Consider the following 56,213-nt stretch of genomic DNA (forward strand, 5'->3'; position numbering starts at 1 on the left):
AGTTTCTGTTCCTTAGACAGTCAGAAACCTAGGCGGAAAGCGGCGTGCGTCAGTTAAGGCGCGCTCAAAGCACCCACGGATGAGTCAGGAGAGCCCAAAAACCCCCTCTTTCTAAATTGGCTTGACTTGATGCGCCCCAGTGCCACGATGGTTATCTGGGGGTATCGCGTGTTGTCCGGTCGCTTGAAGGGGATAGGCATGACGACGGTGGCTCTCGGACAGGATTGGCAATTGAGCCTGCTGGGGGCCTGGCGGTTGCGCCGCGGCAGCAATACCGTCACAGTGGCCAGCCGGGAACAGCGGCTCATCGCGTGTGTGGGACTCCTGGGCTGCAGACACCGGAGTTTCCTGGCCGGCCTGCTGTGGCCGAAGAGCAGCGAAACGCAAGCTGCCGGTAACCTGCGGACCACCGTGTGGTGCATCTCCCACGCGTTCCCGCACCTTCTCCTGACGGACGCGGATACGCTGGAGCTTCACGAATCGGTCAGGGTCGATGTCACGGCGCTGCAGCACCACGTCGCCACACTGCAAGCCCAGCCTGAAGCCCGGATTCCTGACAGTTATCTGGACGACCTGAGCAGGGCTGACCTGCTTCCCGGCTGGTACGACGACTGGGTGATCTTCGAACAGGAGCGGCTGCGGCAGTTGCGCCTCAGCGCGCTGGAGCTCATGGCACGGCAACTTCTGGCGGCCGGCGAACCCGGCGGAGCTGTCATCGCGGCGTTGTCCGCGGCAAGCATCGAACCACTGAGGGAATCGGCCCATCTGCTGCTGGTCCAAGCCCATCTGGCCGCCGGGAACCGGGCCGCCGCGGTCCGCGCCTACACGATGTTTGCCAGCCGGCTGGAAGGCGAACTCGGCGTCCTGCCCTCAAGCCAGCTGAGCGAGCTTGTGTCGGCGTTCCATCCGCACTGAGCGAGGAATCATCATGGATACCCTCATCGAAATCCCCGGAGACCGCATGGCGGCCAAGTTCGCCTACGCGGCCGCCGGCCTGGGCGTCGTAGGCGTGGCAACACTGGGCGCCATGTACGCCATCGAAGTGCCAAAGAACGGACCCTACGTCTTCGGCACCATCAACGATGCCACCGGCGGCGTCTTCCAGCTGGTGATCATCCCGGTGATCGTCCAGGTTCACCGGCGCCTGCGCCGCACACCCGGCTCTGAGGCCGCCAAATGGCTGGTGATCGCGGCCAGCGGCGCAGGATCAGCAAGCTCGTTCCTCCTGGTCGCGAAGAAGCTCGATTTCACGGTGTCCACTGGCATCTCGGTGGGGGCAATGGTGGTCCAGGCTGGCTGGTTCCTGCTGGCCCACCGGGCACTGCTCAAGAGGGGCAGCTATCCCCGGGATCTCGCGAAGCTGGGACAGTTCATCGGCGGCGCCTTGGTGGTGGCGTTGCCCTTGGCGGCGCTGACCGCGGTGGAACAGGCGCCGGCCTGGATCCGCTGGGGCATCGGCGGGGCGGGAATAGCCTTTGGCGCCACAGCGTGGGTAGCCTGGCCGTACTGGTATTTCCTCGCGGCCCGGCACCTCAGCCACGTCCCCAGGGAAGTTCCCGACCGACCCCCACGTCCACACCGTCGGAACATCGGCGCCGCGTACTGAGGCACTCGCTGACCCAACGCCCGGCAAGTCCGTGCCGCCGGCCGGCCCAAGCCGTGCTGCCGCGCAAAAGTGCGGTACTTTGTGGCCATGGACTTTGGCAACGCCGACAGCTGGGGGGCGGCGATCTACTTCTGGATCATCCCCGTGGTCCTCGGCGATGCCATCTTCCCGCCCATCCCCTCAGAGATGGTGGTGATCACCGGCGGCGCCCTCTCGGCCGACGGCCGGGCCAACGTCTTCCTGGTGGGGGCACTGTCCGCGGTGGCCTCCTGGGTCGGCGATATGGTGGTATTCCAGCTCTTCAAGCGCCGGCTCAGCCACGTCCTGGACCGCTGGCGCTGGGGCCGGAAAGTCCACCACGGCATCCATGCGGCCATCGCCAAGGCCGGCCGCTCCTCCACCTACGGAACCATCATCGGCGCCCGCTTCATCCCCGGCGGGCGGCTGGCGACGTCGGCGGCTTCGGGCATCGCCGACGTTTCGGCCCGGGGTTTCAGCCTGTGCGCCGGCCTCGGAGCGGTCCTCTGGGCCAGCTGGCTGGTGGGCCTGGGCTACTTCACGGGATCGGCAACCAAGCTGCCGTTCTGGGCGAGTTCGCTGATCGGCGTGGTGCTGGGCCTGGTGATCGGCGCCGTCGTCGGCATCATTGTCACCCGCCGGCGCGGCACGCGCTCACCGGTGGACGAGCCCGCCCCCGGCGAGTGAGCTAGGGCGACTGAGCTAAGCCGAGTGAGCTAAACGGGCGCCCAGCGGCCGCGGTTGCGGCGGAGCACCGTCAGTGAACCGGTGAGCGCAACGCGTTCGACGGCGTCGCGCATCATCGCTGCCGATTCGCGCGCCTGCTGGTTCTCACCGCTGCATTCGGTCGCCTCCACGAGGAATCGGAGGTTCAGTTGGGGGACGCCGGCGGCAAGTTCGATCTGGTTGGATTCCACATGGTGACGGGTCTCCAACGCCTCGAGCGCGGCGGCCATCACGGCTTCCGGCGGGTTGCCAGGCTTCAGTCCGGTGATCTTCAGGCGGGTCTGGAACGAAGGCATGCCTTCAACCCTATGGCAACCCTCACGTCTGGCCCCAAAATCCCCAACCCTTCTCCCGCACCAAGCTGCGGGCCATGGTTTTTCCGGCGGCGCGGGACTAAAATTTGGCCACGGTCTCATCGTTTGAATCATCGTTTAAATCGGTAATCAGGAAAGAAGAACGAACATGAGACGGACCACAATTCGCGTGTTAGCTGCTGTATCCGCAGGCCTGTTCGCGTCAATGCTAACCATCAGTGGCGCTTCAGCCGCCGGCCAGAGGGACCTGGCGCAGGTGCGACAGGCCACCACCCAGTACCACGACGTCAGCGCCGCCATCGCAGCTGGCTACAAACCCGTGGGTGAATGCGTTCCAGGCATGGGCTACCACTACGTCAATTTCTGGCAGTTTGGCCGAATGAACCCGCTGGTTCCGGACGCTTTGACGTATGCGGCGAATGAAACGGGGCAGCTCAGGCTGGTGGCGGCAGAGTGGTTCAAGGTCGATGCTGACCAGGACCTGACAACCGCCGGTGACCGGCCGAGCATGTTCGGAAAGCAATTTGACGGACCCATGCCCGGCCACGCTCCTGATATGCCCATCCATTACGATCTCCATGCCTACCTGTGGCAAGGAAATCCGGACGGCGTCCTGGCAACCTACAACCCGAATGTTCACTGCCCCGAACCGTAAGAGCGATCCGTTCCGAGAGGTCAGCGGGCCGCTGGCCGTGCAACATGGGCCCTACCCGGTGTTGCGCAGGCCGGCCGCCACCCCGTTGACGGTGATCAGCATGGCCCGCTGGAGCCGTTCGTCGATCTCGGCGCCGCTGATGCTCCCGCCTTCGGCGCCCTGGGCAGCCCGCACGCGGCGGAGCAACTCCACCTGCAGGTAGCTGATGGGGTCCAGGTACTGGTCCCGGATCTCCAGTGAACGCTTGAGCGTGGGCTGGGCGTCCAGGAGCACGTTCTCGCCGGTAAGGTTCTGGATCTCGGTGACCGTGAGTTCGTACTCTTCACGGATGGCCCGGAAAATGTGGTGCAGGTCCTCGGGAACCAGGGTGGCCACGTAGTACCCGGCGATGTCCATGTCCGTCTTAGCCAGCGTCATCTCCACGTTGGAGACAACCGACCGGAAGAAGTGCCAGTTCTCCATCATCTCCACCAGCTGCGCGGAGTTTCCGGCCTCACGGGCAGCCCTCAGGCCAGAGCCCACACCGAACCAGCCCGGCACGATCTGCCGGGACTGGGTCCAGCCGAACACCCAGGGGATGGCACGCAGGCCGCCAAGCCCCGCCCCGGAATCCGGGCGTTTGGACGGGCGGGAGCCGATGTTCAGCGAGCCCAGCTGCTCCACCGGAGTGGAGGCCAGGAAGTACGCGGGCAGGTCAGGATGGTCGATTAGGTTCCGGTACCGGTCGAAGGCGCCGTCGGAGATGATTTCCATAACGTGCCCGTACCGTTCGCGCTGGTCGTCCGACGTGCGCGGATCCCGGTGCAGCGCCGAGCCCTGGAGCACTGCCGCGAGGGACAGCTCCAGGTTTTCCCGGGCCAGCTCCGGCAGCGAGTACTTGTCCGAGATGACCTCGCCCTGTTCAGTGAACTTGATCTCGCCTTCCAGCACGCCGTTGGGCTGGGCCATGATGGCGTCGTAGGTGGGTCCGCCGCCGCGGCCCACGGAACCGCCGCGGCCGTGGAACAACCGGACACGGACGCCATGCTTGGCCGCAACGTCCCGCAGGTTGCGCTGGGTCTTGTGGATCTCCCACTGGCTGGTCATCACGCCGGATTCCTTGTTGGAGTCCGAGTAGCCCAGCATGATTTCCTGGACGTCGCCGCGCAACCGGACCAGGTCGCGGTAGGACGGAACGGACAGCAGCTGGTCCACGATCTCCGCCGAGGCACGCAGCTCTTCCACGGTCTCCAACAGCGGCGCGAAACCGATCTTGGCGTAGGGAGATTCGCCGAACAGGTTGATCAGGCCTGCCTCGCGGGCCAGGACGGCCGCGGCCAGGACGTCGTCCGCGCCGCGGGTCATGGAAATGATGTAGGTCTCGATGACGTCCGGACCGTACGTGCGCAGGGCTCGGCGGATCTCACGGAAGACGTCGTACGTGCCGTCAGCGACGCCGTCGAGCTTGATCGGGTGGCCGGACAGCGGCCGGCGTGAGGCGAGCTCCGAGCCGAGCACCTCGAAGCGTTCCTCACGGCTCAGTTCCGCATAGCGGATGCCGGGGCCGCCCAGCCGGTCCATCAGCTGGCCAACGGCGTCATGGTGGTGGTCGGCGTGCTCGCGGATGTCCAATGTGGCCAAGTGCAGGCCGAAGGACGCGACGGCGCGGCGGACCCGCGCTAGGGCGCCGTCGGCAGCGAGCGACGCCGAGTGGTTGCGGAGCGACAGCTCCAGCAGTTCGAGGTCGTTGAGGAGTTCCTCGGTGGAGCTGTAGTCACGGCCGTGCTCATGGGTGGAGTCCGCTGCAACCCGCTTGCCCGTGTTGATGAGCTTGGCCTTGATGCACGTGAGCTTGAGGCGGTAGGGCTCCTGGGCGTTGAGCTCCAGGACGCGCCGGTCCAGGCCCGGCAGCTTCTTCAGGTCCGCGTCGATGGAGTCCAGCAGGGTCTGGTCCGCGCCGGACAACGCGGTGGAGTTGGACAGGATGGAGATCAGCTCGTCCATCATAGCGATGCTGATGCGGACGGCGTGCTGGTTCTGGATCTGCAGGATTTCCCTGGTGACCGCTGCCGTGACGTTGGGATTGCCGTCCCGGTCGCCGCCGATCCAGGACCCAAACCGGATGGGTGCGTCCTGGGACGAAAGGCTGACGCCGTGCTCACCGAGCAGTTCCGAGAAATCCGAGAGCATCTCGGGCATGGCGTCGGTCAGGATGCCGCCGAGGTAGTAGATCGCGTTGCGTGCCTCGTCCACCGGGGTGGGGCGTACCTGGCGCAGTTCGTCGGTCTGCCACATCTGGTCGATGACCTCCGAAAGCTGGCGGTCCTGGCGGCGGCGCGCGGAGGTGCCTTCCTTCGTGGGCTCGGCCAGGACATCCGAGAGCTTGCGGATCTTGTCCAGCACGGAACGGCGCGAAGCCTCGGTGGGGTGGGCGGTGAAGATGGGGCGGACGTCCAGCCCGTTCACCACTTCCTGCAGGACTTCGGGGCCCGCCTGGGCCGCGATTTCAGTGACGGCCTTGGCCAGCCACCCGTCCTTCTCCTGCCGGGTCCGAAGGCCGCGGACCCGGTGGACCTGCTCGGCCGCATTGGCCAGGTGGAAGTAGAACGCGAACGCGCGCACCAGGTCTGTGGCCTGCTCGATCGGCAGGGAGCCGAGCAGTTCGCGGACCTGCTCGACGACGTCGTGCGCGCTCCATGGTCCGGTGGCATCGGCACCGCCGCGGGCGGCTTCCTTGGACTCCTTGGTGAGGAGGCGGACCTGCTCCACCAGATCCAGGAGTTCGGGGCCGTGCTGGCGGACCAGGGACTCACCCAGCAGCGTGGAGACGCGCCGGACGTCGGCCCTCAGTTCAGAGGCGAGGTCGGTTGAGGAGTTCATTGCAGTGTTAGCCATGGAAACTGTCTTTCGAGGGTTCGGACTTGGCTCGTACACTGCGCTGGATACTGTGAGCCACGTTACTAGCTATCGATGCTACCTGCACGGGATGGCGAAGGCGGAATCCGTCTCAGATATTGCGCCGGTCCCCGCCCCTGCCGCGCCTGACTTCACCGGACGATCTTGAAGTTGAAATCCGGAGTCCCCAACGCCGACCAGAGGCGCAGCCACACCGGGAGCATCATCTCCGCTCCCCGGGCGGTGGTGATGTCTCCGAGGTCAATAATATCGCGGTGGCCCAGCTCCTGGAGGAGCGCCGTCACGGTGTTCTTGGCACCGGCGTCGTCGCCGGAGACAAACACCGAGTGCTCCCCGCCGCCCACGCGTCCGGGGTCAACCATCAGCCCTGCGTTCATGGTGTTCAGCGTTTTGACCACCCGCGCCTCCGGGAACGCGTGCTGGATCCGTTCGGCGTTGCTGTCCGTGTTGACCGGGTTCAGCACCGGCGGCATGCCCTGGGAGAAGTCGAGCGGGTTGGAAACGTCCACCACCACTTTCCCCGACAGGTTGGTCGAACGCGCGGCACTGAGGGCACTGAGTGCGCCTGCTCCGTTCGTTGCATTGACTATCAGTTCCGCCGCGGCTGCGGCCTCCGCGAACGTTTCCAGGGCTATGTGCTGGTTCGCTACGTGCCATTCGCTGAAGGGCGGCGTGCCCATGGCGTCCGGCGCGCTGCGGGCGAGAGTCTCTCCCGGGTCGCGGGTGCCCACCACCACGTCGTGTCCCAGCGCGGACAGCGCGCCCGCGAGGGTCCGGCCTGCGAAACCCGTGCCCAGGACCGCGATTTTCATGGTTCCTCCAAGGTCAGCAGTGGGAGTCCGGAAACGAGGTTCCGTCGCTTTCGACGTTACTCTCCGCCGCCTGCAAGACAAGGGCTGCGGGCAGCAACGCGGCGCGAGGTCCGTGGTGCTCCGCGGCGGTCCGTGGTGGAATGGACGGCGTCCGCACTGGGTTGTAAGCCTTGACATCGTAGCCGGGGAATCACAACCCCTTTTGGAGGAACCATGCACACCACCGCAGCCGCGCAGCTGGAACGCTGGCAGCGTTTCCGCACGAACCGGAACAAGGCCCTCGCCACCCGCCACGGCTGGCTGACCCTCACCTCCTTGCAGTGGCTGGAACCCCGCCCCGCCGCCGTCGACCTCGCCCCCGGCCTCTGGTCAACGGACGGCACGACGGCGACACTAACCGCTGCGGCGCAGGACGGCCTGACGCTGGTGGAAACCGGCGAGCCGGTGGACGGGACCATTACGGCCTCCCTCGCCAACGAGGAATCCCTGATGTGGGTGCAGTTCGGCGGCGCGGACAGGCAGCAGGTTGTAGTGGAACTCGCCATGCGCGCGGACCGGTACGCCATCCGGACCCGCGATTCCGGCTCGCCGGTGCTGACGGAGTTCGATGGCGTGCCCACGTTCGACTACAACCCGGACCTGGTTATTGAGGCCGCCTACGAGGCGTATCCGGAACCGGCGGCCATCCCGATCGGAACGGCGAATCCGCTGGTGGACGGCGTCCATTATTCGGTGGGCGAGGTGGTTTTCCGGCTGCCGGAGATCGACCATGAGTACCGGCTGCACGCCGAGGAGGAAAAACTGGGCGCGCTGACCATCACGTTCCATGACGGGACAAACGGCGAATCAACGGATGAGTGGCGGAAAGTCTCTACCCCAAGGCCGCGGGTTGATGCGGCCGGGAAGGCCACGGTGGTCCTGGACTTCAACCGCGCCATCAACTACCCCAGCGCCTTCACCCCGTTCGGCACCTGCCCCATGCCCGTGAAGAACAACAGCCTCGACGCGAAGATCGAAGCCGGCGAAAAGCAACCTCTCCTCGCTGATTGAGCGCCGTGCCCGGTGATTGAGCCTGCCGAAATCCCGGTCTCGCTGCCTAGACGATCGCTGAGACGCCGGTGACCGCCCGGCCCACAATGAGCGTGTTGATTTCGAACGAGCCTTCGTAGGTGTAAATGGCCTCGGCGTCGGCGAAAATTTTGGCCATCCGGTAGTCGGTCACGATGCCGTTGCCGCCCAGGAGGGACCGGCCCAGCGCGACGGTCTCGCGCATCCGGGCGCTGGTGTAGGACTTGGCGAGGGCAACCTGCGGCATGTCCGCCACGCCGTCGTCCTGCAGCTGGGCAATACGCGCCATCATGGCCATGCTGGCTACGGCGTTGCCCAGCATGGTGACCAGCTGCTGCTGGATGAGCTGGAATTTCGCCAGCGGCCGGCCGAACTGGTGGCGTTCGACGGCGTACTGCCGGGCGACGTCGAACGCCGCCAGCTGCTGCCCCACCGCCTGCCACCCCACCATGATCCGCGAGCCGCGCAGGAGCTGGTTGGTGTCCTCGAAACTGCTGATGCCGGCGAATCGGTCGGCCTCGGCGACCTGGACATCCTTAAGCACAATGTCCGCGTTCTGCACGGTCCGGAGCGCAATCTTGTTCTCGATCCGGCTCCGGCTCACGCCCGGCAAGGAAGCATCAACGATGAACCCTCGGACCGCGCCCTGCCCGTTGGCAGCCACGGCCTCGTCCTTGGCCCACACGAGCATGTAGTCGCAGAACGTCCCGTTCCCGATCCAGCGCTTGGCGCCGTTGAGCACCCACGCGTCGCCGTCGTCGTCGGGCTCTCCCGTTGCGCTGGAGATGCGCCGGGCACTCGTTTCCATCCCGCCGGCAACGTCGGAACCGTGGCCGGGTTCGGTGAGCGCGAAGGCGCCCGTGATGCGCAGGCTTGAGGCGTCCGCAAGCAGCCGCTCTTTCTGGCCGGCCGAACCGAAACCGTAGAGCGACTCCACAAAAAGGTCGTGGTGGACCAGGAAAAATGTGGCGATCGAGGTATCCACGCGCGTCATCTCGGCGATGACCAGTCCGGCGAACAGGTTGCTGTAGCCGCGCTGCGCCGGTGTGCTCAGCTCCAGCGCGGCGAGCTTGGGCAGGATGTGCGCCGGGAACTCCGCCTTGTTCCACCAGTCCGACGCGTAGGGGGCGATCTCCGTGGCCAGAAAATCCCGCAGCTCGGCCAGTTTGGCCCGCTCCTTCGAGCTGAGGAGTGACTCGAACGCGAAAAAATCGGCGGTGGGCAGCTCGTCGATCGCCCGTTCAGTGGTGGAGGGCTCGGTGGTGGGCGGCAGGCTCATTTCGGCCCCATTCGGATGGCACCGTCGAGCCGGATGGTTTCGCCGTTGATCATCGCATTTTCCACGATGTGGGCCACCAGACTGGCGTATTCGGCGGGCCGGCCAAGGCGCGACGGATGCGGGACCTGCTGGCCCAGTGAATCCTGCGCGTCCTGCGGGAGCGTTGCCATCATGGGTGTTTCGAAGATGCCCGGGGCGACGGTCACCACGCGCACTAGGGAGCGGGCCAGCTCGCGGGCCAGCGGCAGCGTCATGGCGGCGACGGCGCCCTTGGAAGCGGCGTAGGCGGGCTGGCCGATCTGCCCGTCGAAAGCTGCCACGGAGGCGGTGTTGATGATGACGCCGCGCTCGGGGCCGCCGAGCTCAGTACTGATCGGTTCGGTGGATACCATAGCCGCGGCGGCCAGGCGCAGCACGTTGAACGTCCCGATGAGGTTGACCTGGATGACGCGGTTGAACGTGTCCAGCGGAAGGACGCCGTCCCGGCCCAGGACCTTGCCCGGCGTGGCGACGCCGGCGCAGTTCACAACAATGCGCAGGGGTCCCAGCGCCACGGCAGTGTCGACGGCGGCCTGCACCTCAGCCTCGTTGGTGACGTCCGCGGGGACAAAGGCCGCTTGTGCCCCCGAACCGCCGGCGGAATTCAGCGCTGAGGCGTTGAGCTCGGCGGCGTAGGCCGCCCCGGCAGAGGACGGCAGATCGATCAGCACCACCGAGGCGCCGGCGTCGAACAGGCGCTTCGCTGTGGCAGCGCCCAGCCCGGAAGCCCCACCCGTAATCAGCGCGACAGTACCCAAGACGTCCATACATCCTCCTTGATGCGGCCCCAGCACCATAAGACCGGCGCGGAACATTAGTTAGTGCATGTTAACTGAAAATCCTGCGGGCCGCACCCACTAGGCTGAACGGATGACCATGCCGGATGCCGAACCTGCCCACTGGCAGGACCGGGCCAACGTGGCGGCCCGCTCCGTCACCGGACTCTTCGGCCGGCGGCTGCTGTTCCTGCCGGGAACCCACCTGGCCGCCGTGCAATGGCCGTCAAAACACCTGAAGAACCTCCTCCACCCCTGGCACTACTGGTGGCAGGCGCACTACGTGGACTGCCTGGTGGATGCCGGGCGCCGCGAACTGGGCAACGGAGCCACCCGCGCGGCAAGGTTCAACGGCGCACACCACCCCAGCGCCGGCAGGCTCGCGTCCAGGCTGGTCACGGGCATCCGGGTGCGCAACGCCTTCACCTTCGTCAATAACTACTACGACGACATGGCCTGGCTGGCGCTGGCGACGCACCGCCTGCAAAGCCTGGCCGAGGAGACGCGCAAACCCGGACGACGCCGCAACGCGAGGGTCCGCAAGACGCTGACCCTGCAGTTCGATTCCGCCTCCACCGATGACCTGGGCGGCGGGACCTTCTGGAGCAAAAAGCGCGACTTCAAGAACACGCCGGCCACCGCCCCCGTGGCGCTCTACTACGCCCGGACAGGCCAGCAAGCCAAGGCGCAGCGGTTGGTGGACTGGCTCAATGCCGTGCTGTTTGACGAGGCCCGGGGCCTCTATGTTGACGGGGCGCGGCTCAGCCCGGCCGGCGAGGTGATTGTGGAGAACACCCTCTACGCCTACAACCAAGGCCCCGTACTGGGAGCCTTGCTGGAGCTCGGCGGCAACGCCAACCTCGCCAGGGCCGCGGCACTGGTGGACGCGGTCGCCAACCAGCTCACCGTACCGGCGCAGCGCATCCTCCGCTGCGATGGAACAGGCGACGGCGGACTCTTCACCGGGATTCTCTGCCGGTACCTGGCACTCGCGGCCGTCGATGCCCGGCTCCCGGAGTCCGCCCGGAACACCGCGAAGGAGCTCGTGACAGCTACCGCCGAAGCCTTCTGGGCGGGCCGGCGGCCGGCCGGCCGCGGAGCGGCATCAGCCACGGCTGGGAACGTCCTGTTCTCCATCCACGCGGCACAACCGGCGGACACAACCTACCCGCCAGGTGCCGCCGTCGAACTTTCCACCCAGCTGCAGGCCTGGATGGCGCTGGAGGCCGCAGCGGCCATCCACAAAAGCCATGAATGAATTAGGGCACGCAACAGTTCCGTAATGCATGTGATCCTGATCACTTAAGGGTGATGCCGCTTGGTGTCTTAGGTATGGCTAACCTACAGTTTCACGAGTGAGCCAACCCTAACTCCGGGCTCGCCAGGACCGACGGTCCGCCAGACTTTTTCCCAGAAAGTAGCCCCGATGAAGATCCGCAACAGCGCCCTGGCCGGCATCGCACTCGCCGCCACCGCAGCCCTCGGACTGACCGCCTGTGGCGGCAGCACGTCCCCGGAAGCCACCGGCTCCTCCGCCGCAGACGGCCAGGCTTCCGGCGAGATCACGGTCTACAACGCCCAGCACGAGAGCCTGACGAAGGAATGGATCGACGCTTTCACGGCTGAGACCGGCGTCAAGGTGACCATGCGCCAGGGCTCGGACACCGAACTGTCCAACCAGATCGTCCAGGAAGGTGCAGCGTCCCCGGCTGACGTTTTCCTCACCGAAAACTCCCCCGCGATGGCTCAGGTTGAAAACGCCGGCCTCTTTGCCGACGTCGACAAGGCCACCGCCGAGCAGGTTCCCGCTGAGTTCCGCCCGAGCACCAACAAGTGGACGGGCATCGCCGCCCGCTCCACCGTCCTGGTGTACGACAAGAACAAGATCAGCGAAGACAAGCTGCCCAAGTCCATGCTGGACCTGGCCAACCCGGAGTGGAAGGGCAAGTGGGCCGCTTCACCGTCCGGCGCTGACTTCCAGGCCATCGTCGCCGCGCTGCTCGAACTCAAGGGCGAAGCCGCAGCCGAGGAATGGCTCAAGGGGATGAAGGAAAACTTCACGGCCTACAAGGGCAACAGCACCGCCATGAAGGCAGTCAACGCCGGCGAAGTCGACGCCGCCCTGATCTACCACTACTACTACTACGGTGACCAGGCCAAGACCGGCGAGAACTCCAAGAACGTCACCCCGTACTACTTCAAGAACCAGGACCCGGGCGCGTTTGTATCCGTCTCCGGCGGCGGCGTGCTGAAGTCGTCTAAGAACGCTGCGGATGCACAGGCGTTCCTGAAGTTCATCACCGGCAAGAAGGGCCAGGAAGTCCTCAAGAACGGCACCTCCTTCGAATACGCCATCGCTTCCGAGGTACCGGCCAACGACAAGCTGGTTCCCATCAAGGAACTTCAGGCGCCCACCGTGGACCCGGCCAAGCTGAACTCCACGAAGGTCACCGAGCTGATGACCAAGGCAGGACTCCTGTAATTCAGTGACCACTGATCTATCGGCTCCCCCTGTAGCGGAGAGCACGACGACGGCGGGCCGGGGCACCAGCCCCCGCCTGCCTTTCGGCGTTTCTGCGGTGTCCATCCTGGCAGTGCTCATCGCGCTGTTTTCGCTCGTTCCGCTGGGATACGTCGTGTACATGACGGCGGCAACCGGGTGGGACACCGCCGCCGAACTGATCTTCCGGCCGCGCGTCGGCGAACTCCTGCTCAACACGGTGCTGCTCATGGTGATCACCGTCCCGCTCAGCATCACCCTCGGCGTCGGAGGTGCCTGGCTGGTGGAACGGACCAAGCTCCGCGGCCATAAAATCTGGGCGGTTTTGCTGGCGGCGCCGCTGGCCATTCCCGCGTTTGTGAACAGCTACGCGTGGGTCTCGGCCGTCCCATCCCTGGCCGGCTTGGGCTCGGGGGTCCTGATCGCCACGCTGTCCTATTTCCCGCTGGTGTACATCCCCGCGGCCGCCACCCTCGGCCGTCTGGACCCGGCCATCGAACAGTCCGCGGCCGCACTGGGCCTCGGCAACTGGCGGGTCTTTTTCCGGGTGATCCTCCCGCAACTGCGCATCGCCATGACCGGCGGCGCCCTCCTCGTGGCCCTGCACCTGCTCGCCGAATACGGCGCGTTCGCCATGATCCGTTTCGACACGTTCACCACCGCGATCATGGTCCAGTACCAGTCCACGTTCAACGGGACCGCCGGCAACATGCTCGCCAGCGTCCTCGTGTTTTTCTGCCTGATCCTGCTGGTGGTCGAGGTCCGCGGCCGGGGCACGGCCCGCTACGCCCGCGTAGGATCCGGCGCCCAGGCCAGGGCCCTGCGCCTGCCGCTGCACGCCTACCAGGTTCCGGCGCAGCTGTCCCTGCTTGCTTTGACGGGACTGGCCTTCGGGCTGCCGGTGTTCTTCGTCCTGCGCTGGATCACCGCGGGCGGTTCCGCGGTCTGGGCTGCCGACGAGTTCGCTCCAGCCCTCCTGACCACACTCGGCTACGGCCTGGCGGGTGCGGTGGTGACCACCGTCGTCGCGTTCCCCATGGCCTTCCTTGCAGTGCGGCACCCCAGCTGGTTCAGCAAGTCGCTGGAGCTCTCCAACTACGTCACCAGTTCCCTGCCCGGGATTGTGGTGGGCCTCGCGTTAGTCACCGTCAGCATCCGGCTGGTCCCCGGCGTCTACCAAACGGCCGGAGTGCTGGTGGCCGCGTACGTCCTGCTGTTCCTGCCCCGGGCGCTGGTCAATCTCCGCGCCGGCCTGTCCCAGGCCCCCAAGGAACTCGACGAAGCCGCCCAAGCCCTGGGCAAACCGCCGCTGCTGGCCTTCATCCGGGTCACGCTGCGGCTCACCGCTCCCGCTGCCGCGGGCGGCGCGGCGTTGGTGTTCCTTGCCATAGCCAACGAGCTCACCGCCACGCTCCTGCTCTCCCCGAACGGGACCCGCACGCTTGCCACCGAGTTCTGGTCCAAGAGCAGCGAGATCGACTACGCCGGCGCCGCGCCCTACGCCCTACTGATGATCCTGCTCTCGGCACCCATGACTTACCTTCTCTTCCAGCAGTCCAAGAAAGTGGCCGGACAGTGACCGAACTATCCCCCTCCAGGCTTCCGGAACCGCGGATCGCGCCGTCCGTGGCTCCCTCCACCAACAGCCACCTGCAGATTGCCGACGTCACCAAGAACTTTGCGTCCCAGGCCGTCCTCAAGGGCGTCAACCTGTCCGTCGCCAAGGGCGGCACCACCGCCATCGTGGGGCCATCGGGCTCGGGCAAGACCACCCTCCTGCGGCTCATCGCAGGCTTTGAACACCCGGCCACCGGCAGCATCTCGCTCAACGGCACCAAGGTGGCGGGCGACGGCGTATGGTTGCCTGCGCATAAGCGCCACGTGGGGTACGTGGCCCAGGACGGGGCGCTTTTCCCGCACCTGACGGTGGGCCAGAACATCGCGTTCGGCCTGGACACGGCCAAGCTCGCGGGTGGCCGCCGCGGGGCCGCGGGCCGCATCAGCGAGCTGCTGGACATGGTCTCCCTGGACGCCTCCATGGCCAAGCGGCGGCCGCACCAGCTCTCCGGCGGGCAACAGCAGCGTGTGGCCCTGGCCCGCGCCCTGGCCCGCGAACCCGAACTGATGTTGCTGGACGAGCCCTTTTCAGCCCTGGACGCCGGCCTGCGCGTGGCAACCCGGCGGGCCGTGGCCAAGGTCCTCAACAAAGCCGGCGTCACCACCATCCTGGTCACCCACGACCAGGCCGAGGCCCTGTCCTTCGCGGACCAGGTGGCCGTGATGCGCGGCGGCAGGCTAGCCCAGATCGGCAACCCGTTTGTGGTTTACACCCGCCCCGCCGACCGCGCCACCGCGGAGTTCCTAGGCGACGCCGTCATCCTGGACGCCTGGATGGAAGGCTCGCTGGCCACGTGCTCACTGGGCGAAATTCCGGTGCGCCGCCCGCCTGCCCAGGGCCGTGTGCAGCTGATGCTGCGTCCTGAGCAGATCCGCATTGCCGAGGATGGCCCCATTCGCGGCGTGGTGGTGGACACCGACTACTTCGGCCCGGAAACCACCGTTCGCCTCAAACTCTCTGTGCCGCCCGAACTGGCCGGCACCGACCACCGCTACCCCGGCGGCGGCGAAATTATCACCATCCGCCACTGGAACGCCTCCATTGCCCGGCCCGGAATGGAGCTCTGCCTGCGGGTGGTTGGCGAAGCCGTCGCCTTCCCGCTCGACGACTAACCCCAACTGAGTAGCCGCAACTGTCGTTATGAGCCCTCAAAACGACACTTACGGCTACTCAGTTGGGTGGGTCGGCGGGTCTGCGGGCTTCTTCTTCTGCGGATACGGTGCCTCGCCCCGGGCCAGCATCTCCACAAAGCCGGCGATTTTCCGTTCCCGCGTGGACGCCTGCTTCACGGAATTCGTCCGGTAAATCAGGGCATACCGGTTCACGGAGGTGAGGACGTCGAACATGGCCTGGGCCGCGGGGATGGCGGCGATCGCGGCGGCCAGATCCGGCGGGACTTCCGCCGTCGCCTGCCCCACATAGGCTGCCTCCCAGCGCCCGTCCGCCTTAGCGGCATCGACGGCAGCACGGCCCGCCGCCGTCATCCTGCCGGCAGCCTCGAGCTGCCCGATGCGGTCCACATTCCGCGCCGACCAGACGCTCTTCGGGCCGCGGCGGGTCATCCGCTGGAAGGAACTGTCGTCGTCGCGCCTTTTGCCCTGGCCGTCGATCCACCCAAAGCACAGCGCCTCCTGCAACGCCGCCTCGTAATCCAACTCGGTAGTGTTGCCGCCCTTCTTATGCAGCACCAGCCACACGCCGGGGCTGGTGGCGTGGTGCTGTTCCAGCCACAGCCGCCACTTCGCCGCGTCCGCTACCAGCAGCTCCTCGAGTTCAATGGCCATGGCCCTATTCTGCCCGCCTTCTGCAGGAAGTGGCATGATGGCGGTAGCCGACCTGTCCGGATTCGAGGAGGAACCCATGCTGCGTGTCAGACCCGTCCATTTCACCTCCCGGCCGGACAGTTGGGAACAGCTCCTGGCTGCCCTGGGCCTGGCCAAGACCGTTGAGCAGGGCGAATGGCGGGAGTTCGACGCCGGTTCCGGCAGGCTGGCCGTGCATGTGGCCGACGCCGGCGCCACGGACGACGGCACCACTGCCCTGGGCGTGGAGGTGGGCGATCTGGCGGAATTCGCCCGGCGCACCACACTGACAGCGGAGGAATCCGGGAACACCGTCGCCGAACTCATCGCCGCCGACCACGGCGAGTCCTGCCGCATCACCGGCCGGGACGGCTTCAGCTTCCTGGCGGACAAAGGCGCCCGGAAGCCCAACTCGGCTGACGCTGATCCGGCCCTGACCGTCGTCGGGGTCTGGTTTACGGAGGATCCCGGCGCCGCCGCCGTGACGCTGCAGGACATTGGCGCCAGGTTCCGCCCTGTCCCGGACGCCGACGAAACCGCCGACTTTACCGCCAAGAACGGCGGGGTGCTGATGGTGCGGCCGGCATCCGGGCCATCGCGGTCCGGCTTGGGATTTGAGTACGACGGCGATCTGGGCGCCTTGCGGGACCGGCTCACCGCCGCCGGGCTGGACGTTAGCGAAACCGAGGAAGCCTTCGGCCGGACCCTGCACGTGGCCAACCCGGACGCCGCAGGCAGCGCAGGTAGCTCCGGTACCGCCGACACAGCCGCAGCCACAACCGCCCCGCATGTCCCGCCCACTCTCTGGATCTCGCAGCGCCTCGCCGCAGAGTGATCCGGCCGTGATCCGGCGTGCACCGACCGGCGGGTGAGATTCCGGCGCTTTGGGCGACGCTTTACGCTGATAGCTCACCCCTCAGCGGTCCTCGGCCGTCCGATGGGGTAGAACTTAACCATGAACGTTCGCACTCCTGACCCCAATCCCGGCTGGCTCTCCGAAGAAGACCTTTTTGAGGCCCGCGGGAGGCTCCCCATGATCTATGTGGAGGCCGTGCCGGTAAGGCTGGATCCGCTGGGTTTTGTGAACGAGGTTGGCACGCTGCTGCAGGCCGACGAGGACGGGAACATGATCCGGTCGCTGGTATCGGGCCGTGTGATCTACCGCGAGACCATCCGCGCCGCACTGCTGCGCCATATGGAAAAGGACTTGGGGCCGCTCGCCTTTCCGCAGCTCCCCATCAGCCCGGTCCCCTTCACGGTGGCCGAATACTTCCCGGCCCCGTCCCAGACCGGCTTCACCGACGACCGCCAACACGCCGTGTCCCTGGCGTACGTCATCCCCGTGACAGGCGAATGCGAACCCCGCCAGGACGCCCTGGAACTGACCTGGATGACTCCGGCGGAAGTGCTCAGCGCCGACGTCCAGCTCGAATTCAGCGGCGGCCGCGGCTCCCTGGTCCGCCAGGCGCTGGCCTTTGCGGGAGTGGGTAACTGACGCCCGCGGGTTCCCCGGCGTCCCCGACTTCCAGGGCCCCGCTTTGTAGACTGTAGGGCGGACCGCAAGAGAACTTAAGGACTCCCATGACCGAAAACCCAGCCGCCAGGCACTACAGCGAACAGCAGGCTGGATCTCTGACCACCGGCGATCAGCTCCTCCTCCCCGACGGTGAACGCACCGCCGAAATCCAGCACGTGGAGTTTGAACCGGATGATTTCGGGACCCCTGCGGTAGTCCTGGCAAACCTCACCGGCGGCGGCACCCTCCGCATCGCAGCCGGCTCCACCGTAAAGATCCTGGACACAACAGTCCGGGTCATCATGGTTCCGGACACCACGGTTCAGGACACCCCCATTCAGGACACAACGCCCGACGCCGTCACGCAGATTCCGGTCGCGGCGCAACCCCCTGCCGAACAACCCCAGCACACCGGAGAAGCGGGGGCGGCCCCGGCGGCTCCCGCCGTCGTCGTACCTCCCCTGCCGGCCATCCCGCCCGCGATGAGCGGCCCGTCCGCGGAAGAACTGGCGCGGATTCCGGCGCCGCAGGGCACACCCGAAGCGGTGGTGGAGGCTGCCGCGGAAGCCCACCCGGACGCCGTTGGGGTGCTGCTGCTGGCGGACAAGCTGGCCAAGGGCATCAACTTCAAGTCCGGCAGCTGCCTCAAGGACCTCAGCGACCTGGCCCACGAACTGTTCATCACGCTCGAGGATCCGGACGGGGCGCTCGCCGTGGCGGACCTGCTCAACGTCCTCCCGTTCGACGGCAACCCGGGCCGGTGGGCGTCCGTGGAGGCGTCGCTGGCGTTGTCCAGCTTCATCTGCCGCCAGGACCGGCAGGAGGAGCGCGCCGAAGTCTATGAAAAGCTGCTGCGTTTGCCGGAAAACCAGGAAACGGACCCGTTCAAGGCGCGGATGAACGCCAAGGTGCGCCAGCGTTCGCTGAACGAACCCAACCTGTACGACAAAGAGATCTTCCGCTCGATCGACAACTCCAACCATGAGGCCGAGCGGGAGTGGCGGCTGCTGCGTCTCGAATCCCTGCTGTTCCTCCGGGCACACGGCGGGTCTGAGACGATCGGGGTCGGCGAACTCCAGCGCCGGATCAGCAACGAACTCGAGGCCGTCCGGGCCTAAGCCGTCGGGGTGGGGGAATTGCCCCCTACCCGGGGCTGCGCCCGCGTTGTAGATTCGGGCTATGACGAACAATCTGAGCGTGGTGATAAATGCTGATGCGCCGCAGGTCTGGACCATGCTGCGTGAACCTGCCAAAGTTGCCCAGTGGCATGGCTGGGAGGCCGATGAACTGGCTGATGAGATAGACGGGATCTACTTCAGCAGAAACGTCGTTGAAGCCCCGGACCACACCAGCCTGACCACCAACGGCGGCGACGTCTTTGACCTGAAACCAGTGTCCGCCGGGACTTTGGTCAGTGTCACGCGGGCAGCCCTGGACCACAACTCGGAATGGGCGGCCTGGGACGAGGACATCACCCAAGGCTGGCTGACGTTCCTGCAGCAACTCCGCTTCGCGCTGGAACACCACCCGCACGGCAAGCGGCACACGATGTTCTTCGAATTTCCCGGCGAGCCGGCTTCCGCCATCGAAAAGCTGGGCTTGTCGGACGTGCCTGCGCCGGGTGAGACGTACGGGCTGACGCTGTCCACAGGGGAGGAGATCACCGGCAAGGTCTGGTTCCGCAGCAACCACCAGGTGGGGCTCACCGTCCACAGCTATGCGGAGCACGGCGACGGCCTGCTGATCGTGGCGGACCAGCCCGTCATTGAAGGTGTGAGGCCCCACGGCGGCGCCATGGTGATCGCCTCGACGTTCGATCTGGGTGCCCACAAAATGGAGTCCATCCATTCGCTCTGGGACAGTTGGCGGGCTGAGAACTACCCCACATCGGAAACGGCCCACTGAGGGATCGGCGGCGTTTGCTGGCACACTGGAACCGTGCCAGCCAACCCCGCCCCCGCGCCATCCGTCTCCGTTTCGGCCGTCTCAGCTGATCCCGTCGCAGCGGCGGCCGGCTCCGCCGCTCCAGCCGACCAGTCGCAGTTCTCCTTCACCGTTGGCACCCGCCTTGCTGACAGCTCTGCGCCGTCGTCTGCTCAGGCAGCTGCCAACGGCGGCGAATTCCTGGGCCGCACGGGGACCATCACCACCCCGCATGGCGAGATCCGCACCCCAGCGTTCATCGCCGTCGGGACCAAAGCCACAGTCAAATCCGTGCTGCCGGAGTCCATCGCCGAACTCGGCGCGCAGGCCGTGCTGGCCAACGCCTACCACCTGTACCTGCAGCCGGGCGCGGACATCCTGGACGAGGCCGGCGGGCTGGGCTCGTTTATGAACTGGTCCGGGCCCACCTTCACGGACTCCGGCGGGTTCCAGGTGATGAGCCTGGGGTCCGGGTTCAAGAAGGTCATCGACATGAAATCGGTGGACACGTCCGGGCCGGACGACGCCGTGGCTCCGGGCAAGGAACGCCTGGCCCACATCGACGACGACGGTGTCTGGTTCAAATCGCATCTCAACGGCGACCGCCACCGTTTCTCCCCCGAAATTTCCATGCAGGTCCAGCACCAGATCGGCGCGGACATCACGTTCGCCTTCGACGAGCTGACCACGCTGCAGAACTCCCGCGGCTACCAGGAGGAATCGCTGGAGCGCACGCGGCTGTGGGCCCTGCGCTGCCTGGAGGAGCATTTCCGGCTGACCACGTCCCGTGTGGGGAAGCCGTATCAGGCGCTATTCGGTGTGATCCAGGGTGCCCAGTATGAGGACCTCCGCCGGAAGGCCTGCCGGGACCTTGGCGCCATGGACTTCGACGGCTACGGCATCGGCGGGGCGCTGGAGAAAGAAAACCTGGGCACGATTGTTCGCTGGTGCAACGAGGAGCTACCGGAGGACAAGCCGCGGCACCTGCTGGGCATTTCTGAGCCGGACGATATCTTCACGGCCATCGAGAACGGCGCGGACACCTTCGACTGCGTCTCCCCCACCCGCGTGGCCCGCAACTCCGCCTTCTACACGCCCGCAGGCCGCTTCAACCTGTCCGGAGCCAAGTACAAGCGCGACTTCGGGCCGCTCCAGGAGGGCTGTGACTGCTACGCCTGCGCCAACTACTCGCGCGCGTACATCCACCACCTGTTCAAGGCCAAGGAAATGCTCTCCGCCACCCTGATCTCCATCCACAATGAGCGCTTTGTGGTGAAGATGGTGGACGATACCCGGCTGGCCATCGAAGCCGGGACTTTCTTCGAGTTCAAGGCCGAGACCCTGGCGCAGTACTACTCGTAAGCGCCGGCCCGGCTCGCTGCCCGCCCGCCTTCCCTGCGTCCCGCCGTCGTCCTCCGCGCCGTTTCGATGGTTCCCTGCCCACTCGATGACTGCGAACATCGTCTGCGCAGGGAACCGTCGAAATGGTGGCCCGGGGATGGCCGCTCAGACCCCGTAGCTCGGTTCGCGCTTCTTGATCCAGCCGATCACGAGGGACGTCACCGGCACAAACAGGAACTCCACGAGTGTCTTGTAAACAAAGCCCACTACCACGTAGTTCAGGAACGTGCCGAAATCCGTGATGCCGATGACGGAGGCCGCGATGCTGCAGAAAATCAGGGTGTCCACGAACTCGCCCGCGCCTGAGGAACCCATCAGCCGCGCCCAGAGTGACTTCTCCCCGGAGCGGGCCTTCATCTTCACAAGGATCCACGAGTTGATGGTCTGGCCGGCCAGGAATGCCAACAGCGAGGCGAGCACAATCTGCGGCACCGGACCAAGGGCCCCCTCAAGGGCGGCCTGCTTGGACGTGCCGAACTCGTCATCAAAGCCGGGCAGGGCGATGATCACCCAGTAGCAAACAGAGGCGAAGACGGACAAGGCGAAGGTGGTGACAATGGCTTTGCGCGCCACCTTGAAACCGTAGACCTCGCTGATCACATCGCCCAGGATGTAGGCGAGCGGGAAGAGGAAAAAGCCGCCGTCGGTGATGATCGGTCCGATCGCGACGCCCTTGGACGCCCCGATGTTGGACAGGATCAGCACCACGGCCATAAACGCCAGCATGATGCCGAAGTACGGCGAGCCGATTGATGCGAATTTCGGCGCCGTCCGGGCGGAATTGGCGACGGGCAGGGCGTAAGGGCCTGAGGGGGAAGGCATGGGAGATTCCATTCGTAGTGGTTCGCTCGGCGTACCGATCCCTCAATCAAAGTTGCGCGGGACGCCGGCTGTATTAGCACTGTCACGACATTTTCCCACTGAACAATAGGGCCAGACGCCGGATGGCAGGATAGTGCCATGACTTTAGCTTCAGCTGCCCTCCAGTCCCCCGTGTCCGCTCCCGCCGTCGTCCTGACCATCGCTGGGTCCGAAGCGACGGGTGGCGCCGGAGCCCAGGCCGACCTGAAGACGTTCCAGGAGCTGGGCGTGTTTGGCATCGCCAACCTGACCTGCATCGTGTCCTTCGATCCGAGCGACAACTGGAACCACCGATTCGTGCCGGTGGACCAGCAGGTCATTGCGGACCAGTTGGAAGCCACGACGGCGGCCTACGGTCCGGCGCCGGGCGCCGCCTTCGAGAGTGCGTCGGGAGAGCCGTCGGCTCCAGGCCGGCCGGTCCTGGACACCGTGAAAATCGGCATGCTGGGCAGCCCGGCCACCATCAGTACGGTCGCCGCGGCGCTGGAAACGGGCCGGTTCCGCAACGTGGTGCTGGATCCGGTGCTGATCTGTAAGGGCCAGGAGCCGGGCCACGCACTGGACACGGACCAGGCCCTGAAGGCGCAGATCCTGCCGCTGGCCACATTTGTCACACCCAACCACTTAGAAGCCGAATCGCTGTCCGGCCTGGCGATCACCGACGTCGAATCCCTGAAAGCCGCAGCAGTCCGCATCCACGAGCTCAGCGGCGCCGCGGTCCTGGCCAAGGGCGGCGTGCGGCTGGCAGGCCCGGACGCCGTCGACGTTTACTACGACGGCGAGACCCTCGAAGTCCTCAGCGCTCCCAAGGTGGGCGAAGTGGCCGTGTCTGGCGCCGGCTGCTCCCTCGCCGCGGCGGTGACGGCCGAGCTGGCGAAGGGCGCCACGCCGCTGGAGGCTGCCCGGGCCGCCAAGGACTTTGTCACCGCCGGAATCCGCAACCGGGTGGCGTCCGGCGCGCCGTTCGACGCGCTCTGGCAGGGTGGCGCGCGCTAGCCTCTTACGTCTACGCGCCGCGCCGCTTCGACCTGCGCCTCTTCAAGCAGTGCGCCGGCCACCAGCGTGGCCGTCCGCACAATGAAGGCCCGACGGCGGTCCAGGCGGTCCGGAGCGGAGCCCGCCAAGAGTGCGTCGATCTGGGGCAGCACGGTCCAGCCGTCGCACAGCGTCACGATGGTGAGGACCAGGTCGGCCGCATCCGTGCGGTCGATTCCGGGTAGAACTGCCAGCATCTGGTCCACTTTTGTGGTGCAGTGGTCAGCGCGTGTGGCCCGGTCCACGGTATTTCTCCCGCGCTCCAGGCCTTCCCAGAACAGGAGCCGGGCCAAGGCGCCGTCGTTCGTGTGACGGTCAAAAAGCCTTCCGGCGTACTCTCCGATGGACGCCGCGCCATGACCTTCGATGGGGACCTCGGACATCACCCGCACCAGTTCAGCGGCAAGGACGGCGTCGAACAGCTCATCCTTCTTGCCGAAGTACTGGTAGATGCGTTCCTTGTTCACGCCCGCCGCCGCCGCAATGCGGTCCACCCGCGCGCCGGCAAGGCCCTTGTCGCTGAACTCCTCGGTGGCGGCAGTCAGCAGCAGTGCTTTCGTGCGCTCAGTATTCCAGGCCATGCCACGATTCTACCCGTTTCCAACCAGGTAGTTGCACTTTTGTGGAGCCCGTACTAGTCTCGCTTTTATCAAAAGCAACCAACTAGTTGGAGTTAGCCATGAACAGCACCCTCGTCCCCACAGCAACTGCTCCCGCGCCAGCCGCCCCTACTCAGGCTCCGGTCACTTCTCACGGACCGGTGCCGCAGGCGCCGTCCATCCACGTCCGCGCCGTCATCACGTGGCTGGCCATCTTTCCGCTGGTGGCCGTGGGCATGATGCTGGTGGCGCCCCTGACCGAGGGCTGGCACACGGGCTCCGGGCACTCGTACTGACGCTCGTGGTGGTTCCGGCTGCTGTCTACCTCGTGGTGCCGCGGCTCTTTGCCGGGTACGGCGCCCTGCTGCGACGCCGCATTTCCCGCAAGACCAGTAGTTAGGCTCAGGCCAGGGAAGCCACGGCTACCGCGGGTCGGCGACCTTCCCCATAAACAGCGGCAGGCCGGTTTCCACATGCACGATCTGGTAGTGGAACGGCCGGTCGAAGCTGATGGACCGCTGAGGCTGCGGCGGAGCGCTGGTGACAGCTCCGTTGATCTGGGTCACCGCGGCGGCAATCGTGCCCTTTTCGGCCACTGTGATGTTGGCGGCCTGCGCGGCCTGGGTGATCATCATCTTGGGCTGGATGTTGTTGAAGTCCTCGGTGGTTTCGAGCGTCTTCTGGAGGCCCAGTGACCCAAACACCTTCCGCAGGTCAAAACTGGACTTGTGGTCCCAGCGTGGCAACTGGATCTGCACCGTCTCCGGCGCGGCGGTGTCGAAGGCGTCCGCGATTTCCGTGAGCGTGGCTGCGCCGAAGGCCGCGGGGGCGGGACGGGACCCGGCGGCGGCGTCCGCGTCGGCTCCGGCTGCCGGCAGAGCCAGCCGCATAACGAAACCGTCGGAGTAGGGAAGGTCCACGCCCTGCCAGCTGGCACCTTCCGCGTACTTCATCTCCAGCTCGTTGCGCATGGTAGGCGCGTAGATTTCCTCGCCGGCGGCCGTTGTGAAGGGGAGGTCCGAAGTGGCATTCGGGTCAAACGGCGCGCTCCAGGCGGAGGCAAAATACAGGGAATTGAGGAGGCTGAAGGTGTTCCTGGGATCGTACTTGGCCGGCGCTTCCTTGATCCGGCCACCCGTGTTCCTGTTGACCCACGCATCGATGGCGGGCTTCGTGGCACCCTCATCGCTGAAGTCCACGGGATACACGCCCGTTCCGTAGTGCCGGGCAAGGGTGTCCAGGAAGGACTCGCCGGTGGGCACACCCTTGTCCACGAACAGCCCGTTGGCGGCATGCATGACCGGTTTCCGCGGCGGGTTGTCCTCATCCACTGCGCCGGGGTCGCCGTCGAACTTCTCCAGCGAGGTGAGGACCGCGTTCATGGCCTCATCGCGATTTTCCGCGGGGAGTCCCAGGACGCTGTCCATCTCCGCCGCGGTCTCGCCCGACGCGCCGGAGCGAAGCATCGCGAGGGCAATCAGCAGGCTCCCGGGCGAGGACACGACGTTCCCGTTGGCGCCGTCGCCGCCGTCGGCCAGCAGGGCCTCCCCGAGGCCCAGGGCGGAGGCCCGGAAGGAACGCAGCTCGGCGGTATAGGCCGCGCGGTCCACCGAAACCCGCTCCACGCCGTCGGCCTTGACCAATTCCGGAGGCGCGGGGGCCGGGGCCGCACATGCTGCCAGTCCCAGCACCGCACCCAAGGCCACCGCCCGCTGAAAACGAAACACCACTGTCGCCTCCCCGGCACACAAGGGCGGGAATCCGCCTGCTCCCAGTGAACCAGCGACGGCGGCGCGACACGATGCCTGAACGGTCACGCTTTGCACTCATTTTGGTCTCATCCAAGCGCTCTCTCACTTAACGCAAGAAAACCCGGGACGCTCTCTCACTTTCCTCAAGAAAGTGAGAGAGCGTCCCGGGATTTGCCGCATTATCTGAGAGAGCGTCCGGGGTGCGGTGAGCGGTGAGGGGCGGTGAGCGGACGACGGCGGGCGGCCACCCGCCGTCGTCCGCTCACTGGAGCCTGCCCACAGCGCTAAGCGTTGATGAGGTCCTTGTCCTTGTCGTCGTCCTTTGCAGGCCGGTTCCACGCATCGCCCTGTTCGCGGTCCAGGTGGGTGGTCTTCTTGTTCTTCAGGGCGAAGATGTAGACCAGCAGCGAAATAGCGATGGCAACCGTGACGTAGGTGAAGAACAGGTCCACGCGCTCGGCCTTCTGGAACGCGGCGCCGAGCAGCGGCACCGTTCCGCCGAAGAGTGAGTTCGCGATCGCGTAGCCCAGGCCGACGCCGAGGGCGCGGATGGAGGCCGGGAACAGCTCGGCCTTCACGAGGGCGTTGATCGAGGTGTAGCCGCCGACGATCAGCAGGCCGCCCAGCATCAGCAGGAATGCCGTGAACGGGTCCTTGGTGTTAGACAGGGTGGATAGCAGCGGCCAGGTGAACAACACACCCGTGATGCCGAACCAGAGCAGCAGCGGCCGGCGCCCGACCTTGTCCGAGATGATCCCGTAGACCGGCTGGAGCAGCATGAAGATGAACAGCGCCCAGAAGTTGATCACGGAGGTGTCGGTCCTGGCGATCCCGGAGGTATCGTTCATGAACTTCAGAATGAAGTTGGTGTATGTGTAGAACGCCACGGTGCCGCCGAGGGTAACGCCGATGCAGATCAGCAGCGGCTTCCAGTGCTGGGTGAACAGCAACTTCATGGTGCCGGGTTGGGCAACGCCGGCCGCGGCCGGAACCCTGGCGGCCTCGACCTGCTCGGCGGACACGGTTTCTTCCATCGAGCGCCGCAGCCACAGGACCACGAGCGCGGCGACGCCGCCGATCGCGAAGGGGATGCGCCAGCCCCACTCAGTCAGGGCGCCCTTGTCCATGGTGTTCTGCAGGATGACGAGCACCAGCAGGGCCAGCATCTGGCCGCCGATCAGCGTGACGTACTGGAAGCTTGAGAAGAAGCCACGGCGTTTGGACGTGGCGGCCTCGGACATGTAGGTGGCGCTGGTGCCGTATTCGCCGCCCACGGAGAAACCCTGGACCAGCCGCACAAGGATCAGCAGAATCAGCGCCCAGACGCCTATCTGCTGGGTCGTCGGCAGGATGGCGATGGCGAAGGAACCGGCGGACATGATCGTCACGCTGAGCGTCAGGGCCGCCTTGCGGCCCTTGCGGTCGGCATAGCGGCCGAAGAACCAGGCGCCCACCGGGCGCATCAGGAACGACGTCGAGAAGACGGCCATGGCCTCGAGCCCGGCCTGCAGGTCGTCTTGGGAATTGAAGAAGTGCGACTGGAAGTACGCCGCGAAGACGGTGTAGACGTAGAGGTCGTACCACTCCACGAGGTTGCCCGCTGAACCCTTGAGGATGTTGCTCACGGCCTTGCGGGTGTGCGCTGCCTCACTTTGGATCACGGCTTGCTGGGTGCTCATGATTGCACCTTCCTTGGCTGCGCGGCCACCGGTAACCGTTCCGGGCGTACTTTTGTGCTGTCCATGGCAGCATTGCTCATGGTTCCTCCTCGACGTTGAAGTGCCCCTCAGAGCGGAGCGCTGCACTCAAGCTATTCGTGATCCAGGGCACAACCAACGTGGGCGGCCATTTCCTAACACTTCCTTAGGTTTCGCCGGGAGAAAGGGTAATCTCCAAAGCGGGCAGGTTGCAGGTGCCCGCTCAGCGAATAAGGGATCAGGCCATGGAGTTGCTCATCGTCGAGGACGACGACGCCATGGCGTCCGCCCTCGCCGCCGCCGTCGCGACAGCGGGGCACAACCCCACCCGGGTTGCCCGCGGAGCCGACGCCCTGCTGGTCCACCGGAAGTTCAAAGTGATCCTGCTGGACCTCGGCCTTCCCGATATGGATGGCCTGGAGGTACTGCGGAAACTGCGCCAGGTCACGCCGGTGCCCATCCTGATTCTCACCGCGCGCGACGACGAACGCAGCGTGGTGCTCGGCCTGCGGTCCGGAGCCGACGACTACCTCGTTAAGCCTGTGAAGCTCGTGGAACTTCTTGCCCGGATCGAAGCGGTCACCCGGCGTGCCGGCCGCTATAGCGGCTCGCGGCAGCAGAGTGTGGTGCTGGGTGATCTTGAGATCGACCTCCAGCGGCGCGTGGCTTCCCTCCGTTCCGAGGTGCTCCCGTTGACGGCCACCGAGTTCGACCTGCTGGCACTGTTGGCCAGCCACGCCGGCTCCGTGGTCACACGTGAACAGATCCTGGACGCGCTGTGGGGCGACGCCTTCGTGGCCTCATCCCGGTCCCTTGACGTGCACCTGACGGGGCTGCGGGCGAAGCTCCAGTTGCCGGGCTTCATCATCAACGTCCGCGGCGTCGGCTACCGGGTCGAGGCGGAGCCGGCGTGAAACTGCGCGTCCTGGGCATCCTGAGTGTCCTGGCGGTGCTCATCGTCATCATCGCCTCCAACGCCATCCTGACGTCCGCCGGCCGTGAACTGACCCAGGAACTCCAGATCAACCGTGCCGCGTCACTCAACCGCCTGGCACAGGTGGCGTTCGACGCAGCTTCCGCCGGCGAAACCGCTCAATTGCAGACGGAGATGGACAGGTATGCCGAACTCTACGGCGAGGGAGTCCTGATCCGCCTCCAGCAGGGCACCCTGCGCTCCGGCGGCCTGAGCGAGGACCGGCCGGACGTCCGGGACGCGGTGGCCAGGGCGAACCTGAACCTCAGCGACACCACGCTCGCCCCGCTGCAGCCGTTCGGGCCTTCCTCCGAGGTGATCTCCCGATCCTTCGGCAGCGCCAGCCAGGTCCTGGGCGAGGCCGTCCTTGAGGTCAATCTGGACGCGGCCCGGCAGAAACTGAGGGAGCGGTGGCTTATCGTCGCATTGGCGGCGGCGGCCCTGGCTACGGTGCTTCTGCTGGGTGCGGCCCGCGTGACCGAGTGGGTGCTGCGCCCCGTGCATCGGCTGAATGCTGCCGTCACGGAGCTTGAGGCAACAGGCCGGACCGGACAGCTTCCTGAGGCCGGGCCGCCGGAACTTCGGGAACTGAGCCGTTCATTCACCACCATGGCGCAGACCGTCAGCCACAGCCTCGACTCCCAGCGGCAACTGATAGCTGACACGTCGCACGAACTGCGCAATCCGGTGGGGGCGCTGCGGCTCAGGATCGATTTGCTGCAGCTGGAACTGAAGACCGCCCGGGAACACGACGCTGCGGCAGGGGTGCTGGCCGAGCTCGAACGTGTGGAGGAGATTCTGGACGGGGTACTTCGGTTGGCGGCCGCCGAGCACAGGGCCTCCGAGGACTCCGCCCGGGGCCGGCTGGGAACCCCGTCGCCCGCGGCACAGACGCGCCTTGATCCCTTCCCCGTCCTGCAGGAGGAAACCGAACGGGCGGGCCCGGCCGCCCAGCGCAGCGGAGCATCCATCCTGCTGGCAGATCCGCCAGCACTCGCCGTGCACATCGCGTGCAACGCCGCGGAACTGGCCCAGATGGTGGGCGAACTTCTTAACAACGCCATCAAATACGCTCCCGGCGCCCACATCTCGGTTGCTGCCCGCGAGCGCCAAGGCACGGTGGCCATCGAAGTGTCCGACGACGGCCCCGGGCTTTCCGCCGACGAACGGACTGCGGCCACCAGCCGTTTCTGGCGGTCCCCGGCGCACCGGACGATCCGCGGCACCGGCTTGGGCATGACCATCGTGGACAAGCTGGCAGCCGCCAACGGTGGCCGGCTGGTGCTTGTGGACGCCTCGCCGCATGGCCTGATCGCGCGCCTCGAGTTTCCGCGTGCCGGGGATGTGCCAGGGCCTTTTGCGGGGCCGGAGCAGGCCGGGCCGGAGCAGGCGGCTCCGCGTGGCTGACCTGTTCGGGGGGCGCCTGACCGGAGCACGGGCCCTGCCCCCAAGTCCCCCGCGGCGAACCGTCCTCAAGGCCGGACTCGCGGCCGGGTTGTCCGGACTGCTCCTGCCGGCCCTGGGTGCGTGCACGCCGACGGACCGCCCGGGAACCGTGACCGTGGCCGGTGGCGAGCCCGGAGGCTTCTACCTGGAATTCGCCGAACTGCTGGCGGCGTCCCTCCAGCGTCACGGCGTTGCCGGCCAAGCCACGGCCCTGACTACCGGCGGCAGCCTGGACAACCTCGAACATCTGCTGACCGGGAAAGCCACGTTCGCCGTCGCGCTCGCGGACTCAGCGGCCCACCGCACAGCGGTGGGTGACCCGCCCGCCGTCGGACTTTCAGCCGTCGGAAAGGTGTACGAAAACTACGTCCACTGCGTCATCAGGCAAAACAGCGGGATCCGGGACATCGGCGCGCTTGCCGGCCGGACCGTGGCTGTCGGCGAGCCCGGCTCGGGGACGTCGCTGACCACTCCGCGGCTGCTCGAGGCTGCCGGGCTGAGCACCACTGCCGGCACCGCCGGCGGCGTCACAGTGCTGAGCCTCGGCCTGAATGAGGGCCTCGCGGCTCTGCGGGACGGAACGGTGGACGCGTTGTTCTGGTCAGGCGGCGTGCCTACCGCGGCCATTGCTGCCGCGCACGACGACGTCGGGCTGGGTTTCCTCGATCTGTCCCCGCTGCTGCCGGCACTGCGGGCCAGATACGGCGTTTTCTACGACCGGGTGCTGATCCCGGCAGGCGCCTACGCGAGCATTCCGGGCGTGTGGACCGTGGGCGTAGCGAACCTGCTGATGTGCCGGAGCGATCTTGATGACCGAACGGTTAAGCGGACAGTCGAACTTCTGGTGGGGCACGCCGAGGAGCTGATCCCGCGCTCCAGCCTGGGGGTCCAGTTCCTGAGCCCCGAAACCTTGATCAACACCGCCGGCTTGCCCCTGCACCCCGGCGCCGCCGCAGCGTACCGGGAGCTCCACGGGTAAGGAAACGCTCTATCACTTGCTGCAGCAAATTCCCCGACGCTCTCTCACTTTCCCCAAGAAAGGGAGAGAGCGTCCTGGGAAAGACTGCAGGGGCTGATGGAGGGTTTGGTCAGCTCCCCGAGTGCGCGGCCAAAAAGCTGTAAACCTCGGTCTCGTCCACACCGGGAAACGCGCCGGGCGGCATCGCGGCCAGCAGGTGCGTGTTGGCCCGAGCCGCCGGCCAGGCGTTTCCGGCCCACTCGGATGCCAGCGCGGCCGGTGGACGTTTGCAGCAGTTCGGGTCCGGGCACGTGGACTTTTCTCGGGCCGTGGTTTCCCGGCCGCGGAACCATTTCACGTGCTGGTACGGCACCCCGATGCTCAGGGAGAACTCGCCGCTGGCCGATCGCTCGGTCCGGGCCGTGCACCAATACGTGCCGGACGGAGTATCGGTGTACTGGCTGTACGCGCTGAACTTGTCCGGCACATCGAACACTGCCCGCGATGTCCACGCCTTGCACGACGGCTGGCCTTCAATGGCGCCGGTATGGTCCATCGGGAACGTCACGCCGTCGTTCTCGTAGGCCTTGTAGATGATGCCGCTCTTGTGGGTCTTCTGGAAGTGGGTGGTGATGCCCAGGTGCTTCGTGGCCAGGTTGGTGAAGCGGTGCGCGGCGGTCTCGTAGGAGACGGCAAAGGCGTCACGGATGTCCTCAACCGCGATTTCCTTGGCAGCCTTGGCCTTCTGCAGGAAATCCACGGTGGCCTGCTCGGGCAGCAGGAGCGCGGCCGCGAAGTAGTTGGTGGCCACCCGCTGGCCGAGGAAGTCGCCGTAGTTTTTCGGCGTCTCATGCCCCAGGACGTAGTGCCCCAGCGCCTGCAACAGCACCGAGCGGGGGTCGTGGTCCTGCCGCTGGCTCTGCGTCAGGTAAATTCTGTGATTCTTCAAATCCGTCACTGAACGGGTGGAATGCGGCAGGTCGCTCACGTGATGGAGGGTGAATCCGAGCTTCTCGGCGATGTCGGCGATGACGTGCTGGCTCAGAGGCCCGGCCGTGTAACCCACCAGCCCCAGGACCTTCTGCGCCTCGGCCTCATACTCCGGGAAGTAGTTGCCGCGCTCACGCATCATGGCACGCAGCTCACCGTTCGCGCGGCGGGCTTCCTCCGGCGTCGCCACCTGCTCGTTCAGTTTGCGTTCGAGCTCGTGCAGTAGCCCCACCTGCGCCTCCAACACATCGACCGGAAGCCGCGAGCTGATGCGGATTTTGGGCAGATTAAGGGACTCGTACAGGGGCCCGCGCTGGTAGCGTTCCAGCTCAATTTCCAGGGCCGCGCGGCGGCTCGGCGGCTCGGCGCCAAGCAGCTGGTCAATGCTCACGTTCAGGGCCGCGGCCAGTCCCTGCAGCAGGGAAAGTTTGGGCTCCCGCTTGCCGTTTTCGATCAGGCTCAACTGGCTGGGGGCGGTCCCGACGGCTGCGCCCAGGTCATCGAGCGTGTACCCGGCTTGCTTGCGCAGATGCCGCACGCGGCGGCCCAGGCTGATGACGTCCAGTTCCGGGGAGGCGGCGGACGACGGCGGCGGTGTGACTTCGCGGTTCCAGCTTCCAGGCGTCATTTCTTGAGGATACGCGAAGAAGTGCATTTCTTTCCAGTGTTTTCCCCTAGAGAAGTGTTGTGAAGTGCTGAAAAGTAGTGATCACGGAAAGAAACACCGCACCGGGTAGCCGGCCGGAACTGCAAGGAAGCAGCTCCGGCCGGCAAATAACCACCCGGAGCTCAATCAAGGAGACAACGATGACTGCAGCATTTGAGCCCACCCAGCAGACGCCCCAAGAGCAGGCCGCCGCCCTGGAGCTTGAGTGGGCCGCCAACCCCCGCTGGGAAGGTGTGACCCGTGACTACAAGGCCTCGGACGTCGTCAAGCTCCGCGGCCGTGTCTCCGAAGAGCACACGCTGGCCCGCCGCGGATCCGAGAAACTGTGGAAGCAGCTCACCGAAGAGCACAAGACCGGCGGGTACACCAACGCCCTGGGCGCACTCACCGGCAACCAGGCCGTGCAGCAGGTCAAGGCCGGCCTCCGTGCCATCTACCTCTCCGGCTGGCAGGTTGCCGCCGACGCCAACAACTCCGGCCACACCTACCCGGACCAGTCCCTCTACCCGGCCAACTCGGTCCCCACCGTGGTCCGCCGCATCAACAACGCCCTTCTCCGCGCGGACCAGATCGAATTCTCCGAAGGCATCCAGACCGTTGAGGACTGGATGGTCCCGATCGTTGCCGACGCCGAGGCTGGCTTCGGTGGCCCGCTGAACGCCTACGAGCTCATGAAATCCATGATCCAGGCCGGCGCGTCAGGTGTGCACTGGGAAGACCAGCTCGCCTCGGAGAAGAAGTGCGGCCACCTCGGCGGCAAGGTGCTCATCCCCACCCAGCAGCACGTCCGGACCCTGAACGCCGCCCGCCTGGCGGCCGACGTCGCCGGCACCCCCTCGGTGGTCATCGCCCGCACCGACGCCGAGGCAGCCACCCTGATCACCTCCGACGTCGATCCCCGCGACCAGGAATTCGTCACCGGCGAACGCACCCCGGAAGGCTTCTACAAGGTCCGCAACGGCATCGAACCCTGCATCGCCCGCGCCAAGGCCTACGCCCCGTACTCCGACCTCATCTGGATGGAGACGGGCACCCCGGACCTGGAGCTGGCCCGCAAGTTCGCCGAGGCCGTCAAGGCTGACTTCCCGGACCAGATGCTCTCCTACAACTGCTCGCCGTCGTTCAACTGGCGCAAGCACCTGGACGACGCCACGATCGCGAAGTTCCAGCGTGAACTCGGCGCCATGGGCTTCACGTTCCAGTTCATCACCCTGGCCGGCTTCCACGCCCTGAACTACTCGATGTTCGATCTCGCCCACGGTTACGCCCGTGAAGGCATGAGCGCCTACGTCGAGCTGCAGGAAAAGGAATTCGCCTCCGAATCCCGCGGCTACACCGCGACCAAGCACCAGCGCGAAGTCGGCACCGGCTACTTCGACGACATTGCAACTGCGCTCAACCCGAACGCATCAACCCTGGCACTGGTGGGATCCACCGAAGAAGGCCAGTTCCACTAATTTTCCCCAAGTAAGTAGCACTAAGTGTCGTTTTGGAGGCTCAAAACGACACTTACTGCTACCCAGTTGGGCACAGCACCAGGAGACTGAAATGAACACCTTCACTGACAGCTTCACCATCAACGGGATCACTTTGACCGCGCAGCCTATTTGCCGGCAGGACGAGGTTCTTACTCCGGATGCACTGGAGTTTGTCGCCAAGCTGCACCGGGCCACGGCTGAGCGCCGGCAGGAACTGCTGCAGGCACGCCGGACCCGCCGGGCGGACATCGCCGGCGGCCAGGACCCCAGGTTCCTCCGCGAAACCGAGGACATCCGCAACGACCCGTCGTGGCGCGTCGCTCCCCCGGCCCCGGGCCTGGAGGACCGCAGGGTGGAGATCACCGGACCGGTGGACAAGAAAATGACCATCAACGCGCTGAACTCCGGCGCGAAGGTGTGGCTCGCTGACATGGAGGACTCCTCCACCCCCACGTGGCGGAACGTCATCAAGGGCCAGCTGAACCTCACCGACGCGCTGGAACGCCGGATCGACTTCACCTCCCCCGAGGGCAAGGAATACAAGCTCCGCCCGGCGGGCGAGCTGCCCACCATCGTGGTCCGCCCCCGGGGCTGGCACCTGCCCGAGAAGCACATGATCATCGACGGCGCCCCCGTGGCCGGCGGCATCGTGGACTTCGGCCTGTACTTCTTCCACAACGCCCGCCGCCTCCTGGCCCAGGGCAAGGGACCGTACTTCTACCTGCCCAAGATCGAGAACCACCTCGAGGCACGGCTGTGGAATGACATCTTCATCCTCGCCCAGGACCTGCTGGGCATCCCGCAGGGCACCATCCGCGCCACCGTGCTGATCGAGACCATCACCGCGGCGTTCGAAATGGAGGAAATCCTCTACGAACTGCGTGATCACGCGTCAGGCCTGAACGCCGGCCGCTGGGACTACATCTTCTCCCTGATCAAGAACTTCCGTACCCGCGGCCCCCGGTTCGTCCTGCCGGACCGCGCCCAGGTGACCATGACCCAGCCGTTCATGCGCGCCTACACCGAGCAGCTGGTCCGGGCCTGCCACAAGCGCGGCGCCATGGCTATCGGCGGAATGGCCGCCGCCGTCCCCAACCGCAAGGACGAGGCCGCCAACACCAACGCGTTCGAGAAGGTCCGCGCCGACAAAACCCGCGAGGCCAACGACGGCTTCGACGGCTCCTGGGTGGCCCACCCGGACCTCGTGCCGGTCTGCCGCGAAGTGTTCGACGCCACCCTCGGCGAACGCCCCAACCAGCTGGACCGCACCCGCGAGGACGTCATCCCCGATGACCGCGCCCTCATCAACGTGGCCGCCACCGAAGGCACCATCACCGAGCAGGGCATCCGGAACAACATCGAAGTAGGCATCCGCTACATCGAGTCCTGGCTCCGCGGGAACGGCGCCGTCGCCATCCACAACCTCATGGAAGACGCCGCCACCGCGGAAATCTCCCGCTCACAGATCTGGCAGTGGATGTTCGCCAGCGCCATCACCGATCGCGGCGAAATCATCACGCACCAGTGGATCGAGGAACTGCTCGACGAAGAGTTCGCACGCCTGGAACGCTTCGACGGCGACCGCTTCGAAGACTCCCGCGACATCTTCGAGGAAGTCACCCTCAGCCAGGACTTCCCGTCCTTCCTGACCCTCCCCGCCTACGCCCGCTACCTCACCGAGGCCCGCGAAAAGGCAACCAAAGAGGAGCTCGCCGCGGCCTAGGCCGCAGCAGGCTAACTGAATAGATTTCCGTCCGCCGGGCAGGCACGCCCTTCGCAACAGGCACCCCCGAGATCCGGGGAGCCGGCCCGGCGACGGAACACCACCAACACAGCGCGAACCGGCAGCAAATGACCCCAAAACCAAGGTTTGAGGGGATTAGCTGCCGGTTCGCGCTGTTGTTTGGGGCCTCAAGTGTCCGTTCGCGCCGGTCCGGGCGGGCGCGTGGGAAGGAGCGTACGACGGCGGGACGCGTCAGCGTCCTTTCGGCACCAGCCGCACGGCCAGGGTTGTGCAGACGAAGAACATCAACACCGAGCCCAGGATCACCAGCAGCGCCGGGGTCCAGGAACCCGAGGCGTCGTGCACGAAGCCCACCAGCGGCGGGGCCACCGCCCCGAAGCAGTAACCGAGCCCCTGGACCGTGGCGGACATCCGGCCCGCGGACACCTGGTCCCGGGCCAGCTTGATGATCGCGATGAAGATCAGCGTGATCCCGCCGCCCTGCGCGATGCCGCCGCTGGTGGACCACAGCCACCACAGCTCCGGCGCCAGCAGCAGCCCGGCCGGCACGGCCGTCCACAGCAACCCCACGGTGACTGCCGTCGTCGTCGTACTGAAATACTTGGCAGCGAACGGCACCCCCAAGCCGCCAACAATCGCGAAGATCTGGAACAGCGACGAACCCGCCCCGGCCGCCGAGGCGGACATCCCAAGCTCGTCGTTGAGGTAGCTCGGCAGCCACGCGGTCACCGCGTAGTAGGAAAACGCCTGCCCGGCGAAGCCTGCGGTGAGCCCGGCGGTAATCCAGCCGGACCCCCTGACCGCCGGGTGCTCCTGCCCGCCGGCCACCACGGTGCGGGACGGCACAAACGCCGTGCGGGCGCCCACGGCGAGGGTCCAGAAAACGATGGCAATGACGGCCAGGATGCCCACGGACACCAGAGCCACCCGCCAACCGGCCAGCTCGGCCAGGGGCGCAGTGACCATCGATGTCAGGAATGATCCGATATTCAACGCCGCCGTGTACACACCCATGGCGGTCCCTTGGCGCAACGGGGAGAAGTCGCGGCGGATAATCAACGGCACTGCGATGTTGCCCACCGTGATGGCCAGGCCGATCATCACCGTGCCAACCACCACCGGTCCCGGGCCGCCCGCCGAGCGCACAATCACGCCTGCCAGGACGCCAAGGATGGTGAGGGAGACGGCGAACTCCGCGCCGAGTTTCCGTGTGGTCAGTGACGCCAGCGACGCCGCGAGCGCGAAGCACAGCACCGGGATGCTGGTCAGCAGGCCCAGCATCACAGGGGTAAATCCGAGGTCGGCCTGCATCAGGTCAACCACCGGGGCAACGGCAACGAAGGGCCCGCGCAGGTTCAGCGCCAGCAGTCCGATGCAAGCGAGCAGGATCCAGCCCTTGGGAACTTTGGCCAAGAACTGTCCGCTCATGAGGTTTCCGCGGTGGCTAAATAGGATTTCATCACTTCCATTGCTATCACGGCGCATTGCCCCGGACGCCAAAGTCAGAGTCATGGCGCCCTGGCATACGATGAAGCTCACACCAGCCGGCCCCAACGTGCGGGATACAAAGCCGCGCCCCGGACGAAGGAACTTCACATGCAGCAACGGCTTGCCATCCTCGATGACTACCAGGACGTGGCGCACGGTTTCGCCGACTGGTCCTCCCTGGAACAGTGCGGCGTTTCAACGGCCGTCTTCCGCGAGCCCTTCCAGTCCGAGGATGCCTTGGCCGCGGCGCTCGCCGACTACCAGATCGTCGTTGCGATGCGTGAGCGGACCGCGTTCCCCCGCACCGTGCTGGAACGGCTCCCGGGGCTGAAGCTGCTGGTGACCACCGGCATGGCCAACGCCGCCATCGATTTGGCCGCAGCGGCGGATCTCGGCATTACCGTGTGCGGCACGCCCGGGTCCCCCACCGCTGCGCCCGAACTGACCTGGGCGTTGCTGCTCGCGATCGCCCGCAACCTTCCGGCTGAGGAGAACTCGCTGCGCGCGGGCACGTGGCAGACCTCGGTGGGGATGGAGCTGTCCGGCAAGACCCTGGGCGTCGTGGGCCTGGGCAAGATCGGGCAGCGGATCGCGGCGTACGGGCAGGCATTCGGCATGGACGTGCTCGCCTGGAGCCAGAACCTGACCGCTGAGGCCGCCGCCGAGTGCGGAGTCCAGAAGGTCGGCAAGGAGGACCTTTTCAGGAATTCCGACGTCGTCTCCCTCCACCTGCGGCTGTCTCCCCGTTCCGAGGACATCGTGGGTGAGCCGGAACTGCGGCTCCTGGGGCCGGAAGGCATCCTGGTGAACACCTCGCGGGGTCCGCTGGTGAACCAGGATTCCCTGGTGCGGGCTTTGAACGAGGGCTGGATCCGGGGCGCGGCCCTGGACGTTTTTGACCAGGAACCACTTCCCGCGGGCCACCCGCTGCTCAGCGCGCCCAACACTGTCCTGTCCCCGCACCTCGGCTACGTGACGGCCGAGAGCTACCGGCAGTTCTACGGTGGCGCGTTCGAGGACGTCAAGGCCTGGCTGGAGGGAACACCGGTGCGGGTGCTTACTGCGTAAGACGGTCTAGCCGGCCGCCTGAAGCGTTGCCTCAATGGCGGCAGGCGACAACACGTATTGCGTCACCATCTGGCTGGCACCAAGAATCGCCGCCTGGTCCCCGGCCACGGAAAGAGCGATCCGCAGGTGGCTGGTTGCCAGCGGCAAGGACCGCCGGTAGACCACTTCGCGGACACCTGCCATCAGGTGCTCGCCTGCCTGGCCAAGGCTGCCGCCGATGACAATAACAGACGGGTTGAGCAGGTTCACAACGGTAGCCAGCACGTCGCCCACATCCCGGCCCGCCTGGCGCAAGGCCTGAATGGCTTGCAAATTACCCTCGCCAACCAGGCGCAGGACATCGCTGCCGTTGGCTGCAGCCACACCCTGCCTGGTCAGGTCCGCAGCCACAGCCGGCCCCGACGCCAGTGCCTCAAGGCAGCCATAGTTGCCGCAGCGGCACAACACATCGTCACCGCGCGGGACCCGGACATGGCCAAGGTCGCCCGCCGTCCCGTTGGCGCCGCGCTGCAGTTCACCGTTGCTGATGATGCCTGAGCCGATGCCGGTGGCAACCTTGATGAACAGGAAATTTTCGTGGTCAGGCCAGTGCGCCGTCCGCTCGCCCAGCGCCATGATGTTCACGTCGTTGTCCACCAGCACGGGCACCGGCAGCGAGCGCTGGACGTAACTGACGACGTTGAACCCGTCCCAGCCCGGCATGATGGGCGGCTTGACCGGCCTTCCGGTGGCATGTTCCACCGGACCCGGCAGGCCGATCCCCACGCCCGCCAGGTCATTCTTGGTACTGCCTGCCTGCGCGAGAAGCGAAAGGCCTTCCTCAATCACCCGGTCCAGCACGGTTTCGGGACCTTCGGCGACATCCTGGGCGAGTCGGTGTTCGGCCTGGACGCGTCCTCTGAGATCGGTGACAGCGATGAGGACGTGGGTGGCGCCGACGTCGACTGCCAGCACGGCGCGTGCCGCCGGGTTGAACGCAAAGCGCGACGGCGGCCTGCCGCCGCTGGAGTTCGCCTCCCCCGCCGGGCCCACGAGTCCTGAATGGATGAGCGCGTCGATCCGCGACGCCACGGTGGAACGGGCAAGCCCCGTACTCAAGGCAAGTTCCGCGCGGGTCCGTGCTTTGCCGTCCCGAAGCAGCTGGAAGAGATCGCCGGCGCGGGAGAGACTGCCGCCATTGTCAGGGGCGACCGTGTCAGTAGCGGGCGTTGAGCTCATGAATTAGTGATAGCACATGGATCTTCTGCGTGTCACACCAAAAAAGAATGTCATCTACATAGCAACTTTTGCTTGACGTTCGACAAAAGTCCCTTTAGCTTGAGTTGTGAGCCGGCTCACCCCACCGTGGGTTTCCAGGACTGGCCCGGTTTCTCCATTCGCGACTACAAAGAGGTAAGAGCTTGTCGAGCCAATCCCAGGCAGTACCCGCCGTCCTCGGCGTCGGAATACTCGGCGCCGGCCCGGTAACGCAGGCCATCCACCTGCCATCCCTTGCCCGGCTGCAGGACATCCTCAAAGTCCGTCACATCATGGACGTTGACCCCGCAGTTGCGGAGTCCGTGGCGAACCGGGTGGGAGCAGCCTTCAGCACCAGCATGGAGGAGCTGCTCGCGGACCCTTCGGTGGACGTGGTGGCCATCTGCAGTCCGCACCAGTTCCATGCCGCCCAGGTCATCGCGGCCTGCCGTGCAGGCAAAAAGGCAGTGCTGTGCGAGAAGCCGTTTGCCATGAGCGGCGACGAGGCCACCAGCATCTCGGCCGTCTCTGCTGAAACCAGGACCCCCATCATCGTCGGAGCAATGCACACCTTCGATCCGGGCTGGCTCGCGGCTGAGGCCGCGTGGGGCGACCTCCCGGAACAGGTGCACACCATCAGGTCCTCCATCGTCCTGCCGCCCAATCCCAGGTTCGAGGACTTCGCCACCGAGATCGTGGGGCGCACCCCCATGCCGCCACGTGCGAGCACCGATCCGGAGGTCATCAAGGCGATGCTCACCGGCGGAGTGATGGGCCTGGCTATCCATGACCTGCCCCTGGCGCGGCGGTTCACCCCCGATTTCGCGGCCGTGGAAGTGCTCCACGCCGAGATCGTCAAGCCCTTCGGCTACGTGATCTCCCTCCGGGCAGGCCACGTCACCATCGAACTGCGGGCGGCCATGAACGCCACGTGGGAGCCGGCCTGGGAGTTCGAAGCCATCGGTGACGACGCCGCCCTCAAGATCGACTTCACCCCCTCCTACGTGCACGCCGGCTCGGCAACGGCCCAGCTGCGCCAAGCAGGGAAAACCACTGTCCTTGGCCCGTTCGGCCACAACGGCTACGAAGGTGAATGGCGCGCCCTGGCAGACCTGGCCAGGGGTAACGGCCAGGCCCCTTCCGGTGAGACCCTCCTCCACGACCTCGAGTTCGCCCTGGCCATAGCCGAGGCGGCTGCCGCCCGCGTGGACGTCCAAGCAGCAACCCGCCAGGAGGCCACAGTATGACCGCCCAGCTGTCAGTCCAGGCAGACGCCGACGCGGACGCGGCAGGCGCCGTCGCCGCCGTCGTCTCTTCCCTCCCTGTTTCCCTCAAGCCCGCCGATGCTGCTGTCGACCTCGTCGCCGTTGCGGGCTCCGCAGGCTGGACCGGACGTGCGGACGCCGCTATCCGCCACGGCGCCAAGGGGGTCGTAGTAGTCAACCCGCAGGCTGAAGATCCTGCTGCGCTGGCCGCCATCGCAAAAGAGCAAGGCGCGGCAGTGGTCCTTGACCAGCAGTGGGCAGGAAATCCGGTGCTGGCCGAGAGGCAAAAAGACGTCCGGGACCTCTTGGCGAAGAATCTGGCCGACGCCGTCCTGGTGGACTCCGTGGCACATGCCGCGGCTGGAAGCGATGCCGCAGCGCTGTTGACTGAGCACCTGGCCGCGATCCTCACCTGCGGGGTTGAGGTGTCCGCGTGGACGCCAGTGCAACGCACCCCGCACGGCTACGTGGTGGCAGGCAGGCTTTCCAACGGTGCGCCCCTGGTATTGCACGGCGTCCTGACGTCCGCAGTGCCGGCCACCGCAAAAGTCTCCATCCTGACAGCATCCGGGCGTGCCGACGTCGTGCTTCCCGATCCGTCTGCCGCGTGGCCGGCGACGGTCCGTTCAGTCAGCTCCGGCGGCGCCACCACCCTGCCCACCATCTACGAAACAGCTCACCGGCATACCTGGACGAGGCTCCGCGACCACGTGGCGTCGGGCAGCCAAAGCGCCGATCTCGGGCAATTCGCTGCACTGTACGCAATCATCCATCAACTCACCAACTAACCGCACCACCCCAGCACCATCTCCGTTTACTCATTGTCGAGTTGGACCGGCCAGCCCTCAGCGGGCCGGATCCTGAAAGGAAACACCATGACCAACAAGTCCTCCGCAGCATCTTCCGCTTTCTCCCGCCGGGGCTTCCTGGGCCTGACCGCGGCTGCTGCCTCGGTTCCGCTCCTGGCAGCCTGCGGCGGCGGCACCGCGTCCCAAGGCGGGGGCGGCGGCGCGGGTTCCACCATCAAGTTCTGGGACATGCCCTGGGCCACCCCCGCATACAACGACGCCGCCAAGGGCATCGCTGAGGGTTTCTCCGGAGCCAACGGCAGCAAGGCCTCCTACCAGATCATCCAGTGGAACAACTTCTACCAGACGTTCTCCTCGGCCATTGCGTCCAAGACCGGGCCGGCGGTGTCTACCGGTGGCGGTTTCCAGGCGTTCCAGTTTGAGCAGCAGGGCCAGATCGCGTACGCGGACAAGGTGATCGACAAGCTCAAGGAAAACGGCCAGTTCGACGACTTCCTCCCCGGCGTGCTGGAGCCGTTCAAGTCGGACAAGGGCTATGTTTCGGTACCGTGGCAGCTGGACATGCGCGTGTTCTGGTACCGCAAGTCCCTCTTCGAGAAGGCGGGCGTCGAGGTACCCAAGGACTGGGCCACCCTCCTTGAGGCGGGTAAGAAGCTGAAGTCCCTCGGCGCGTTCGGCTTCGCCACGGGTTCCGGCGCGGGCAACAACATCGGCAACCACTCCATGATCATGATGATGGTCAACAACGGCGGCGGCGTGTTCACCAAGGACGGCGAGCTCGATGTCCTGAACGACCGCAACGTCGAGGCCGTCGAGTTCCTCCTGGAACTGGTTTCCAACGGCATCATCGACCCTGCCGCCGTCAGCTACACCACCGAGAACCTCAACGCCCAGTGGAAGGACGGCAAGGCGGCCTTCGGCCCCTACGTACTCGGTGTTCCCGAGCGCGTGGGGGACACATCGGGCGACATCGCCGTGGCCAGCCCCATCGCCGGCCCGCACGGCGACAAGCACGGCCTGGTCTTCCCGAACAACATCATGATGTACAAGAACACCCCGTCGCAGGAGGCTTCGGAGGAGTTCCTGGTGCACTACCTGGGCGGAATCAAGGAACTGTGGCAGAAGAAGCTGATGAACGCTCTGCCGGTCTTCAAGTCCATCACCGAACTGCCCGAATTCACGGCGGACGCCAACAACGTCAAGATCATCAAGGAATGGCAGCCCATCGCCAAGACCTTCGCCGCCCAGGGCACTGCGCTCAACGCGGACCTTGCAGCTTTGGATGGCGGCCAGGCACTGAACCAGTTCACCCAGACGGTCCTGACCGGCAAGACCGACGCCAAGTCCGCCCTGCAGGCCTTCGAGTCCGGCCTCAAGTCTGTCCTGAAGAAGTAAGCGCCAGCCATGTCATCCACCACAGCGCAGTCCGGCCTGGCCCGGGCCCGCCGGGGGCTTGCCCCCGGCGGGCCCGGGGGCGGGTCCCGCAACAGCAGCCTGAACCGCAAAAGCAAGCTATCGGCGCAGACCACCCGCACGTTCTTCTGGCTGCTGATTCCCTCCGTCATCCTGCTCGTGCTCATCCACGGCTACCCGCTCTTCCACGCCGGCGTCCAGGCCACCCATGACGGCAACCTGATCGAGACCGGAAACTTCGTCGGAACCGAGAACTTCACCACCGTCCTGTCCTCTCCGGCGTTCTGGAAAGCCGCGCAGTTCACCCTATGGTTCACCATCGTGGGTGTCTTCGGGTCCTGGCTGGTGGGCCTGGGCATGGCCCTGCTGCTGCGCACCAGGATCCCGGCGGGCAACACCTTCAAGGTCCTGCTGCTCCTGCCCTGGGTGGTGCCGATCGTGGTCTCCTCTACCGCCTGGAACTGGCTCGTGGCCACCCCGGACAGCCTCATTCCGTCCCTGTTCCGGAACCTCGGCATGGGAACCCCGCTGTTCCTGGCCGATCCCACCCTGGCTGCGGTGACCGTCATGGCCTTCAAGGTCTGGGTCAGCTTCCCGTTCATGATGATGATGATCTCCGCCGCCCTGGCCTCCGTGGACAGCACCGTTTACGAAGCCGCCAGCATGGACGGCGCCACCCGGTTCCAGCAGTTCTCCCAGATCACCCTGCCGCTGATCGCCCGCTCCACCTACATCAGCTGGATCCTGATGACTATCTTCTGCGTCAACGACTTCCCCACCATCTACCTGCTCACCGGCGGCGGCCCCGTTGACGCCACCACTTCCCTGGTGGTCCTGGCCTACCGCACCGTCTTCCAGGACTTCGCCACCGGCCCCGGCGTCGCCATCGCCTTCCTCATGACCCTCACCCTCGTGGTGATCTCGGTCATCCTGTACCGCCAGATCCGAAAGTCGAGCGTCGAATAATGAGCGCAGTACTCCACGCCCATCCCGAATCCGGCCCGGCACTCGGCATCACCGGGCCCGCCACGAACAAGCGCGTGCTCTCCGAGGCAGGCATGCGCGGCCGCTGGTGGCGCTTCACCGCCATCCTGCTGATCACCGCCGTGGTCTTGGTGCCCATCATCGTCACCATCCTCCTGGCCCTTACCCCCGCGGCGAACAGCACCACCACCGGCCTGACCTTCGAAAACATCACCCGGGTTTTCTCCACCACCCTCGCCGGGACGTGGCTGCAGAACAGCCTCATCACCACCTTGGCCACCGTCGTCGTCTCAGTCGCCGTCGCCGCACCCGCCGGCTACGTCCTCTCCCGCGGCCGCAGCAAGGCCGTCTCCGGCTACTCCCTGCTGCTGTTCGTCATGCAGTCCCTGCCCATCATCACCTCCATCGTGCCGCTGTTCATCCTGTTCGCCGGGATGGGACTGGTGGACAACCTGCTGGGCCTGACGATCATCTATGTCGGCTCCACCATGACCGTAGCCACCTGGATGATGGCCGCCTACTTCGACTCCATTCCCGTCAGCCTCGAGGAAGCCTCCTGGATCGATGGCTGCTCCGTCTTCGGCTCCTTCAGAAAAGTGGTCCTGCGGAACTCCCTCCCCGGAATTCTCTCCACCGCGATCTTCTCCTTCCTCCTGGCATGGAACGATTACCTCGTAGCGATCGTGTTCCTGCGCTCCAGCGAAATTTTCACCCTCCCCATGGGCGTGCAGTCCTTCTTCCAGCAGAACCTCACCGACTGGTCCGGCGTCATGGCACTCGCCGTGATCATGATGCTCCCGCCCATCATCGTCTTCGCCACCCTGAACAAATACTTCAGCGTCGGCGGCATCGGCGGATCCCTCGCCGGCCGCTGACGCTGCCAAAAAACCACCTTCCAGAACCCCCAACTCCCGCAAAGGAACGCCATGTCCTACTCACTCCAGCTGTACACCCTGCGCAACGCCATCCAGGAGGATCTGCCCGGCACCATCCGCAAGGTCGCGGAGATCGGCTTCACCCAAGTGGAGCCCTACAACTTCGTGGCCACCGCCAAGGAACTCGGCGCTGCCCTGAAAGAGAACGGCCTCACCGCACCCTCCGGCCACGCACCGCTGCTGAGCCAGGACCAGGACGAGATCTTCGCTGCAGCCAAGGAACTCGGCATCAGCACAGTGATCGACCCCTACCTGCCGGCGGAGCACTGGCAAAACGCCGAGGACATCCAAACCACGGCCGTCAAGCTCAACGCTGCCGCCAAAAAGGGCGCCGGATACGGCATCCGCGTGGGCTACCACAACCACGCCTGGGAGCTCGAGTCCATCATCGAGGGCCGGACCGCGCTGGAATATTTCGAAACCCTGCTGGACCCGGAACTGGTCCTGGAGGTGGACACCTACTGGGTGGCCGTCGGAGGCCAGGACCCGGTAGACATCCTGACCAAGCTCGGCGACCGGGTGAAGTTCATCCACATCAAGGACGGCCCGCTGAACACCGACACGAAAGCACAGCAGCCGGCCGGCAAGGGCAGCGTCCCTGTCTTGGACGTCATCGCCGCCGCCACGTCACTGGAAGTAGGCGTGGTGGAGTTCGATGACTACGCCGGGGATATCTTTGAAGGCATCGCCGAAAGCCTCGCTTTCCTGAACAGCAACACTTCCGCCACCAACGCAGCCGAAGGAGCACGCGCATGAGCACCCCCACAACCGCCGCCTCGTCCCGCAAAGGCCCGGTCGGCGTCGGCGTCATCGGCGCCGGCAACATCAGCAAGCAGTACCTGGACAACCTCACGGTCTTCCCCGACCTGAAAGTCCTCGTGATCGCGGACCTCTTCGAGGAGGCGGCGGAGGCCCGCGCCAAGGAATACGGCATCCCCGAATGGGGCGCGCCGGAGAAGGCGCTGAACCACCCCGACGTCGAGATCATCGTCAACCTCACCATCCCTGCGGCGCACGTGGAAGTGGCCACGGCAGCCGTCAACGCCGGCAAGCACGTCTGGACCGAGAAGCCGTTTTCGCTGGACCGCGAATCCGGGCTCGGTCTGCTCAAAACCGCCGACGCCGCCGGAATCCGGCTCGGCTGCGCCCCGGACACCTTTCTCGGCGCGGGGCTGCAGACCGCTTTGAGGCTCATCCAACGCGGCGATATCGGCACCCCGCTGACCGCCATGACCACGTTCCAGACCCCCGGCCCGGAATCCTGGCACCCGAACCCGGCCTTCCTGTTCCAGACCGGCGCCGGGCCGCTCTTCGACATGGGTCCGTACTACCTCACCGCCCTGATCCAGACCTTCGGGTCCATCCGGAAGGTCGCCGCCGTCGGTTCCAAGGCCAAGGACGTCCGCGTCATCGGCTCCGGCCCCAAGGCCGGCGAGGAGTTCACCGTCGAGGTACCCACCCATGTATCCGCCATGGCACAGTTCGAAAGCGGCGCGTCCTCCCACAGCGTCTTCTCCTTCGAGTCCCCGCGCGTGCATATGGGATTCGTGGAAATCACCGGCACCGAAGCCACGCTCTCGCTGCCGGATCCCAACTATTTCGACGGCGACATCCGGCTGTGGCGTGCCGGGGACGAGGACTGGACCACGGTTCCGGCCACGGGACCTGCCAACGGCCGCGGAATGGGCGTCCTGGACATGGCCCGCTCGCTCCGGGCAGGAGTCCCCCACCGCGCCACCGGCAACCTGGCCTACCACGTCCTGGATTCCATGGTCGCAATCACCGAATCCATGGAATCCGGAACTTTCGTGGACGTCGAAAGCTCTGCTCCGGCATCCCCGGCCCTCCCTGAGGACTGGGCGCCGGAAGCCGCTACCCTCTAGGAAACCCACCATGACCTCACACGAACCAGCGAACAATCCGCGCCCGGAACTCAAAAAACTGGGCGTCGCGATGATCGGCTACGCGTTCATGGGCAAAGCCCACTCGAACGCGTGGCGAAACGTCGCCAGCTACTTCGATGTCCCGGCGTTTGAGCAGAAGGTCCTGGTGGGCCGGGACGCCGCCGGGGTTGCCGAGGCCGCCGGGAAGTACGGCTGGGCTGAAACGTCCACCGACTGGCGGACAGTCATCGAACGCGATGACATCGACATCGTTGACATCTGCGCCCCGGGCTGGCTGCACGCCGAGATCGCAATCGCCGCCCTCGAGGCGGGCAAGCACGTGCTGCTGGAGAAACCGCTGGCCAACACCCTGGCCGAGGCCGAGGCCATGACGGCAGCGGCGCAGGCTGCCCGGGCAGCAGGAGTGCAGTCCATGGTGGGGTTCAACTACCGGCGCGTCCCGGCACTGGCCCTCGCGAAGGAACTGATTGCCGAGGGCAGGCTGGGGACCGTCCGCCACGTCCGTGCCGCCTACTTCCAGGACTGGCTCGCCGATGACAGCGCACCCATGACGTGGCGGCTCAAAAGGGAGACCGCGGGCTCGGGGGCGCTCGGGGACATCGGCTCCCACGCGATTGACCAGGTGCTGTTCCTGCTCGGGGACCACGTCACCGAAGTGTCCGGCCGGACGCACACGTTCACCACACACCGCCCCGGAGCGGCCGGGCTGGAGGAAGTAACGGTCGACGACGCCGCTTGGGCAACGCTGTCCCTCTCCTCCGGAGCAATCGCCTCCGTGGAGGTCTCCCGGGTAGCCACCGGCCGGAAGAACTCGCTGAAACTGGAGATCTACGGGGAAAAGGGCGCCATCCTCTTCGATCTGGAGAACCTGAACGAACTCGGTTTCCTGGACGCCACGGCCCCAGCCCGCGAGCAGGGCTTCCGCCGTATCCTAGTCAACGAACCCGAGCATCCGTACCTTGAAGCGTGGTGGCCTCAGGGCCACATCATCGGCTGGGAGCACACCTTCACGCACGAGGTCCGCGACTTCCTGCTGGCGATCGACGCCGGAACCGAACCATCGCCGTCGTTCGAGGACGGCCTCACCGTCCAGCGCATCCTGAATGCGGTGGAAGAATCCGCCGCCGCGAAAAGTTCCATCATCCAACTAGCCGGCACCCCGGTCGGCATGCCGACAGCCCTGACCGCAACTCCTGAAGGAGCCTGACATGCCCCGCCCCTATACCCTGTTCACCGGCCAGTGGGCCGACCTCCCCTTCGAGGAAGTCGCATGCCTGGCCTCCGGCTGGGGCTACGACGGCCTGGAAATCGCCGTGTCCGGGGACCACCTGGACGCCTGGCGCTGGGACGAACCCGGCTACGTCGAGTCCAAGCTCGCCGTCCTGGACAAGTACAACCTCAAGGTCTGGGCCATCTCCAACCACCTCAAGGGCCAGGCCGTGTGCGATGACCCCATCGACTTCCGGCACAAAGCGATCGTGGGCGCGAAAGTCTGGGGCGACGGCGAACCCGAGGGCGTCCGCCAACGCGCCGCCGAGGAAATGAAACACACCGCCCGGCTGGCCAAGGCACTCGGCGTGGACACCGTCGTCGGATTTACCGGATCCTCCATCTGGCAGTACGTGGCCATGTTCCCGCCCGTCCCCGCCTCCGTGATCGAGGCCGGCTACCAGGACTTCGCCGACCGCTGGAACCCCATCCTGGACGTCTTCGACGAATGCGGGGTCCGCTTCGCCCACGAAGTCCACCCCTCCGAGATCGCCTACGACTACTGGACCACCGTCCGCACCCTCGAAGCGATCGGCCACCGGAAAGCGTTCGGCCTGAACTGGGACCCGTCCCACTTCATGTGGCAGGGCATCGACCCCGTCTCGTTCATCTGGGACTTCAAGGACCGGATCTACCACGTCGACTGCAAGGACACCAAGCTGCGCCCCACCGGCCGGAACACCGTCATGGGCTCGCATCTGCCTTGGGGCGACCCGCGCCGGGGCTGGGACTTCGTCTCCGCCGGCCGCGGCGACGTCCCCTGGGAATCATCCTTCCGCGCCCTCACCGCCACCGGCTACAACGGACCCATCTCCGTCGAATGGGAAGACGCCGGCATGGACCGCCTCCACGGAGCCCCCGAAGCCCTCGCCGCCCTGAAGAAGTTCGACTTCCCCGCCTCCCAGACCAGCTTCGACGCCGCTTTCAGCACGAAGCCCTAGGAAGCGCACGTAGAATCCCTGCATGACCCACACCACCCGAAAGGCAACAGCGGACGACGCCGGCCCGCTCGCCGACCTGGCGGCCGTCACCTTCCCGCTGGCGTGCCCGCCGTCGTCGTCACCGGAGGACATTGCCGCGCACGTGGCCAACACGCTCAGCGAATGGCACTTCCGGGAGTACCTGGCGGATCCTGATGTCACCATCCTGGTCATCGACGCCGACGGGGCGCTCCGCGGCTACAGCCTGCTGGTGAACCGGCCAGCAGAGGATCCGGATGTCGCGGCGGCGCTGAAAGTCCTGCCCTCCATGGAGCTCAGCAAATGCTACGTCCACCCCGAACACCACGGCCTGGGCGCGGCCGGCGAACTGATGCACGCCAGCCTCCAGGCGGCGGCAGAAGCGGGCGCGGCCGGAGTATGGCTGGGGGTCAACAGCCAGAACGCCCGGGCCATCCGGTTCTACGAAAAGTCCGGCTTCCACAAGGTGGGCAGCAAGTCCTTCCGGCTGGGAACCACCGTGGAGCACGACTTCGTCCTCGAACGCGCCGTCTGACCCCACCCAACGCGACACACCCACCGCCCACACCCAGCGCGAAGGGACACCTGAGGCCCCGCGGCTGAGGGCCTCAAGTGTCCGTTGGCGCTCAATGGTGACCAATCTGACACCCCCGCCGCGGAATGGCCCCGGGGCAGGCGGGGTTGTGGCAAGCATGAAGATTGAGATCTGGTCAGACGTCGCGTGTCCGTGGTGCTACATCGGCAAGCGCCGGTTCGAGGCGGCCCTGGCCGAGTTCCCGCACCGCGACGCTGTGGAGGTGAAGTGGCGCAGCTACCAGCTGGACCCCACCCTTCCCGAGCACTATGACGGCACCGAGCTGGAGTATCTGAGCACGCGCAAGGGCATGGCCCCGGCGCAGGTCTCGCAGATGTTTGACCACGTCACCGAGCAGGCCAAGGGCGAGGGCCTGGACTACCGGTTCGACCAGGTGGTGGTGGCCAACAGCTTCACCGCCCACCGCCTGATCCACCTCGCGGCGCAGCACGGACAGCAGGATGCCGCGAAGGAACGCCTGCTGAGCGACCATTTCGAGCATGGCAAGGACATCGGCAGCGCCGAGTACCTCACCGCCCTGGGCCAGGAACTGGGCCTCAACACCGATGACGTCGCCGAGCTCTTCACCACGGACAAATACGCCGACGACGTCCGCTTCGACTTCGAGGAAGCTCGCGCCCTCGGCATTTCGGGCGTCCCGTTCTTCGTGATCGACCGCAAGTTCGGCCTGTCTGGCGCCCAGCCTGCCGAAACATTCACGGCGGCGCTCAACCAGGCGTGGCAGGAGACCAACCCCCGGGTGCTGGTCAACGCCGCGGACGGCAACAACGGCGAGGCCTGCGGCCCGGACGGCTGCGCGGTCTGAACGTTCCGGCGTACACACCGGCCCGATGAGAGTTTACTGACACATCGCGGTAAAGTGTCCGCATGCCCAGGATTTCGGCGGCCAACAACGCCGCGCAACGCGCCGAGACTCAACGCCGGGTCCTGACAGCATTCGGGGAACTCCTGTTCACCCACGGCCTGCCCGGACTGACCATGACGGACGTCGCCCGGCATGCCGGGGTGGGGCGGACCGCGGTGTACAACTACTACGCCGACATCGAAGAACTGCTGATCTCCTACGCCCTGGATGAGACCGAGCGCTTCCTCGCCGAACTCCGGGAGTCACTGAGCGCGCTCGATAACCCCGTCGAACGGCTGGCCCTGTACGTGCGCACCCAGGTGGAGGACCTCAGCCGACGCCACCTCCCGCCCGGACCGGCGATGGCGGCGGTACTGTCGCCGTCGTCCTTTGCGAAACTGGCCGACCACGTGGGTGAACTCAGCGTCCTGCTGCAGGGCATCCTCCGGGACGGCATGGCGCAGGGGTACCTGCCGCAAGCGGACATTGGCCAGCAGGCGCAGCTCATCCACGGCACACTCTCCTCCAGCGCCGCACGCGGCAGCAACGAGCCCGCCGAACTTGAGGCCCGGATCGCCCGGACCGTGCGGTTCATCCAGCTGGGCGCCGGAGCAAGGTTCGACGACGACGGCGCACCCCTGCGCGCTAGCTAGGGTCAGGCGCCGGCCGTCGGAATGACCGGCCACTTGGCATCGTCAGCGATCCGCCGGCTTTCACGCGGGCAGCTGAGCTTCCCAGGAGTCTGGTCCACACGGTCGGCGGCGGCCAGCTCCTTGTAGTCGTTGGCAAGAATCACGTCTACGCTGGCGTCCGTCCGGCCATCCTGGAAGTAGTCGGAGCCCGGTAGGTTCCGCTGGACGCTGAAGGCGGCAGACTGCCCGGCAGCCCCGGAAACCACCGCCGCCACGCCGCGGAAGCCGGCCTCCGTGTTGGCCACGGCCCCCACCACAAACTTCCTGGCCAGCAACTCATCCGCAACAGAGCGGGCCAGCCCGGGGCGGCTGGTGGAGTTGTAGACGTTGAGGTTGATTTTGTCGTTGGGGGTGTAGTCAAAGATGGCCGCGGGACAGGTGGTCCGGGGCTCGTCGCTGCCCGCCGTCGTCGGAAGCTTCAGCTGTCCGCTCATGATGGCCAGCGCAACGATGATGGCGCCGGCAATGAGGCCCAGCAGCAAAACCAGGACCACTCCATGCACCACTCGGCGGCGCACCCGCACCGGATTGTCGGGGTCGCCGGCAGCCTCAAACGTGGCCCGCAGTTCGGGGCCGGTAACAACGTGGTGGCCATGCAGGACGTTGGCGTCCTTGGGTTTCCTAGCCATCTATGACCAGCACGCGGGCGTGGATGGCGGTCCGCTGGTGCAGCGCTGTCCGGACGGCGCGGTGCAGGCCGTCCTCCAGGTACAGGGTTCCCTGGTACTGCACCACGTGGGGGAAAAGGTCACCGAAGAAGGTGGAGTCTTCGGCCAGGAGCGCTTCGAGGTCCAGCGTCCGTTTGGTGGTCACCAGTTCGTCCAGGCGGACAGGGCGCGGCGGCAGCGACGCCCACTGTTTGGGCGTGTTGAAACCATGGTCGGGATACGGGCGTCCCTCGCCCACAGCTTTGAAGATCACCATGCCACCCTAGGCAGCTTCGGGGCCCAAGAGAAGTGTCCGGCCCGCAGCATCCCAAGGTTGTAGCCAAACAGTGACCATCTGTCACATGCCGCGGACGTTGCGCTGCCGGCGCAGGATCGGAGGCCCGTGGCTGACACAATGGAGCCATGACTGCACCCGAATTCCCTGCCAGCACCACGCCCGGCGTCCGCCTGCCGTCCACCCCGCCCCTCGCCCTCCTGCTCGACGTTGACGGACCCGTGGCCAGCCCCGTGACCCGCGACGTAAAACCAGGCATCATTGCCGATCTCGTGGCGCTGGCCACCGCCGGAATTCCGGTCGTTTTCAATACCGGCCGCTCCGATGCCTTCATCCGGGAGCAGGTCATGGAGCCGATGATCGCCGCCGGCATTCCCGCCGGCACAGTCATCCACGCCATTTGCGAGAAGGGCGCCGTGTGGTTCAGCTACACCGCCGCCGGGCCCGGCCCCATCCACGTTGATCACGAACTGGCCGTGCCCAAGGCCTACGGCGATGACGTCCGCCGGCTCGTGGCCGAGGACTACTCCAGGCACATGTTTTTTGACGAGACGAAACGCGCCATGGTGTCCGTTGAGCAGCATATCGAGGTGCCCTCCGCCGACTACCTGGCCGAACAGAGGCTTTTCGACTCCGACGCCATGGATCTGATGACCCGCCACGGCATGGGCGTGGTCCGCCTGGAGCACCACGCACCGAATTCCGACGACGAGGTGGACTACCGCGTCGATCCCACCATCATTTCCACCGATATTGAGTCAGTGCGGCTCGGCAAAGACCTCGGCGCCAGCCGCGCCGTGGAGTTGCTGGCGGCACAGGGCATCACGCCGCTGGCGTGGCGGACGGTAGGGGACTCCCGCACGGACTACGCCATGGCGGACTGGCTCCACCACAATGACCACCCCGTAAAACACGTTGATGTCCGCCCGGCGGACGGCGTTCCGGTCAAGCCCTATGACGTGTTGACCGCCAACGATCTCGGGCTTGGGGAAGATGTCATTCACGACGACGCCGGCGGAGCTTACCTGCGCAGCTGGCGGGAGGCCATGGTCGGCTGAGCCCGTCCCCCGCCGGCAGCCGCCTGTTTGAGGCCTGCCATTTTGGGCGTCGCGCTATTATTCAGATAAGAACGCTTACCATTTACCCGCGACGGAGACAACCATTACAGAAGCACCTGTCCAGGACGAGATCTACTACGGCGGCCAGGCGTCCGTAGAACCGCGCACCCACACGGAGGTGACCTCTCCGGCTGCCGAAGCTCGACTCAAGCACCGGCCGGACGTCGTCCGGCACAAGGGCCGGTATGCCCTGATCAACCACAACCGGACGCCGTACCAGGCCATGGTTGAGGATCTGTTGTTCCTGCGCAATGTGCTCGCGGAGGCCGGGCTGGACTACCTTTTGGTGCGCGGCAACAACGACCGTCCGGTCATTGCCCTGGACTGGAAGGACCGCAAGAAGCTGCGGGCGGCCTTGGTGGAGGCCTGCCGCAACGAGCCCGTGTACTCCATGACCGTGGACGCGAAAAAGAAGTCCTCCGTGCTGGTTGCCGACGGAGATCTCTCCCCCAACCGTCAGGCCCGCATCTTCCGCCTCTACCGACCGCGGGTTGAACCCGACGGCGGTTTCGAGTTCGGTTCCTCCGCCGGCGTCCAGATTGAGCTCTGGAGCTTTGAGGGCGATCAGCTGATCCTCCCGATCGAAAACTCCCTGACCCGCCGCACCATGCAGTCCCAGGACGCTGTCCGCGGGACGGTTGAACGGTACGGCCACACCTGGCCCACCATCGAGAACATGTTCGCCGACCATGCCAGCGACATCAGCTTCGACATCGACCTGGTGTTTTCGTGGGTTGACGGCAGCTCTCCCGAATACATCGCGGCCCGCCGTGCCCAGCAGCAGGGTGTGGTTCTCGGCGAAGGCGACGACCACGAAGCCCGCTTCCGGCAGATCAACGAACTCAAATACGCCCTGCGCTCCGTCTACATGTTCGCGCCCTGGATCCGCCGCATCTTTATCGCCACAGACTCCCCCGCCCCGGAGTGGCTCGCGGAGCACCCGTCGGTGACCATTGTCCGCAGCGATGAGTTTTTCGCCGATCCCGCAGTGCTGCCCACGCACAACTCGCAGGCAGTGGAATGCCAGCTTCACAACATCGAGGGCCTCTCCGAGCACTTCCTCTACTCGAATGACGACATGTTCTTCGGCCGCTCGGTGGGCCCGGACATGTTCTTCACACCGGGTGGCGTCACGAAGTTCATCGAGGCCGAGACCCGGATCGGGCTGGGCGACAACGATGCCGAGCGCAGTGGCTTCGAGAACGCCGCCCGCGTGAACCGCAAGCTGCTCTGGAACCGGTTCGGTCGGATCACCACGCGGCACCTGGAGCACACCGCCGCCCCGCTGCGGCGCAGCGTTGTGGCCAGGATGGAGCGTGAGTTCCCGGAGGAGTTCCAGAAGACGGCGGCGAGCAGGTTCCGCGCCGCGGACAACATCTCGGTCACCAATTCCTTCTACCACTACTACGCGCTGCTGACAGGCCGTGCGGTCACGCAGACCGCAGCCAAGGTGCGTTACGTGGACACCACCGCCCGCGCCGGGCTGAACTCCCTGCCCAAGCTGCTGGCCAAGCGGAACATGGACTTCTTCTGCCTCAACGACGGCAGTTTCCCCGAAGTCCCCGCGGACGAGCGCGCCGAGATCGTGACCGACTTCCTGGAGAAGTACTACCCCATCAAGGCGCCCTGGGAGCTCTGACGCTCGCAGCCCTGACGCTGGTCGCGCCCACGTCAGGGCTTCCGACCCGCCGGGCTTTGCGCGGCTAGATAGCGTAGTTCGGAAGGGCTACCTTCCTGACGCCTCCTGTTTTGGCGTTGTCAGGGATGCTGACGCCCGCGGCGGCCAGTCGCTCGGCAGTCATTTCCGAGGTGACATGCTCCCCTACGGTGGCCGCGTTCCCCAGCGGAACCACGGAGTGGACAATGGTGTGCTCGTAGACGTGCACCAGGTTGAAGGCCTGCCCGCCGTCCCGGCCGCGGGTACCGCCGACGGCGACGTTGAGGTCCTGGGTGTAGCACGTGGCCGAGGCGACGGAGACAGGAATCCCCGCAAAGGTGGCGGTGGTCGAGTAGTGCAGATGCCCGGCAAGAATGGTCCGGACGTCGGAGTTGCGGACCACGGAGGCCAGGCTTGCCTGGTCGCGCAGTTCCACGAGCACGGCAAGGTCCAGGACCGACGGGACCGGCGGGTGGTGGAGCGCCAGGATGGTGCCGTCGGGGGCCGGGGTATCCAGCTGCCGGGTGAGCCACCCCAGCTGTGCCGGGCTTAGCTCGCCGTGGTGGTAACCCGGGACCGAGGTGTCCATGGTGATGATGCGCAGGCCGTTGATGAAGTAGCTGCGATCCACCGGTGCGTCACTGGCCGGCTCGTCCAGCAGCCCGGTCCGGAAGTTGGCGCGGTTGTCGTGGTTGCCCATGGCCCAGATGACTTGGGCGCCCATGTCTTCGCAGGCGGGATCAACAATTGCCCGGAGCTTTGCGTAGGCTTGAGGGTCGCCTTGGTCGGCGAGGTCGCCCGTGAAGATCACGGCCTCGGGCCGGGCGCCGGAAGCCCTGACCTCTTCGAAAAGCTGAATGAGCTTGGCTTCGCAGTCAACTGCTCCGTAAAGGGGATCCGGACCTCCCAACAGGTGGGGGTCGCTCAGGTGGAGAAGGAAGTGGCGTGGCCGGGGGTGTTCGGCCTCGATGTGCTTCATTGCTGCCTCTGTGGTTGGTGGGAAACGGCGTTTCCCTTCTACCCTTCAGTAACTATTATCCAATCAGACAATTGGCAAACTGTGGGTAAATTGTTGCGGCCAAGTTGGAAAAAACTAAAGAATTAAGCTCAGGAAAGTTCGGTGGTGGCCGCCGGTCCGTCAAATTCTGCCAGTGCCATTTCAATTGCATCGATGACCTCGGCGGAGTCCGGTTCGACGGTGGGCGCGAAGCGTGCCACCACCTCGCCCTCGCGGTTGACCAGGAACTTCTCGAAGTTCCATTTCACCAGGCCGGGCAGCACACTGGTTTTGAACCTGGTCAGCTCGGCATAGAGCGGATGCTGGTCCTTACCACGCACGTTGGCCTTGGCCGTCAGCGGGAAAGTGACACCGAAATTCCGCTCGCAGAACTCGGCGATCTCGCTGTCGTTGCCTGGCTCCTGGCCGGCGAACTGGTTGCACGGAACTCCGAGCACATCGAAGCCGCGGTCGCGGAACTTCTCGTATAGCGTCTCCAGACCCGCGTACTGCGGAGTGAAACCGCACTTTGACGCCACGTTCACCACAACCACCACGTTGCCCTTGAACTGGCCAAAATCGGTTTCGGTGCCGTCGTTGAGAGTGAGGGGAATGGTGTACAGGTCTGTCACAGCGCCGTCCTTGAAAGGTTGGTCATGCAGGTGATTCGTTGCCAACCATCAAGGGTACGGGTGCAGTCTGGGAGTTCTCTGTCAGGGTCCCGCCGACTCGGACGATGTTGCGGTGTCGGTAGGCGTGGCGGTGGTTGTAGCTGTCGTAGAAGACGAGGGCGAGGGCGACGCTGTTTCGGCTGAGGACCCGTTACTCGTTGTTGCTGTTGGCTCCACCGTTGGCGCTGGCGTCGGCGTCAGGCGCGAGGTAGGCCTGAAC

Annotated in this window: 54 protein-coding genes (1 of these 54 running past the window's edge); 36 read left to right on the plus strand and 18 right to left on the minus strand. The window is 65.8% G+C overall.

Annotation, left to right across the window (positions count from 1 at the left end; all coding sequences use genetic code 11):
* Positions 1-198: 198 nt before the first annotated feature.
* The 3 genes from ACVWY0_RS14690 to ACVWY0_RS14700 all read left to right on the plus strand — a co-directional run bounded on the left by ACVWY0_RS14690 (position 199) and on the right by ACVWY0_RS14700 (position 2,311).
* Positions 199-915 carry an AfsR/SARP family transcriptional regulator gene (locus tag ACVWY0_RS14690; protein ID WP_485837332.1) on the plus strand — a complete coding sequence of 239 codons (717 nt, stop codon included), beginning with the start codon at positions 199-201 and terminating at the stop codon, positions 913-915.
* 13 nt (positions 916-928) lie between these two features.
* Positions 929-1,606: a hypothetical protein gene (locus tag ACVWY0_RS14695; RefSeq protein ID WP_485837333.1), complete on the plus strand. Its 678-nt coding sequence runs from the start codon at positions 929-931 to the stop codon at positions 1,604-1,606.
* An 87-nt stretch (positions 1,607-1,693) separates the two neighbouring features.
* Positions 1,694-2,311: a DedA family protein gene (locus ACVWY0_RS14700; protein WP_252567004.1), complete on the plus strand. Its 618-nt coding sequence runs from the start codon at positions 1,694-1,696 to the stop codon at positions 2,309-2,311.
* 29 nt (positions 2,312-2,340) lie between these two features.
* Here the strand turns inward: ACVWY0_RS14700 and ACVWY0_RS14705 are convergent, their stop codons facing one another.
* Positions 2,341-2,646, minus strand: coding sequence for a hypothetical protein (locus tag ACVWY0_RS14705; protein ID WP_485837334.1), 306 nt, complete (start codon positions 2,644-2,646; stop codon positions 2,341-2,343).
* Positions 2,647-2,812: 166 nt separating this feature from the next.
* On the opposite strand from ACVWY0_RS14705, the gene ACVWY0_RS14710 reads away from it, so the two are divergent.
* Positions 2,813-3,319, plus strand: a complete 507-nt coding sequence (locus tag ACVWY0_RS14710) for a hypothetical protein (RefSeq protein ID WP_485837335.1) — start codon at positions 2,813-2,815, stop codon at positions 3,317-3,319.
* Between the two features lie 51 nt (positions 3,320-3,370).
* On the opposite strand, the gene ppc is transcribed toward ACVWY0_RS14710, so the two are convergent.
* Together ppc and ACVWY0_RS14720 are read right to left on the minus strand one after the other, a co-directional pair.
* On the minus strand, positions 3,371-6,193 hold the full coding sequence (gene ppc / locus ACVWY0_RS14715; protein WP_485837336.1) for a phosphoenolpyruvate carboxylase: 2,823 nt from the start codon (positions 6,191-6,193) through the stop codon (positions 3,371-3,373).
* Positions 6,194-6,345: 152 nt separating this feature from the next.
* A complete protein-coding gene (locus ACVWY0_RS14720) occupies positions 6,346-7,026 on the minus strand; it encodes an NADPH-dependent F420 reductase (RefSeq protein WP_485837337.1) in 681 nt (226 codons plus the stop codon).
* Between the two features lie 213 nt (positions 7,027-7,239).
* Here ACVWY0_RS14720 and ACVWY0_RS14725 point away from each other — a divergent pair, with 213 nt between their 5' ends.
* The gene (locus tag ACVWY0_RS14725) at positions 7,240-8,076 is read left to right on the plus strand and encodes a DUF1684 domain-containing protein (protein ID WP_485837338.1); all 837 of its coding nucleotides are present in this window, start codon (positions 7,240-7,242) and stop codon (positions 8,074-8,076) included.
* Positions 8,077-8,122: 46 nt separating this feature from the next.
* On the opposite strand, the gene ACVWY0_RS14730 is transcribed toward ACVWY0_RS14725, so the two are convergent.
* Both ACVWY0_RS14730 and ACVWY0_RS14735 read right to left on the minus strand, forming a co-directional pair.
* Complete coding sequence (locus ACVWY0_RS14730) at positions 8,123-9,373, minus strand: acyl-CoA dehydrogenase family protein (protein WP_485837339.1); 1,251 nt, start codon at positions 9,371-9,373, stop codon at positions 8,123-8,125.
* Positions 9,370-10,179 (minus strand): SDR family NAD(P)-dependent oxidoreductase, encoded by an 810-nt coding sequence (locus ACVWY0_RS14735; protein ID WP_485837340.1) that lies wholly within the window; start codon positions 10,177-10,179, stop codon positions 9,370-9,372. The genes ACVWY0_RS14730 and ACVWY0_RS14735 overlap by 4 nt, the downstream gene beginning before the upstream one ends.
* Positions 10,180-10,282: 103 nt before the next feature.
* Between ACVWY0_RS14735 and ACVWY0_RS14740 the strand changes: the two genes are divergently transcribed.
* From ACVWY0_RS14740 to ACVWY0_RS14755, 4 genes are all read left to right on the plus strand, one after another.
* Positions 10,283-11,446: a glycoside hydrolase family 76 protein gene (locus ACVWY0_RS14740; RefSeq protein ID WP_485837341.1), complete on the plus strand. Its 1,164-nt coding sequence runs from the start codon at positions 10,283-10,285 to the stop codon at positions 11,444-11,446.
* 168 nt (positions 11,447-11,614) lie between these two features.
* On the plus strand, positions 11,615-12,670 hold the full coding sequence (locus tag ACVWY0_RS14745; protein ID WP_485837342.1) for an iron ABC transporter substrate-binding protein: 1,056 nt from the start codon (positions 11,615-11,617) through the stop codon (positions 12,668-12,670).
* A 4-nt stretch (positions 12,671-12,674) separates the two neighbouring features.
* Complete coding sequence (locus ACVWY0_RS14750; protein ID WP_485837343.1) at positions 12,675-14,267, plus strand: ABC transporter permease; 1,593 nt, start codon at positions 12,675-12,677, stop codon at positions 14,265-14,267.
* Complete coding sequence (locus ACVWY0_RS14755) at positions 14,264-15,418, plus strand: ABC transporter ATP-binding protein (RefSeq protein ID WP_485837344.1); 1,155 nt, start codon at positions 14,264-14,266, stop codon at positions 15,416-15,418. The genes ACVWY0_RS14750 and ACVWY0_RS14755 overlap by 4 nt, the downstream gene beginning before the upstream one ends.
* 54 nt (positions 15,419-15,472) lie before the next feature.
* Here ACVWY0_RS14755 and ACVWY0_RS14760 read toward each other — a convergent pair whose 3' ends face one another.
* Positions 15,473-16,090: a YdeI/OmpD-associated family protein gene (locus ACVWY0_RS14760; protein ID WP_485837345.1), complete on the minus strand. Its 618-nt coding sequence runs from the start codon at positions 16,088-16,090 to the stop codon at positions 15,473-15,475.
* Between the two features lie 76 nt (positions 16,091-16,166).
* Here ACVWY0_RS14760 and ACVWY0_RS14765 point away from each other — a divergent pair, with 76 nt between their 5' ends.
* From ACVWY0_RS14765 to tgt, 5 genes are all read left to right on the plus strand, one after another.
* A complete protein-coding gene (locus ACVWY0_RS14765) occupies positions 16,167-16,943 on the plus strand; it encodes a VOC family protein (RefSeq protein ID WP_485837406.1) in 777 nt (258 codons plus the stop codon).
* Between the two features lie 120 nt (positions 16,944-17,063).
* Positions 17,064-17,603, plus strand: coding sequence for an NUDIX hydrolase family protein (locus ACVWY0_RS14770; RefSeq protein ID WP_252566979.1), 540 nt, complete (start codon positions 17,064-17,066; stop codon positions 17,601-17,603).
* An 86-nt stretch (positions 17,604-17,689) separates the two neighbouring features.
* Positions 17,690-18,742 (plus strand): DUF6707 family protein, encoded by a 1,053-nt coding sequence (locus tag ACVWY0_RS14775; RefSeq protein ID WP_485837346.1) that lies wholly within the window; start codon positions 17,690-17,692, stop codon positions 18,740-18,742.
* Positions 18,743-18,803: 61 nt separating this feature from the next.
* A complete protein-coding gene (locus ACVWY0_RS14780) occupies positions 18,804-19,529 on the plus strand; it encodes an SRPBCC family protein (protein WP_485837347.1) in 726 nt (241 codons plus the stop codon).
* A gap of 33 nt (positions 19,530-19,562) precedes the next feature.
* A complete protein-coding gene (tgt, locus tag ACVWY0_RS14785; RefSeq protein WP_485837348.1) occupies positions 19,563-20,909 on the plus strand; it encodes a tRNA guanosine(34) transglycosylase Tgt in 1,347 nt (448 codons plus the stop codon).
* 144 nt (positions 20,910-21,053) lie between these two features.
* Here tgt and ACVWY0_RS14790 read toward each other — a convergent pair whose 3' ends face one another.
* A complete protein-coding gene (locus ACVWY0_RS14790) occupies positions 21,054-21,770 on the minus strand; it encodes a queuosine precursor transporter (RefSeq protein WP_485837349.1) in 717 nt (238 codons plus the stop codon).
* Positions 21,771-21,908: 138 nt separating this feature from the next.
* On the opposite strand from ACVWY0_RS14790, the gene ACVWY0_RS14795 reads away from it, so the two are divergent.
* The gene (locus ACVWY0_RS14795; protein ID WP_485837350.1) at positions 21,909-22,805 is read left to right on the plus strand and encodes a hydroxymethylpyrimidine/phosphomethylpyrimidine kinase; all 897 of its coding nucleotides are present in this window, start codon (positions 21,909-21,911) and stop codon (positions 22,803-22,805) included.
* Here the strand turns inward: ACVWY0_RS14795 and ACVWY0_RS14800 are convergent.
* A complete protein-coding gene (locus ACVWY0_RS14800) occupies positions 22,802-23,425 on the minus strand; it encodes a TetR/AcrR family transcriptional regulator (protein WP_485837351.1) in 624 nt (207 codons plus the stop codon). The genes ACVWY0_RS14795 and ACVWY0_RS14800 overlap by 4 nt on opposite strands.
* A 98-nt stretch (positions 23,426-23,523) precedes the next feature.
* Here ACVWY0_RS14800 and ACVWY0_RS14805 point away from each other — a divergent pair, with 98 nt between their 5' ends.
* A complete protein-coding gene (locus tag ACVWY0_RS14805; RefSeq protein ID WP_485837352.1) occupies positions 23,524-23,739 on the plus strand; it encodes a hypothetical protein in 216 nt (71 codons plus the stop codon).
* Between the two features lie 126 nt (positions 23,740-23,865).
* Here the strand turns inward: ACVWY0_RS14805 and ACVWY0_RS14810 are convergent, their stop codons facing one another.
* A complete protein-coding gene (locus ACVWY0_RS14810; RefSeq protein ID WP_485837353.1) occupies positions 23,866-25,173 on the minus strand; it encodes a serpin family protein in 1,308 nt (435 codons plus the stop codon).
* Between the two features lie 305 nt (positions 25,174-25,478).
* Positions 25,479-26,873: an MFS transporter gene (locus ACVWY0_RS14815; RefSeq protein WP_485837354.1), complete on the minus strand. Its 1,395-nt coding sequence runs from the start codon at positions 26,871-26,873 to the stop codon at positions 25,479-25,481.
* Positions 26,874-27,136: 263 nt separating this feature from the next.
* Here ACVWY0_RS14815 and ACVWY0_RS14820 point away from each other — a divergent pair, with 263 nt between their 5' ends.
* The 3 genes from ACVWY0_RS14820 to ACVWY0_RS14830 are packed head-to-tail and all read left to right on the plus strand — an operon-like array spanning position 27,137 to position 30,289.
* Positions 27,137-27,805: a response regulator transcription factor gene (locus ACVWY0_RS14820; RefSeq protein WP_485837355.1), complete on the plus strand. Its 669-nt coding sequence runs from the start codon at positions 27,137-27,139 to the stop codon at positions 27,803-27,805.
* Positions 27,802-29,271, plus strand: a complete 1,470-nt coding sequence (locus ACVWY0_RS14825; RefSeq protein WP_485837356.1) for a sensor histidine kinase — start codon at positions 27,802-27,804, stop codon at positions 29,269-29,271. Before ACVWY0_RS14820 ends, ACVWY0_RS14825 begins: the two co-directional genes overlap by 4 nt.
* Positions 29,264-30,289 (plus strand): TAXI family TRAP transporter solute-binding subunit, encoded by a 1,026-nt coding sequence (locus ACVWY0_RS14830; protein WP_485837357.1) that lies wholly within the window; start codon positions 29,264-29,266, stop codon positions 30,287-30,289. Before ACVWY0_RS14825 ends, ACVWY0_RS14830 begins: the two co-directional genes overlap by 8 nt.
* 109 nt (positions 30,290-30,398) lie before the next feature.
* On the opposite strand, the gene ACVWY0_RS14835 is transcribed toward ACVWY0_RS14830, so the two are convergent.
* Positions 30,399-31,913 (minus strand): helix-turn-helix domain-containing protein, encoded by a 1,515-nt coding sequence (locus ACVWY0_RS14835; protein ID WP_485837358.1) that lies wholly within the window; start codon positions 31,911-31,913, stop codon positions 30,399-30,401.
* Positions 31,914-32,065: 152 nt separating this feature from the next.
* On the opposite strand from ACVWY0_RS14835, the gene aceA reads away from it, so the two are divergent.
* Positions 32,066-33,382 (plus strand): isocitrate lyase, encoded by a 1,317-nt coding sequence (gene aceA, locus ACVWY0_RS14840; protein ID WP_485837359.1) that lies wholly within the window; start codon positions 32,066-32,068, stop codon positions 33,380-33,382.
* Between the two features lie 91 nt (positions 33,383-33,473).
* Entirely contained in the window at positions 33,474-35,126 is a 1,653-nt protein-coding gene (gene aceB / locus ACVWY0_RS14845; protein WP_485837360.1) for a malate synthase A, read from the plus strand.
* 252 nt (positions 35,127-35,378) lie between these two features.
* Here aceB and ACVWY0_RS14850 read toward each other — a convergent pair whose 3' ends face one another.
* Positions 35,379-36,575, minus strand: a complete 1,197-nt coding sequence (locus ACVWY0_RS14850) for an MFS transporter (RefSeq protein ID WP_485837361.1) — start codon at positions 36,573-36,575, stop codon at positions 35,379-35,381.
* 168 nt (positions 36,576-36,743) lie between these two features.
* Between ACVWY0_RS14850 and ACVWY0_RS14855 the strand changes: the two genes are divergently transcribed.
* Positions 36,744-37,703 carry a D-2-hydroxyacid dehydrogenase family protein gene (locus tag ACVWY0_RS14855; protein WP_485837362.1) on the plus strand — a complete coding sequence of 320 codons (960 nt, stop codon included), beginning with the start codon at positions 36,744-36,746 and terminating at the stop codon, positions 37,701-37,703.
* 6 nt (positions 37,704-37,709) lie between these two features.
* Here the strand turns inward: ACVWY0_RS14855 and ACVWY0_RS14860 are convergent, their stop codons facing one another.
* A complete protein-coding gene (locus ACVWY0_RS14860) occupies positions 37,710-38,921 on the minus strand; it encodes an ROK family protein (protein ID WP_485837363.1) in 1,212 nt (403 codons plus the stop codon).
* A 182-nt stretch (positions 38,922-39,103) separates the two neighbouring features.
* Here ACVWY0_RS14860 and ACVWY0_RS14865 point away from each other — a divergent pair, with 182 nt between their 5' ends.
* From ACVWY0_RS14865 to ACVWY0_RS14920, 12 genes are all read left to right on the plus strand, one after another.
* Positions 39,104-40,186 (plus strand): Gfo/Idh/MocA family protein, encoded by a 1,083-nt coding sequence (locus ACVWY0_RS14865; RefSeq protein ID WP_485837364.1) that lies wholly within the window; start codon positions 39,104-39,106, stop codon positions 40,184-40,186.
* Positions 40,183-40,992, plus strand: a complete 810-nt coding sequence (locus ACVWY0_RS14870; RefSeq protein ID WP_485837365.1) for a hypothetical protein — start codon at positions 40,183-40,185, stop codon at positions 40,990-40,992. The genes ACVWY0_RS14865 and ACVWY0_RS14870 overlap by 4 nt, the downstream gene beginning before the upstream one ends.
* An 87-nt stretch (positions 40,993-41,079) precedes the next feature.
* A complete protein-coding gene (locus ACVWY0_RS14875) occupies positions 41,080-42,408 on the plus strand; it encodes an ABC transporter substrate-binding protein (protein ID WP_485837366.1) in 1,329 nt (442 codons plus the stop codon).
* 9 nt (positions 42,409-42,417) lie between these two features.
* Positions 42,418-43,392 carry a carbohydrate ABC transporter permease gene (locus ACVWY0_RS14880; RefSeq protein WP_485837367.1) on the plus strand — a complete coding sequence of 325 codons (975 nt, stop codon included), beginning with the start codon at positions 42,418-42,420 and terminating at the stop codon, positions 43,390-43,392.
* Complete coding sequence (locus ACVWY0_RS14885) at positions 43,392-44,285, plus strand: carbohydrate ABC transporter permease (RefSeq protein ID WP_485837368.1); 894 nt, start codon at positions 43,392-43,394, stop codon at positions 44,283-44,285. Before ACVWY0_RS14880 ends, ACVWY0_RS14885 begins: the two co-directional genes overlap by 1 nt.
* Positions 44,286-44,336: 51 nt before the next feature.
* Positions 44,337-45,101, plus strand: coding sequence for a sugar phosphate isomerase/epimerase family protein (locus ACVWY0_RS14890; RefSeq protein ID WP_485837369.1), 765 nt, complete (start codon positions 44,337-44,339; stop codon positions 45,099-45,101).
* A complete protein-coding gene (locus tag ACVWY0_RS14895; RefSeq protein WP_485837370.1) occupies positions 45,098-46,228 on the plus strand; it encodes a Gfo/Idh/MocA family protein in 1,131 nt (376 codons plus the stop codon). Before ACVWY0_RS14890 ends, ACVWY0_RS14895 begins: the two co-directional genes overlap by 4 nt.
* A 10-nt stretch (positions 46,229-46,238) precedes the next feature.
* Positions 46,239-47,456, plus strand: coding sequence for a Gfo/Idh/MocA family protein (locus tag ACVWY0_RS14900; protein WP_485837371.1), 1,218 nt, complete (start codon positions 46,239-46,241; stop codon positions 47,454-47,456).
* A gap of 1 nt (position 47,457) precedes the next feature.
* Positions 47,458-48,459 carry a sugar phosphate isomerase/epimerase family protein gene (locus tag ACVWY0_RS14905; RefSeq protein WP_485837372.1) on the plus strand — a complete coding sequence of 334 codons (1,002 nt, stop codon included), beginning with the start codon at positions 47,458-47,460 and terminating at the stop codon, positions 48,457-48,459.
* A 22-nt stretch (positions 48,460-48,481) separates the two neighbouring features.
* Complete coding sequence (locus ACVWY0_RS14910; RefSeq protein ID WP_485837373.1) at positions 48,482-49,012, plus strand: GNAT family N-acetyltransferase; 531 nt, start codon at positions 48,482-48,484, stop codon at positions 49,010-49,012.
* A gap of 157 nt (positions 49,013-49,169) precedes the next feature.
* The gene (locus ACVWY0_RS14915; protein ID WP_485837374.1) at positions 49,170-49,877 is read left to right on the plus strand and encodes a DsbA family oxidoreductase; all 708 of its coding nucleotides are present in this window, start codon (positions 49,170-49,172) and stop codon (positions 49,875-49,877) included.
* Positions 49,878-49,939: 62 nt separating this feature from the next.
* Entirely contained in the window at positions 49,940-50,569 is a 630-nt protein-coding gene (locus tag ACVWY0_RS14920) for a TetR/AcrR family transcriptional regulator (RefSeq protein ID WP_485837375.1), read from the plus strand.
* A 2-nt stretch (positions 50,570-50,571) separates the two neighbouring features.
* Here the strand turns inward: ACVWY0_RS14920 and ACVWY0_RS14925 are convergent, their stop codons facing one another.
* Positions 50,572-51,237 carry a LytR C-terminal domain-containing protein gene (locus tag ACVWY0_RS14925; protein ID WP_485837376.1) on the minus strand — a complete coding sequence of 222 codons (666 nt, stop codon included), beginning with the start codon at positions 51,235-51,237 and terminating at the stop codon, positions 50,572-50,574.
* A complete protein-coding gene (locus tag ACVWY0_RS14930; RefSeq protein ID WP_058930154.1) occupies positions 51,230-51,529 on the minus strand; it encodes a type II toxin-antitoxin system VapB family antitoxin in 300 nt (99 codons plus the stop codon). Before ACVWY0_RS14930 ends, ACVWY0_RS14925 begins: the two co-directional genes overlap by 8 nt.
* 149 nt (positions 51,530-51,678) lie before the next feature.
* Between ACVWY0_RS14930 and ACVWY0_RS14935 the strand changes: the two genes are divergently transcribed.
* Together ACVWY0_RS14935 and ACVWY0_RS14940 are read left to right on the plus strand one after the other, a co-directional pair.
* Entirely contained in the window at positions 51,679-52,608 is a 930-nt protein-coding gene (locus ACVWY0_RS14935; protein ID WP_485837377.1) for a hypothetical protein, read from the plus strand.
* 283 nt (positions 52,609-52,891) lie between these two features.
* Entirely contained in the window at positions 52,892-54,307 is a 1,416-nt protein-coding gene (locus ACVWY0_RS14940) for a stealth family protein (protein ID WP_485837407.1), read from the plus strand.
* Positions 54,308-54,371: 64 nt separating this feature from the next.
* Here ACVWY0_RS14940 and ACVWY0_RS14945 read toward each other — a convergent pair whose 3' ends face one another.
* The 3 genes from ACVWY0_RS14945 to ACVWY0_RS14955 all read right to left on the minus strand — a co-directional run.
* Complete coding sequence (locus ACVWY0_RS14945) at positions 54,372-55,304, minus strand: phosphodiesterase (RefSeq protein ID WP_485837378.1); 933 nt, start codon at positions 55,302-55,304, stop codon at positions 54,372-54,374.
* Positions 55,305-55,432: 128 nt separating this feature from the next.
* Positions 55,433-55,954, minus strand: a complete 522-nt coding sequence (locus ACVWY0_RS14950) for a glutathione peroxidase (protein ID WP_485837379.1) — start codon at positions 55,952-55,954, stop codon at positions 55,433-55,435.
* 81 nt (positions 55,955-56,035) lie between these two features.
* Positions 56,036-56,213, minus strand: the 3' end of a protein-coding gene (locus ACVWY0_RS14955) for a M23 family metallopeptidase (RefSeq protein WP_485837380.1). Its footprint extends 1,133 nt past the window's final position; 178 of the gene's 1,311 nt are visible here — the last part of the coding sequence; the start codon falls outside the window, past its right edge; its stop codon occupies positions 56,036-56,038.

The organism is Arthrobacter sp. UYNi723 (assembly GCF_054057635.1).

Coding starts and splice junctions, on each gene's coding strand:
- aceB (WP_485837360.1), top strand. CDS start 33,474: ATGAACACCTTCACTGACAGCTTCACCATCAACGGGATCACTTTGACC.
- ACVWY0_RS14855 (WP_485837362.1), top strand. CDS start 36,744: ATGCAGCAACGGCTTGCCATCCTCGATGACTACCAGGACGTGGCGCAC.
- ACVWY0_RS14935 (WP_485837377.1), top strand. CDS start 51,679: ATGACTGCACCCGAATTCCCTGCCAGCACCACGCCCGGCGTCCGCCTG.
- ACVWY0_RS14720 (WP_485837337.1), bottom strand. CDS start 7,026: ATGAAAATCGCGGTCCTGGGCACGGGTTTCGCAGGCCGGACCCTCGCG.
- ACVWY0_RS14795 (WP_485837350.1), top strand. CDS start 21,909: ATGACTTTAGCTTCAGCTGCCCTCCAGTCCCCCGTGTCCGCTCCCGCC.
- ACVWY0_RS14890 (WP_485837369.1), top strand. CDS start 44,337: ATGTCCTACTCACTCCAGCTGTACACCCTGCGCAACGCCATCCAGGAG.
- ACVWY0_RS14745 (WP_485837342.1), top strand. CDS start 11,615: ATGAAGATCCGCAACAGCGCCCTGGCCGGCATCGCACTCGCCGCCACC.
- ACVWY0_RS14735 (WP_485837340.1), bottom strand. CDS start 10,179: ATGGACGTCTTGGGTACTGTCGCGCTGATTACGGGTGGGGCTTCCGGG.
- ACVWY0_RS14880 (WP_485837367.1), top strand. CDS start 42,418: ATGTCATCCACCACAGCGCAGTCCGGCCTGGCCCGGGCCCGCCGGGGG.
- ACVWY0_RS14870 (WP_485837365.1), top strand. CDS start 40,183: ATGACCGCCCAGCTGTCAGTCCAGGCAGACGCCGACGCGGACGCGGCA.
- ACVWY0_RS14850 (WP_485837361.1), bottom strand. CDS start 36,575: ATGAGCGGACAGTTCTTGGCCAAAGTTCCCAAGGGCTGGATCCTGCTC.
- ACVWY0_RS14895 (WP_485837370.1), top strand. CDS start 45,098: ATGAGCACCCCCACAACCGCCGCCTCGTCCCGCAAAGGCCCGGTCGGC.
- ACVWY0_RS14730 (WP_485837339.1), bottom strand. CDS start 9,373: ATGAGCCTGCCGCCCACCACCGAGCCCTCCACCACTGAACGGGCGATC.
- ACVWY0_RS14700 (WP_252567004.1), top strand. CDS start 1,694: ATGGACTTTGGCAACGCCGACAGCTGGGGGGCGGCGATCTACTTCTGG.
- ACVWY0_RS14820 (WP_485837355.1), top strand. CDS start 27,137: ATGGAGTTGCTCATCGTCGAGGACGACGACGCCATGGCGTCCGCCCTC.
- ACVWY0_RS14710 (WP_485837335.1), top strand. CDS start 2,813: ATGAGACGGACCACAATTCGCGTGTTAGCTGCTGTATCCGCAGGCCTG.
- ACVWY0_RS14765 (WP_485837406.1), top strand. CDS start 16,167: ATGCTGCGTGTCAGACCCGTCCATTTCACCTCCCGGCCGGACAGTTGG.
- ACVWY0_RS14695 (WP_485837333.1), top strand. CDS start 929: ATGGATACCCTCATCGAAATCCCCGGAGACCGCATGGCGGCCAAGTTC.
- ACVWY0_RS14690 (WP_485837332.1), top strand. CDS start 199: ATGACGACGGTGGCTCTCGGACAGGATTGGCAATTGAGCCTGCTGGGG.
- ACVWY0_RS14760 (WP_485837345.1), bottom strand. CDS start 16,090: ATGGCCATTGAACTCGAGGAGCTGCTGGTAGCGGACGCGGCGAAGTGG.
- ACVWY0_RS14705 (WP_485837334.1), bottom strand. CDS start 2,646: ATGCCTTCGTTCCAGACCCGCCTGAAGATCACCGGACTGAAGCCTGGC.
- ACVWY0_RS14900 (WP_485837371.1), top strand. CDS start 46,239: ATGACCTCACACGAACCAGCGAACAATCCGCGCCCGGAACTCAAAAAA.
- ACVWY0_RS14915 (WP_485837374.1), top strand. CDS start 49,170: ATGAAGATTGAGATCTGGTCAGACGTCGCGTGTCCGTGGTGCTACATC.
- ACVWY0_RS14885 (WP_485837368.1), top strand. CDS start 43,392: ATGAGCGCAGTACTCCACGCCCATCCCGAATCCGGCCCGGCACTCGGC.
- ACVWY0_RS14910 (WP_485837373.1), top strand. CDS start 48,482: ATGACCCACACCACCCGAAAGGCAACAGCGGACGACGCCGGCCCGCTC.
- ACVWY0_RS14905 (WP_485837372.1), top strand. CDS start 47,458: ATGCCCCGCCCCTATACCCTGTTCACCGGCCAGTGGGCCGACCTCCCC.
- ACVWY0_RS14790 (WP_485837349.1), bottom strand. CDS start 21,770: ATGCCTTCCCCCTCAGGCCCTTACGCCCTGCCCGTCGCCAATTCCGCC.
- ACVWY0_RS14940 (WP_485837407.1), top strand. CDS start 52,892: ATGGTTGAGGATCTGTTGTTCCTGCGCAATGTGCTCGCGGAGGCCGGG.
- ACVWY0_RS14875 (WP_485837366.1), top strand. CDS start 41,080: ATGACCAACAAGTCCTCCGCAGCATCTTCCGCTTTCTCCCGCCGGGGC.
- ACVWY0_RS14815 (WP_485837354.1), bottom strand. CDS start 26,873: ATGAGCACCCAGCAAGCCGTGATCCAAAGTGAGGCAGCGCACACCCGC.
- ACVWY0_RS14775 (WP_485837346.1), top strand. CDS start 17,690: ATGACCGAAAACCCAGCCGCCAGGCACTACAGCGAACAGCAGGCTGGA.
- ACVWY0_RS14725 (WP_485837338.1), top strand. CDS start 7,240: ATGCACACCACCGCAGCCGCGCAGCTGGAACGCTGGCAGCGTTTCCGC.
- ACVWY0_RS14920 (WP_485837375.1), top strand. CDS start 49,940: ATGCCCAGGATTTCGGCGGCCAACAACGCCGCGCAACGCGCCGAGACT.
- ACVWY0_RS14740 (WP_485837341.1), top strand. CDS start 10,283: ATGACCATGCCGGATGCCGAACCTGCCCACTGGCAGGACCGGGCCAAC.
- ACVWY0_RS14945 (WP_485837378.1), bottom strand. CDS start 55,304: ATGAAGCACATCGAGGCCGAACACCCCCGGCCACGCCACTTCCTTCTC.
- ACVWY0_RS14800 (WP_485837351.1), bottom strand. CDS start 23,425: ATGGCCTGGAATACTGAGCGCACGAAAGCACTGCTGCTGACTGCCGCC.
- ACVWY0_RS14860 (WP_485837363.1), bottom strand. CDS start 38,921: ATGAGCTCAACGCCCGCTACTGACACGGTCGCCCCTGACAATGGCGGC.
- ACVWY0_RS14770 (WP_252566979.1), top strand. CDS start 17,064: ATGAACGTTCGCACTCCTGACCCCAATCCCGGCTGGCTCTCCGAAGAA.
- ACVWY0_RS14835 (WP_485837358.1), bottom strand. CDS start 31,913: ATGCACTTCTTCGCGTATCCTCAAGAAATGACGCCTGGAAGCTGGAAC.
- ACVWY0_RS14805 (WP_485837352.1), top strand. CDS start 23,524: ATGAACAGCACCCTCGTCCCCACAGCAACTGCTCCCGCGCCAGCCGCC.
- aceA (WP_485837359.1), top strand. CDS start 32,066: ATGACTGCAGCATTTGAGCCCACCCAGCAGACGCCCCAAGAGCAGGCC.
- ACVWY0_RS14925 (WP_485837376.1), bottom strand. CDS start 51,237: ATGGCTAGGAAACCCAAGGACGCCAACGTCCTGCATGGCCACCACGTT.
- ACVWY0_RS14780 (WP_485837347.1), top strand. CDS start 18,804: ATGACGAACAATCTGAGCGTGGTGATAAATGCTGATGCGCCGCAGGTC.
- ppc (WP_485837336.1), bottom strand. CDS start 6,193: ATGGCTAACACTGCAATGAACTCCTCAACCGACCTCGCCTCTGAACTG.